The organism is Nocardia jiangxiensis NBRC 101359, from assembly GCF_000308615.1.
GTDB classification, from domain to species: Bacteria; Actinomycetota; Actinomycetes; order Mycobacteriales; family Mycobacteriaceae; genus Nocardia; species Nocardia jiangxiensis.
The window spans coordinates 285,132-341,859 of the sequence record NZ_BAGB01000047.1 but is presented as its reverse complement, the minus strand read 5'-3'; the positions used below and the strand labels follow the sequence as shown (position 1 = coordinate 341,859).

Genomic DNA, 56,728 nt, shown 5'->3' with positions numbered 1-56,728 from the left:
GAGGCGATCAGGAAGGTGCACTGCAGGGCCACCTCGAGGCCGCCGGTGACGGCCGCGCCGTTGATCGCGCCGATGACGGGTTTGTCGATCGGCGGCAGGAATCGGAACAGGCCGTTCGTATCGCGTCCGGGGCCCTGGCCCGGTGGCCGCAGGGGTGGCATGGTTCCACCGGCTGCCTCGGTGAGGTCCACGCCCGCGCAGAAGGCAGGATCCGCACCGGTCAGCACGATGACGTCGATTCCGGGATCGTCCCCGGCCGCGGTGACCGCATCCCACAGCGCGTCCATCAGGGCGCGGCTGAGCGCATTGCGCGCGGTGGGGCGATTCAGCGTGAGGGTCGCGACGCGATCCGCGGTCTCGACCCGGACCAGGGCGTCGGCATCGGTCATGGGGACACCTCCGAACTGTGTGGGCGGATTGCCGCCGCACCCGCTCACTCCGTTTGCTGGACGGGAGTGAATATACTGTTCTTATAATAGGAGAATATGGTATTCGAAAGGTGGATCGGATGAAGGTCGACGCCACCATCGCGGGACTGGGGGTGGCCTTCGCCCGCGCCCGCGAGCTGGAGGCCGACGGATTCGACGGACTCTGGGCCGGCGAGCTGAATCAGGATCCGTTCCTGGCGCTGGCCGTTGCCGCCGAGGCCACCGAAGGTATCGGCCTGGGCACCTCGATCGCGGTGGCCTTCGCTCGCTCGCCGATGACGCTGGCGTACACCGCCGACGATATTCAGCGCCATTCGCACGGTCGGCTCACCCTCGGACTCGGTTCGCAGGTGCGGGCGCATGTCGTGCGGCGGTTCGGGATGCCGTGGGGGCGGCCCGCCGCGCAGCTGCGCGAATACGTCCTGGCGCTGCGGGCGATCTGGTCCTGCTGGCACGAGGGCGCCGCGCTGGCTTACGAGGGCGAGTTCTACCGGCACACCCTGATGCCGCCGGATTTCATTCCGCCGCAGCATGATTTCGGCCCGCCTCCGGTCCTGCTGGCCGGGGTGGGCGAGGCGATGACCCGGGTCGCCGGTGAGGTCGCCGACGGCTTCCTGTGTCACGGCTTCACCACGGCCCGCTGGTTGCGGGAACGCACCGTCCCCGCGCTGCGCGAGGGCCGCGCGCGCGTCGGCGCCACGATGGACGGATTCGAGATGGCGGCAACGCCTTTCGTCGTCACCGGCACCGAAGCCCAGATCGCCGCCGCACTACCCGCGCTCCGGCAACGCATCGCGTTCTACGCCTCGACCCCCGCCTATCGCGGCATCTTCGAACTGCACGGCTGGGCGGAAACCCGCGAGCAGCTCACTGTGCTGTCCAAGTCGGGCCGCTGGGACGAGATGGCACGCCTGATCACCGACGAGATGCTGGATGCCTTCGCGGCCATCGCCCCGCCGGACGAGCTGCCCTCCCGCATCGCAGATCGCTTCGGCGGCTTGCTCACTCGTCTGTCGCTGACGCTGCCACCGAGTCTCGACCGCGCTGAGGCCGCCGACCTCGCCCGCCGCATCCGGGAGGAATGCACGCTCCGAGAGATCAGTGCCTAGTCCGGGTAGGCCGGTGCGGAAGTTCCGGCACCGGCCGTGCCTCGGTCACTGCGTCAGCGTGAAACCGTCGTAGTCGTCGGCGGCGACCTGGTCGCACTTTTCGCGATACGCTCCGACGCCGCCGATGTACGCGTACATCACCCTCGGCTTGCCGGGCACATTCGATCCCACGTACCAGGAGTCCACCTTCGGATACAGCGTCATATTGCCGGCTTCGTCGACGTGCCGAGTCCATTCCTGCTCCGCGTCGATCTCGGCCTCCATGCTCGTGACGCCCTTGGAGCGCAGCGCTTCGATCGCGTCCGCCACCCAGTCGACGTGCTGCTCGATGGACACCATCATGTTCGACAGGACCGAGGGGCTACCCGGGCCCGTGATCGTGAAGAGGTTCGGAAAGCCCGCCATGGCGAGACCGAGGTAGGTGACGGGCCCGGCGGCCCACTTCTCCCGCAGCGACGCACCACCCCGGCCGCGAATGTCGATCGCGTCCAGCGCACCGGTCATCGCGTCGTATCCGGTGGCGTAGATGATGTCGTCGAACTCGAAACTCTCCTGCGTCGTCGCGAGTCCGGACTCGGTGACCTCGGTGAGCGGGGTCGCGCGGACGTCCACGAGCCGGACATTGGGACGATTGAAGGTCTGGTAATAGTCGGTCCCCAGGACCGGGCGCTTGACGCCGAAGAGGCCGGCGGGCTGAAGTAGCCGGGCGACAGCCGGATCCGTCACCATCTCGGCGATGCGGTCGCGGATGAACTGGGCGGCGGTCTCGTTGGCGGCTTCGTCGGCGAGGAGGTCCGTGAATCCGACCAGCATGCTGACCAGTTCGCTGTTCTTGTCCTCCCATACCCTGCGGTAGAAGGCATTTCGCTCGTCTTCGCTCACCTCGAGCGCCCCCTTGGTGGCCTCGGGTTGCGCGATGCCGAAGCCCGATTCCCGGTTGGCCTTGCGCACTTCGCGGTAGCGCGACTTGATCCCGCGCTGGAATTCGGGATCGATCGGGTGATTGCCGGCGGGCAGAACATAGTTCGGGGTGCGCTGGAATACGGTGAGCTGCCCGGCCGCTTCGGCGACCAGCGGAATAACCTGCACCCCAGAGGAACCGGTGCCGATCACCGCGACCCGCCGGCCGGTGAAGTCCACCTGCTGCTCGGGCCAGTTGCCGGTGTGGAAGCTGCGGCCCCGGAACGTCTCGATGCCCGGAACTTCCGCCATCTTCGGCACCGACAGGCAGCCGGTCGCCATGATCGCGAACCGTGCCGAGACGACCTCGCCCCGGTCGGTCGTGATCCGCCACCGTGCGGCGGACTCGTCGTAGACCGCAGCGGTGACCCGGGTCTGCAACTGCACGTCCTTACGCAGATCGAAACGATCCGCGACGTGGTTGATGTAGCGGAGCAACTCCGGCTGCGGCGGCAGCTTCTCCGTCCACTCCCACTCCTGCTCGAGCTCCGGGTCGAAGGAGTAGTTGTAGTACATGCTCTTCACGTCGACGCGTGCGCCCGGGTAGCGGTTCCAGAACCAGGTGCCGCCGAGTCCGTCGCCCGCTTCGAACACCTGCACCGAGAGTCCGAGTTCGCGTAACTTGTGCAGCATGTGAAGCCCGGCGAATCCGGCTCCGACGACGACGGCGTCGATCTCGCGAGCCTCCTGCCCGGTCGAGAATGCGGAGTGCTCCGAGGTCGTTGTCATTGTTGCCCCCTCATGTCGCTGCGGCTCGGTTGATGTCACGAGCTCATCGGTGCGCGGATGAGTTCGCCGAGCTTCAGTTTTACAGAACGGTACAGGCTGCAGGTTAGCGGAACATCCTTGCGCGCGTTCGTGGTTCCGCACAATGCCCGTCGAAACTGCTTGCCGGACATCACAACGCGAGCACGCCGATCGCATGTCATGCGGGACAGGACCTGCCGATGCCGTCATCGCGACTGCCAGTGCACGACAGGCGAATCCGCCAACCGCCACGAGACGTGGCCGGTAGCGTCTACCGTCACCACCGAGAGCCCAGCAGCGGACAGCGGTGCGCGCGGACCGGCCCGCACGGTGGGCGCTGCGGCGTATCAGCGACCGTCGGCGTTCGGTGGGAGCCGGGTGGGCGGGGCTGCCCGTCGGCCCTGGCGGGTGCCGTTTTCTATGGTGGACATGAGGTCTCGGGCTTGTTCGGCGGTGCGGTTCGGGCGCGGCGCCGCGGAGTCGACACCCGGGGCGTCGGCGAGTTCGGGGGCGAGACTGGCCTGGCGGCGGCGTTTGGGGAGGGCGGGTTTGCTCTGTCCCGGTGAGGTCGGTCGGGCCTGCGGGGCGGCCATGGCGGGCGCGGCGCCGACCGGGACCGCCGCCACGGGCTCGAAGGGAGGTGAAATCCGCTGCGGGGCATTCTCATCGGTGACCGGCTCGATGCTGACGCAGGAGTTCGGGATGAGGACGATGGCGCGGACGCCGCCGTAATCGGATTCGGTCAGGCGCACCGAGATGCCGTGGCGCGCGCCGAGCAGCGCGACGACGAACAGTCCCAGCCGGGAATCGGCCGACAGCGTGGTGACGGCGAAATCCGGTGGGCGGGCCAGCATCTCATTGGACCGCCGCATGTCCTCGGGGCTCATGCCCATCCCCTGATCGGCGATCTCCACGGCAACCCCGCGCCCGACGACGGTGCCGGTGACATCCACGCGGGACTCCGGCGGCGAGAACGAGGTGGCGTTGTCGACCAGTTCGGCCAGCAGGTGGATCAGGTCGCCCACCACATCGCCGAGGATGTACGCGTGCGGCATCCGGCTGGTGTGCACCCGGGCATAGTCCAGGGTTTCACCGACCGCGCTGCGGACCAGTTCGATCAGCGGCACCGGCTTACGCCACTGGCGGCCGGGCCGCCCGCCGCCGAGGATGAGCAGATTCTCGGCATTGCGGCGTTCGCGGGTGGCCAGGTGATCGAGCCGGAAATACACGTCCAGAACGGCCGGATTCTCCTCGCCCCGTTCGGCTTCGTCCAGGATCTCCAGTTGCCGATGCACGACGAGCTGACTGCGGTGCGCGATATTGAGGAAGACCGCGCGCACGCCCTCGCGGGTGCGCGCCTCGGTGACCGCGGCGTCCACGGCGGCGGTGTGCGCCTGATTGAAAGCCTGTGCCACCGCGCCGATCTCGTCGCGACCGAAGTCGAGCCGCGCGGCGCGTTCCTCGGCCGAGACGTCCTCGCCGGCGCCGAGTCTGCGCATGGTCTCGGGCAGCGCGACCTCGGCCAGGGCGAGGGTTTCGGTCCGCAGTCGTTGCAGGCGTCCGATGATCCGGTTGGCCAGCAGCAGCGAGAGCAGGAATCCCAGCAGCGCCAGGCCCGCCATGCCGATCCCGACGATCAGTGAGTTGTGCGCGCGATGCGTACCCGAATCGGCGGATTGCCGCTGCGCGGTGGCATTGTGCTCCACCCACAGCTGCATCATCTGACCCTCGACGGTGTCGCCGGTGCGCCGCCAATCGGCCAGATTCATCGGCAGCACAGCGGAATTGCCGGATCGCCCGGTCGCCTCCGGGTGCAGGATCGCGTCCTCCATATCGCTGAGCTGCCGCCAGTCCGGCGCGGCGACCAGGTCGGCGATCCGCTTCTCGGTGGCCGGATCGGTCTCCACATATCCGGCCTGCACCTTGGCCAATTGCGTGTGATACCAACCGACTTGGTTGCGGTACTCGGTCAGCAGCGTCGGCGGCATGCCCGCGGTGGTCCCGGCCAGGGCGGTCAGCGAGATGGAGCGGGCCATGGCCTCCACGACGCCGAGCAGGTCCGCGGCGTGGGTGAGCTGGATGGCCGAGGCGATATCGGGCGCGGACTGCTCGATCGTGTAGGTGCCCTGATCCACGCCGTCCAGCAGGCGGCTGTAGAAGGTGTAGACGTCCGCGAGCGGCGCGGTCCCCGCGTCGACACCCTTGCGCAGCAACGGAAGTTGCGTCTTGAGCGTGTCGAATCCCTGGAGGGTTCCGGCCACCGAGGTGCCCTGCGTCTTGGCGAACTGGACCTCGACCGGGATGATTCCGTCCAGCGCGCTGTCGAAGGCCGTGCGCGCGGCCGGGAGCGCGCCCGGATCGATCCGCTGCCCGGCCAGCTTCCACAGCGACAGCAACCGCTCCCGCTCCACCGCGACCACGAGGTTGCGGGCCGGAGTCTCGTTGGCGCGCAGGTCTTCTGCGAAGTTCTCGGCGCGATGTCCGGTGATCACCAGGTAGATGGCTCCGGTGATGCCGATGGCCAGCAGGACGAGGCTGGGGACGAGTGCGACGGCGAGGATCGTACTGCGGATCCCCGCGAATCTGGCGGGTAGCACCGAGCAAATATAACGGAAAACCATAAAAAGTAATCAGCTCTCGCGGAGAGAATTCGCAGCTAATCGCCGGGATTCCGATGGTCGGCGGCATCGATGGCGGTGGCGAGCGGGCCCAGGTCCGCATTCAGTTCGGCGGCGAGGTTGCGAGCTACCGACACGTCCTTGCGCAGGAATTCGCCCACCGATTCGGCGAACGCCGCCACCGACCCCTTGGCCGCGACACTGCCCAGCGCGCGTCCGGCGCTGCTGGCATGCGGCAGAGCCGACAACAGCGCGGACTCCTCGACGCCGAGTTGTGTTGCCAGCCGGACCGATTCGGCCACCAGGCCGATCTGCGCGGCGAACAGCACATTGTTGACCAGCTTGACCCGCTGCCCCGAACCCAGCGGGCCCAGGTGCAGGATCGGATCCCCGTAGGACTCCAGCGCGGGCCGGATCCGCTCCAGCGCCGCGGCGTCCCCGCCGCCGAACAGGGTGAGCTGCCCGGCGGCGATATCGTGCGGCCCGCCGCTGACGGGTACGTCGAGCACCTCGATGTCATGGGAATCCGCCACCGCGGCAACGGCTTCCACGGTGCGCGGGCTGCCGGTGGTGTGCACGGCCAGCACCGAGCCGGGCGGCATGGTCTCGAGCAGTGGCGTGTCCAGGCAGACCGCCCGCACCTGCTCGTCGGTGAACACGCAGATGATCACCGCGTCCGCCCGGGTTCCGGTGGCCGCGGGGAAGGGCACCGCCTGCGCGCCCAGTTCGGTGATGGCCCGGCGCGCATCGGCGTTGCGGCCCAGCGCACTCACCTCGTGTCCGGCCGCCACCAACCGCTGGATCATGGGCCTGCCCATCCGGCCCGCACCGACGAATCCGATTCGCATCGCGTGTACCCCTGTCCGGCAATTGAATTCAGCGCGGGTGCTGCATCATCGCGAGCGTCGCATCGGCCGCGGTGAGCACGATGCCGGGCTCGATGTCGGCGTCCGAGGCCAGGCCCGCGATCAGGCCGACATCCTTGCGCAGCAGAGTGGCCGCGTGCGCGGCGAGCACTTCCAGCGTGCCGCCGCCGGTGATCCGGCCGAGCGCGAAACTGTTCGCGGTGCCGTGCGTGATCACCTCACCCAGGCGCGCCGCGTCGACCCCGAGCTCGTTCCCGAGGTCCAGGGCGCTCTTGGCGGTGGCGAGGTTCGCGGTGAACAGCAGGTTGTTGAGCAGTTTGGTGGTCTGCCCGGAGCCGACGCCGCCCAGGTGCACGATCGGGTCGGCGTAGCTCGCGAGGACCGGTCGGGCCCGTTCGACCGCATCGTCGTCGCCGCCGATCATCACCAGCAGCCGCCGCGCCTGCGCGGCCATACCGCCGCCGCTGACCGGCGCATCGATGAGTGAGACACCCTGTGCGGCAGCCTTCTCGGCCAGTTCGCGGCAGGTGTCGGGGTGCACGGTGCTGTGGATGGCGACGATGCCGCCGGGCTGCAATCCGGCCAGCACGCCCTGTTCGCCCTCGAGCACCTGCCGCACGTCGTCGTCACCGACCACGCACAGGCACACCAGATCACTGGCCGCGGCCAGTTCCGCCGGGGTGGCCGCGGACTTCGCGGCGGTGTCGGCGTACGGCTCCAGCGACGCCGGACGGCGTGCCCAGAGCGTCGTCTCGAAACCCTCCTCGACGATCCGGCGGGCCATCGGGCCGCCCTGACTGCCCAGTCCGATGAATCCGACCCGCATGCGGTGCCTCCCTATCGAAAAATGCTCCCGCGCACCGCTGTTCGGTGACGCGGCGATGATGTCTAGTTCTGCGGCGCGGCCTCGGGCGCGGGCTGGGGCCGGTAGAACGTGGCCAGTAGTCCGCCGGTCGCGACCACCCCGAGGATCAGGGCGACGCCGCCGCCCGCCCAGCCGGTGATGGCGATACCGCCCGCGTGGTCCAGCGACAGCCAGCCCGGTCCGAGGATGCCCAGCGCCAGCGCTACGACGCCCAGCACGAGTACGTATTCATAGCCCTCTTTGAAGACGAAGAACCCGTTGGTGCGATGCGCCAGCAGTCCGGCGACCAGCATCACCGAGATCACCGCCGCAGCCGCGAACGAGGTCAGCAGGCCGAGGATCAGCAGCGCTCCGGCCGCGATCTCGGTCAGCACGCTCAGCCATGCCTGCAGGATCGGCTGGCGCAGCCCGAGGCCGCCGAACCACCCGGCGGTTCCGGCGATCTTCCCGCCGCCCACCCAGTGGTTGACGCCGTGCGCGATCATGGTGCCGCCCAACACGATTCGTACCAGCAGTAACGCGACATCGGTCACGCTCATGACAACTCCTCCGATAACTCCGGCCGATCAGGTGTCGCTACGCAGCAGCAACGCCCCGCCCGGGGTCAGGCCGCCGCTGGAGACGACCGCGACGTGGGCGTCGGTGACCTGACGGGCCTCGCCCGCGCCGCGCAACTGCACGATAGCCTCGTGCAGCAGGCCCATGCCATGCGTGCGGCCGTGCGAGAGCTGGCCGCCGTGGGTATTGAGTGGCAGTAATCCGTCTCGGGCGATGTTCTTGCCGCCGTCCAGGAAGTCCTTGGCCTCGCCGATTCCGCAGAACCCCAGCGACTCGATCCAGGACAGGCAGTTGAAGCTGAACCCGTCGTAGAGCTCGGCCACGTCGACGTCGGTGGGACGCAGCGAGGTGCGGCTCCACAGATGCGCCGCGGGCCCCATCGACTGCGGCTCGTGGGTCAGCGTGCTCTGATCCCACTCGATGCGCTCGATGATCTGCGTGCCGACCGCCTCCACGAGGACCGGTTCGACGGGCAGGTCACGCGCGGCGTCGACCGCGGAGACGATGACCGCGACCGCGCCGTCGCACGGCACGTCGCAGTCGTACAGGCCGAACGGAGTCGTGATGGTCCGCGCGGCGAGATAGTCCGCCATGGTCATCGGATCCCGGTACACCGCACTGGGATTCAGCTCCGCGTTGGCCCGTTGATTCAGCGCGATCCAGCCGAGCGTTTCGCGCGTGGTGCCGTAGCGGTGGAAGTGCCGCTGCGCGTTCTGCGCGAGGGTGTGCGCGGCCGAGGACGCGCCGAAGGGCATCTGCCAGCTCGTGGTGCGTCCGCCGCCGGGCGCGGGAACCTTGCCCGCGCGCATGCGTTCGTTGAACGTGGCCTCCCACACGGTGCGGAAGCACAGCACGTGCCGGGCCAGGCCACCGGCGACCGCGAGCATCGCCGCGATCACCGAACCGCCGGGCCCGAACGTCTCGATGCCGCCGTTGTGCCAGGTCGGCCGCAGCCCGAGGGCCGCTTCGAGTGCGGTGACCCCGCCCTCGGCGAACCCGCCGAGATTGCCGCCGCCGGGATAGGTCGACAGACCGTCGATATCGGCCATGGTCAGGCCCGCATCGGCGACCGCCTGCTCGCAGGCGTCGATGGTCAGCTCGAGCGGCGGCCGCATCAGCCGCCGCCCGATCTGCGACATGCCGATTCCGGTGAGCGCGACCTTGTCCTCGAACTTCTCGGTCCGGACCATCGGCCGCACGTATTCGCCGAATCGCGCCGGGTCGATCTCCTCCTGCGGCAGCGGCGCGGGCTCGGACCGGGGCGCCACCGGCCGGAACACCGGCAGCCAGACGTCGCCGTCGGCCAGGAAGGTGACCTCGACCCGCATGCCCAGCGTCAGCGAGTCGGGATCGGCGTCGATGATGTTGGTGGTCAGCCGAACTCGCGGATCGTCCTCGAGCGCGACCTGCGCGATGACGTAGGGCGCGGGCATGCCCGGCAGGCTGAACCGCTCGTTGACGGTGAAGCTCGACAGCGTGCCGAATCCGGACACCACCCGCACGCCCAGCGCACGACTGCGGCAGTACCGGCAGATCGGCTGCGGCGGATGAATCAGTGCCGCACAGGATTCGCACTCCTGTATCCGCAGGTTGCCGTCTTCCCCGGAGGTCCAGAAGAACTCGTTCTCCAGGGTGAGCAACGGTAGCGGTCGTCCCGATTCCTCGGCCATCTCGCCTCCTTACCTTGCCGTGCTGCGTTGTGCTGCGTCGTGATTCGCCGTGCGTGCGGGTGTGCCCGATCAGTTCTGCGGGCGGGGCTTACGAGTCGTGACCGGTTCGGCCAGGCGCTGCTCGTCGCAGAGGCGCTGCAACGCGACCAGGGTCTCGTCGAGTCCCGCGCCCAGGCGCTGCCCCGGGGTGAACGTCGCGGGCAGATGCCGCATGCCCTGGATGACGCCGATGGTGTCGTAGTGCATCGTGCCCTCGGCGTCGCACCGGAAGTCCGGCATCCGGTCCAGGACCGCCAGCAGCATCCGCTTGAACACCATGCGCGCCATATTCGATCCGATGCAGCGGTGCACGCCCAGCCCGAAGCTGTAGTGCCGGTTGCCCCGCCGCTCGAGATCGACCTCGTGCGGATTGTGGAACACCCGGGGATCGCGGTTGGCCATCGCCCAGGACAGCCACAGCCGCTCGCCCTCGACGAATTGCTTACCCGCCACCTCGCAGTCCTGCGCGATGGTGCGGCCGTCGCCGGGTGCGGGGGTGAAGTAGCGCAGGAATTCCTCGGTTGCCGAGTCGAGCATGAGATCCCGCTCGCGGCTGAGCAATTCGCGTTGATCGGGATGCTCGGACAACCACTCCAGCGAGTGCGCGGTGAGTGCGGTGGTGGTGTCGAAACCGCCGCCGATGATCAGCGCGAGCATGCCGATGGCGTCCATATCGGAGATCGGCTCGCCGGACAGGGTGGACCGGGCCACCGCATCGATCAGCCCGGGGCGCGGATTCTGCTTGATCTGAAGGTAATTGGTGAGCAGATCCATGCCCATGGCCTGGTTCATCTCGCCGACCCGCGCGTTGTCCGGGGAATCGGGCGGGGTGTAGACCGAGGCGTGCGCCGGTTCGTTGTAGATGGTCCAGTTGTCCAGCGGGATGCCCATCATCGCCAGGGTGAGCACCGCGGGAACGATATTGGCCAGATCGTCGACGAAGTCGATCCGTCCCGATTCGATCTTCTCGTCGATACTGGCGCGGATCACCTCGTCCGCCAACGGAATCCAGCGTTGCACCGCGGCGGGGGACAGGTAGGGGTTGAGCGCGGCACGCAGTTCGGACTGTTCGGGCGGGTCCATCTCCAGGATTCCCGAGCGCCTGGCCACTCCGCGTTCGGGCGTGGGGATCGTGATCCCCTTGTAGCCGCGACGTTCCCCCGCGGGGTCGTGATCGTTGGAGGTGTACGGGCAGCGGGCCAGTTCGAAGACTTCCCGATTGCCCGCGGCGACCCAGTGTCCGCCGTAGGTCTCGGTCCAGGCGATCGGGCAGCTGTCCTGCATCTGCTCGGTGATCGCGGTGAACTGCTCGCGGTAGTGCGGGGTGTGCCGGTCGAAATGGAAGACCGGCCGTCTGCGCTCGGCAGCGTTGTCCACGCTCATGGTGGTTCCTACTCGGTGATCGCGATCGCGCGCTCGGGGCAGGAGCGCACGGCCTCGCGCACGTTCTCCTCCTGATCGGTCGGGACGTCCTCGCTCACCGGTGAGGAGTGACCGTCGATCTCACTGAGTTCGAACATCTTCGGGGCGATCATCGAGCAGAGGGTGTGCCCCTGGCAGCGATCGGCGTCGACATGAACCTTCACGATATTTCTTCCCTTCAAGTGTGGTGGCCGTACCACTCGAGACAGCCGTCGGCAGCGCCTGCTCGCTCGCGGTCAGGTGTTGCGCCCGCCGTTGACCCCGAGGATCTGCCCGGTGATGTATCCGGCGTCCTCGGAGATCAGGAACGAGCAGGCCGCGGCGATGTCGGCGGGCTTGCCGACACGGCGTACGGGGGTGCGCTGGATGTGTTCCTCGATGGTGCCGCCCAGCAGTCGCTTCTCCTCCGAGCGGCGCAGCATGGGGGTGTCGATGAAGCCCGGCGGGACGGCGTTGACCGTGATTCCGTACGGACCCAGTTCCAGCGCAAGGGATTTGGTGAGTCCGTTGAGACCGGACTTGGCCGCGACGTAGGCCGACATGAACGGTTGGCCGGAGTGAGTGCTCGAGGAGGAGATGTTCACCACCCGGCCCCAGTTCGCGGACATCATGTCCGGCAGCACCGCCTGCACGGTGTGGAACACTCCGTGCAGGTTGACGTCGATGATCTGTTTCCATTCCTCGAAGCTGAGGTTCTGGAACCGCCGGTACTTCTCCACGCCGGCCGCGTTCACCAGGACCGTCACCGGGCCCAGCTTCTCGCGGACGTCGGTCAGGGCGGCGGTGATCTGGTCGGGATCGCTGACGTCGGCTCGATAGGCGAAATCGTCGTCGGCGGCCGGGTTCAGGTCGAGGGTGGCGACGTGCAGGCCGTCGGCGCGCAGGCGCTCGGCGATGCCGAGACCGATACCGGACGCGCCGCCGGTGACTACGGCGGTTTTCACGAAAGAATCTCCCTTCCGAATGCTGAGAACGGTACTCTCGCGCTGAACGGGTGCGCAAGGTTTCCGCGGTGGCGGAACCGAGTGGTGACCGGGCGTTCCGGGCTGGAGTGTTTGCCAGGTCATCGATTGTTGCTACAGTCCGCTGGAGAAGAATGTATCATTCTCCATTAAAGAGAATGCAATTTTCACGCGCAGCTAGGAGACGCGATGTCAGCGCAACAACAGGAGGCGGGCGTCACCCGACGGCTGCTCATCGATGGGCAATTGGTCGAGACCGAGCGCACGCTCGCCTCGCTCAACCCCGCGACGGGGCAGGTGTACGGTTACGCGCCCGAGGCCGGTATCGCCGAGACCGATGCGGCCGTGGTCGCGGCCCGGCGCGCGTTCGACACCACGACCTGGGCCACCGATCACGCCTTCCGGGCACGCTGCCTCGATCAGCTCTACAAGGCGTTGCGGGACAACGTGGAGGAACTGCGGGAGCTGACCATCGCCGAGGTCGGCGCGACTCGCCAGCTCACGCACGCCAATCAGCTCGAGGTTCCGTTCGAGATCGTCCGGTATTACGCGGATCTGCTGCCGAAGTACTCCTTCAGCGATGACATCGGCGAGATCGAATTCCGCGGACGTCCGCATCGGCGCTGGGTGGAGCGCGAGGCCGCGGGCGTCGTCTCCGCCATCGCGGCCTACAACTACCCGCATCAGCTGGCCCTGGCCAAGCTCGCGCCCGCGCTCGCGGCCGGATGCACGGTGGTGCTCAAGGGCGGGCCCGACACTCCGCTCGCGACACTGGCTCTGGGCGAGATCATCGCCCAGCACACCGATATTCCCGCGGGCGTGGTGAATGTGCTTGCCTCCTCGGATGTTTCGGTGGGCGAGCGGATGACCACCCATCCGGACGTGGACGTGGTCACCTTCACCGGTTCGACCCCCGTCGGACGCAAGATCATGGCCGGCGCGGCGGGCACGCTCAAGAAGGTGTTCCTCGAGCTCGGCGGCAAATCGGCGGCGATTGTGCTGGACGACGCCGACTACAACTCCGCCGCGATGTTCGCGGCGTTCAGCATCGTCAGCCATGCCGGGCAGGGCTGCGCGCTGACCTCTCGGCTGCTGGTCCAGCGCAAGGACCACGACGCGGTCGTGGAACAGGTGGCCAACTTCATGGGCATGGTGAAGTACGGCGATCCGGGTGATCCCAAGACCGTCATGGGCCCGCTGATCAGCGAACGTCAGCGCGAAAAGGTCGACGGTCTGGTGCAGCGCGCGGTCGAGGCCGGGGCGAAGCTGATCACCGGCGGCGAGAAGGTCGATCCGGGCTACTTCTACAAGCCCACGTTGCTGGCCGGGGTCGATCCCGACAGTGAGATCGCGCAGGAGGAGGTCTTCGGGCCGGTCCTGGCGGTGATCCCGTACGAGGACGACGACGATGCGGTGCGCATCGCGAACAATTCGATCTACGGGTTGTCCGGCGGCGTGTTCAGCGCCGACGAAGCACGTGCGCTCGCGGTGGCGCGGCGCATTCGCACCGGAACCATGAGTATCAACGGCGGCAATTACTTCGGCGCCGACGCGCCCTTCGGCGGGTACAAGCAGTCCGGCATCGGTCGCGAGATGGGAGTTGCGGGTATGGAGGAGTTCCTGGAGATCAAGACCTTCGCGGCGGCGTCATGAGCGGGTCGGGGCCGCTGGCCGGGATTCGCGTCCTCGAGGTCGCCATGTACGGCTTCGTGCCCTCGGCGGGCGCGGTGCTGTCCGACTGGGGCGCGGACGTGATCAAGGTCGAGCACGCGGTCACCGGTGATCCGCAGCGCGGACTGCGGCAGATCGGGCAGTTCAAGGTCGAGGGCGATCCGAATCCCAATGTGGAGCATGCCAATCGGGGTAAGCGCAGCATCGGCGTGGACATGTCGGTGCCCGAGGGGCGGGAGGTGATCCACGAACTGGCCAAGACCGCCGATGTGTTCCTGACCAGCTTCCTGCCGCAGCACCGCCGCAAGTTCGGCATCGATGTGGACGACATCCGCGCGGTGAATCCGACCATCGTCTACGCGCGCGGCAGCGGCCTGGGCCCGCGCGGCGCCGAGGCGGACAAGGGCGGCTACGACATGACCGCCTACTGGTGCCGCGGCAGTGTCGCGGCGACCATCACCCCGCCCGATGTGGACGGGTTGATCGGCCCGCCCGGTCCGGCGTTCGGGGACACCATCTCCGGGACGAACCTGGCCGGCGGCATCGCCGCGGCGTTGTTCAAGCGCGAGCGCACGGGGGAGACCTCGGTGGTGGACGTCTCGCTGCTCAGCAGCGGTCTGTGGTCGATGGGACACACCATCGCCCTGTCGGCGCACGTCGGCGAACCGCTGCACGCCGGGCCGACCGGGGCGCACGGCTCACCGGCGAACCCGCTCTCGGGGCTGTACGCCACCAAGGACGGCCGGTATCTGTCCCTGGTGATGTTGCAGCCGGTCAAGTTCTGGGCCGACGTCTGCCGCCACATCGACCGGCCGGAGCTGGCCGATGATCCGCGGTTCGCCGACGCGGCCTCGATCGCGGCCAATACCCCTGCGGCCGTGGAGATTCTGCGCGAGGTGATCGGCACGCGCACGCTCGCGGAGTGGACCGAGCGCTTCGGCACCCTGTCCGGCCCGTGGGCCCCGGTGCAGGACGCGTTGCAGGTGCTCGCGGATCCGCAGGTGCGGGCCAACGAGTACATTCGCGAAGCCGGTGAGCTGCACCTGGTTTCGAGTCCGGTGCAATTCGACCTGACCCCGCCGCAGCTGCGGCCAGGACCGGAGTTCGCCGCGCAGACCGACGAGGTGCTGCAGGATCTGGGCCTGGACTGGGACCGCATCATCGCACTCAAGTCCGCGGGCGCGGTCACGTAATTCGCTGGAGTACCAATGCCGTTCATCGCATCGCTGGGGACGTATCTGCCGTGCTGGGGCGCACCGCGCCACCGGGTACCCGGATCGGACGAGGACGCGGTCACCCTCGCCGTGGAGGCCGGGCGCGCGGCCCTGTACGACGCCGGTCCGGTGGAACGGGTCGTGGTGGTAAGCCGGGATCTGCCGCTGGTCGGCAGCAGTAACGCCGCGGTCCTGCTGGCCGGGCTGGGGCTGGATCCGGAGCTGGAGGTGATCGAGCGGCTCGGCGGTGCGCCCGCCACCCTCGACGCACTCAGCTCCGCGCGCTCGCGCACGCTGATCATCGGCGTGGATCTGGATCCCGCCGGTGCGGCGGCGGTCCTGGTCTCCGATCACGGCCTGCAGATCCGCATCGCCGCCCGGGTGGCGCGGAGTCTGCCGGTGCGCACCCGCAATGCGATCGGCACGGTGCACGACTACGGCGATCCCCGGCTGCTGCACGAGCGCGGACTGGTGGCCTCGCTGGCGGCGGCCTGGCTGGACACCCCCGCGGCGGTGGCCGGGGTCGGCGACAAACAGGCCGCGGACCTGTGCCGCTCGGTTCCGCCCTCGCTGCCGACCCTGGGGGCCAGTGCGAGCCTGTTCGCGCTGGCGGCCATGGTCGATTGGGGCACAACGGGTTTACTGGTCGGTGTGGAACAGGCCGGGCTGTCCGGGTTGACGGTCGTCGGCGGCGATGCCGCGGTACACCGGCGTGAACCGGCGGCCCGGGACCTGCCGACGAGCGATCTGGTGCCCGGCTCGGAGATTCCCATCTCGCTGGCCGCCTACGAACGGGCCTTCGAGGCGAAGGTGCGCTGGGAGGCCGGAAAGCATTCCGGCAGTGACGAACTGGACTTCCCGCCGCGTTATCGGGTGGGCGAGGACGGCGCGCTGAGTACCGAGTACACCCTGGTGCCGCTGCCGCGCAGCGGCACCGTCTACACCGAATGCACTGTCGCGGTTCCGGTTCCGGGCCTGCCCACGCCCTACACGCTGGTCATCGTGGAACTCGACGACGTCGGCGTGCGGGCGTTGGCGAAGGTCACCGGCACCGATCCGGGCACGGTGGCGATCGGCGATCGCGGGCGGATGGTGCTGCGGCGCGTGGCGGTGCGATCCGGGGTGCCCGATTACGGCTACGCGTTCGATCCGGAGGCTGCGAGGTGAGGGGCGAGGCATGCGGTGCGACCGGCCGCCACGACGGCACCGGACTGCGCGAGCACGAAACGACCCGGGAGCGTAGCCGTCGGACATCGCGAATACGACTGCGCGGCGCGGCCCGGGTGACCGGTCACTTCGGAGAGGAGGCAGCATGCGGCGGGTAGCCATTGTGGGGGCGGGCATGACTCCGTTCGCGGAGCATTTCGCCCTCGGTGTCAAGGATCTGGTACCGATGGCCTTCGCGGAAGCTCTCGGCGGAGTGGACCGGGGAATGCCCAAGTCCGATGTGCAGGCGGCTTGGTTCGGTGCGATGGGCAATACCGACGGCTTCCCGGCCGGCATCCTCGCCGATGCGCTGGGCATGCCGGACCTGCCGGTGACCCGGGTCGAGAACTCCTGTGCCACAGGTAATGACGCCGTGCGTAACGCGCTGTTCGGCATCGCCTCGGGCGCCTGCGACGTGGCCCTGGTGGTCGGCGCGGACAAGCTGCGCGAGACCGCGCAGAAGGACATGCTGTGGGAGTGGGAGGCGATGACCCGCGATATGGCGTGGGACTATCCGCTGGGCCTGATCGCGCCCGCCGGATTCGCCCTGCACGTCTCGCGCTACCTGCACGAATCACCCGCCACCCGTGAGCATCTGGCCATGGTGGCGGTGAAGAACCACCGGCACGGCATGCGTAATCCCAAGGCGCGCCTGCAGTTCGAGATCACCATGGAACAGGCGCTGGACGCGCCGATGGTGGCGGGCCCGTTCGGGGTGTACGACTGCGCGCCGCAGAGCGACGGCGCGGCGGCGCTGCTGCTGGCCGCCGAGGACGTCGTGGACCGCTACACCTCCCGGCCGGTGTGGATTCGCGGCGTCGGACTGGGCCTGGATTCGGTGATGCACCAGCACAAGCAGGATATGACGACGTTCCCCGCGACGGTGCGCGCGGCGCGCGCGGCGTTCACCATGGCCGGGCTGTCCCCGCGCGATGTGGATGTCGCCGAGGTGCACGACTTCTTCACCGGCATCGAGCTGATCAGTTACGAGGACCTCGGCTTCGCCGAACGGTTCGAGGGGTACAAACTGTTGGAGACCGGTGCGAGCAGCGTCGGCGGCACATTGCCGGTGAATCCCAGCGGCGGGCTCAAGACCAAGGGGCATCCGCCGGGTGCGACCGGGGTGGCGCAGTGCGTCGAATTGTTCGAGCAGTTGCGCGGCGAGGCCGCCAATCAGGTCGAGGGTGCGCGAATCGGGTTGGCGCACAACCTCGGCGGGCCGACCGCAGTGTCGGCGGTGACCCTGCTGGAGGGGCCCGGAGCGTGAGTTGACTTCTTCCCGGCCTCAGAGGGCCAGGACTTCTCCCCTCACGGGTTGGGTTTTCTGCTTCACCGACGATTGCCCGCTCGGAGGATTCCGTTGAGGTCTTACATCATCTCCACAGACTGATGCCGCCAGCCCGGCGGCCAGAATATTGTTCGCGGCGTTGATATCCCGGTCATGGGTCGCGCCGCACGCGCATGTCCATTCGCGCATGTTGAGCGGCATCGTGTCCTGTAATGCGCCGCACGTCGAGCACAGTTTGGACGAGGGGAACCACCTGTCGACCCTGATCACCTTGCGCCCATACCAGTCGGCCTTGTACTCCAGCATCGACCGGAAATGCGACCACGCCGCGTCGGAGATTGCGCGGGAAAGTTTCCGGTTACGAACCATGTTGCCTACGGCTAGATCCTCGATCACGAGCGTTTGGTTCTCACGCACCAACCGAGTTGAGAGTTTGTGTAGGTGATCGTGTCGTCGATCAGCGATCCGGGCATGTATACGAGCGACTTTCACTCGCGCCTTGGCTCGATTTGCCGAACCTTTCTGTTTGCGGGCGAGCGCACGCTGAGCCTTGGCCAGCCGTTCCCGGTCCCGGAGTTCGTGACGCGGGTTGGTGATCTTCTCGCCTGTCGAGAGGGTGAGCAAATGCGTCACCCCAGCATCGATCCCGATTGTCGTTTTCCTCTTCGGCAGTGGCTCGACGGTAGGGTCTTTGCACAGTAGGGATACGAACCAGCGGCCAGCCGAGTCTCTCGAAACGGTGACCGTAGATGGCTCTACACCGTCCGGCAATGGCCGTGACCACACGATGTCGAGCGGTGCGGCCATCTTTGCCAGAGTGAGCTTTCCGTCCCGCCATCGGAATCCGGACTTGGTGTATTCGGCTGACGCACGGGACTTCTTGCGAGACTTGAAACGTGGATAGCTGGTGCGTTTGTCCCAGAAGCTGGTGAATGCGGTCTGCAAATGGCGCAACGACTGTTGCAGTGGTACGCAGGACACTTCGTTCAGGTAATCGAAGGCGTCGCTGCGTTTCCACTCGGTGAGCATCGCCGAAGTCGCGTTGTAGTTCACCCGTTCGCCGCGCTGCCACGCGGTAGCCCGGGCGTCCAGTGCGAGGTTGTACACCTTGCGGACGCAACCGAACGTTCGCTCGAGCTCGGCAGCCTGAGCGGCGGTGGGACGGAAACGGTACTTGAAAGCCCGCTTGACAGGCGTGGTCACTCTTCACACGTTAGCACATATGTTCGATATATTGTGGAGTGTGAAGCGGTGCGGTTGCCTGACCGACTGGGCTGCGGCATTCTGCCCTACGGGTTCTAGGTGTACGGCTTCCCCGCGCGATGCTCGACCGGGTGCTCGGCGGCCGCTTTCGGCGATTCATCGTCGCGTCGAGGGCCTGCTGGCGCTGAATGGTGGAACTCGTGATGGTGTCCTTCTTATTGCCGCCGCCCTGTGGCAAGAATGGCGGCTTGTGTGTTTCGTTATGGCTGAACGGCAGAATGACACGAGAGTGGCGAGCGAGGAGGCCCGATGAGCGAGGCAGATGCACCTGTGCGACGCGGGGCCGGTCGGCCGACTCGCGAACAGGCGGCGGCGCGGCACGAGGAGTTGCTCGACACGGCGCTGGATCTGTTCCTGGAGAACGGATTCGACGTGACGACCGTGGAGATGATCGCGTCCCGGGTGAATATGACCAAACGCACCATCTACGCGCGCTACCCGGACAAGTCCGCATTGTTCCTGGCGGCGGTGCATCGTGCCGTGGACGGCCAGATCGTGCCGCGCGAGGTGCTCGAGGGATTCGACTCCGGAGATCTCACGCGCACGCTCGAATCGGTCGCCCGGCTGCGGATCGATCAGGTGATGACGCCCAATGGTCTTCGGCTGCAACGGATCATCAACACCGAGGGTTACCGGTTCCCGGAGATCTTCGTGGCAAACTACGAGCGCAGCGCCGGACCGGTGATCGACTTCGTGGCCGGTGTGCTCGATCGGGCGATCGCCGACGGCACGATCGCGCCGATCGATACCGATCAGGCCGCACGCGCGTTCATGAGCATGGTGGTCGGCGGGCAGGTGCGCAGTATCGTGGCGGGACGCCCGCCCAGTGCGGCGCAGCTCGAGGAGCGGGTGGGGTTCACCGTGCGTCTGCTGCTGGACGGGTTGCGCCCGCGCTGAACCACCGAGGTCAGATCGGTTCCCAGACCTTCATCGCGGTGTGCTCGGGATCGCCCAGGGTGCTCGCCGACATGCGTCCGTCCTTCAGGCGCGCGCCGATCTCCTTGCGCACGGTGTCGATATCGCCGTCGATCTCGTAGATGGCGAGGAATTCGGCCGGCTGCCCCTGGCGGGTCCGCAGCCGATGGCGCGTACAGGAGCTCACACCGTCGATGGCGAGCATCTCCGGTACGTGCACGGTGGCGTACCAGGTGTTGTACTCCTCGTCCTTGCCCGCGATGGCGCGGGAGTTCACCAGCATCTTCATCAGGTCCTCCGTTCGTGTGACCGTGCGGTCCAGGTGCGCGCCGACGGCCTTGTCTCGGTGACGAAACATCATTATCGTATTTAGAGAATCACATTTCCACCACCGTTGCACCAGTGCTGCGACCAACGATGCGGGAGGTCTCATGGACAACCACACGAATGCGGCCCACGACACCTCGACGGCAGATGAATCGCTGGTCGAAGACGTCTCGATCGATGGCATGTGCGGTGTGTACTGACGCGCGCCGACACCCGTTGTCCGCAGCCGGGGAGTCGGCGAAAGGTGTTGTACTGCAAGTGATCGTGCGGGAGGAGACAGCGTCATGGCACGTCCGCACGGGAAGGTGAACTCCGGGGAGCATCGCCGGGTGGCCCTGGTGACCGGCGCGGCGCGGGGGATCGGCGCGGCCACGGTGCTGGAGCTGGCCGATCGGGGCTGGTCGGTGCTGGCGGTGGACGTCGCGAGCGACGATCCGGTGCTGCCGTATCCGATGGGCAGCAAGAGTGAGTTGGTGGCGGTGGCGACCGAGGCCAGTAGTCGGGTCAGCCGGGTCGGTGCGGTGCGGCCGTTCGTCGCCGATGTGCGCGATCCGGAGGCTTTGCGCGCCGCGGTGGCCGAGGCGGTCGAGACCTGGGGCGGATTGGATGCGGCGATCGCGGTGGCCGGGGTCATCGCGGGCGGAGATCCGTTGTGGGAGATGCCGGTCGAGCGGGAACGCGCCGTCATGGACATCTGCCTGGGCGGGGTGATGAACCTGGCCCGCGCGGCGATTCCGGCGCTGCTCGCGCGTCCGGAGCCGCGCACCGGACGTTTTCTGGCCGTCGCCTCGGCCGCGGCCACCAAGGGGCTGCCGCAGCTGGCGGCGTATTGTGCCGCGAAAGCCGGTGTGACAGGGCTGATCCGGGCGCTGGGCGCGGAACTGGGCGGTACCGGGGTCAGCGCCAATGCGGTGAGTCCGGGGTCCACCGATACCGAGGTTCTGGCCGAGACCGCGCGGATCTACCACCTGCCCGACGCGGTGCGCTTCGGCGGGCAGCAGCCGGTCGGCCGGTTGCTGGATCCGGCCGAGATCGCCTCGGTGCTGGCCTTTCTCGCCGGTCCGGACAGCAGTGCGATGACCGGTGCGGTCGTGCCCGTGGACGGCGGCCTGGCGCTGTGACCGAGTGGTTCTTGTTTCTTCCCCAGATCCGCATGGACGTCGCCGATATCGTCGAGCGTGCCCGAGCCGCGGAGGCCGCCGGATTCCACGGCGTGGCGTTCATCGATCATCTGCTCGCGCCCGGGGCCGATCAGCAGCCGCTGTGGGAGGCGATGACGGTGGCCACCTGGGTTGCCGCGCGGACCGAACGGCTGAAGATCGGTCATCTGGTGCTGTGCGATGCGTTCCGGCATCCGGCGGTGCTGGCCAAACAGGCGGTGACGTTGCAGGAGGCGTCCGGGGGACGTTTCGAGCTCGGGCTGGGCGCGGGTTCGGTGCCGGGGGAGCTCACCGGATTCGACATCACCCTGGACAAGGCCGCGGCCCGGCGCGAGCGACTCGGGCGCACACTCGAACTGCTGCAACAGTATTGGGGTAGCCCGCCGGCCGATGGCGCGGCCCATGTGGATGGCTCCGACGTGGACGGTGCACCCCTCCCGCACGAGGCGGCCGGCCCACGCGGGGATGCGGGCGGGATCGGTAGTACGGCCGGCGGGGAGAGCCTCTTCCAGCCGCCGCGGCCGAGTACACCTATTCCGATCGTCATCGGCGGTACCAGCGCGCCGGTCATCGAGCTGGTGCGTCGGCACGCGATGTGGTGGAATCTGCCCGTCTCGCACCTGGATCGGCTGGAATCGCTGAAATCCGAGGTCGGCTCGGCGCGGGTCTCGGTGCAGCAGATGGTCGGATTCGTCGGGCGCGCGGGCGATGTCGATCAAGTGCGCGCGCAGAGTGAGCGCCGATTCGGTTATCTCGGTGCGGGTTTGGTCGTGGGCGATGCCGCACAGCTCGCCGAGCACTTCGCGGCCCTGACCAAGCGCGGGGTCGAGCGGTTCTACGTGTGGTTCGCCGATTTCGCCGCGCCGCGGACACTGGCCGAATTCGGCGAGACGGTCATCGGCGACCCCCGCTTCGGGTCCGTGGTTTCGTAGACCCCGGCAGACGGCGATGACGCTGGTGCCCCGCGAATCCGCACGACCACCAACGTCGTTCGTGCCGTATTCAGCTCACTTCAGCTGGTCCTTGACCACCTTGCCGGTGGCGTTCATGGGCAACGAGGTGCGGAACTCCAACGACCGCGGCACCTTGAACCCGGCCATCCGGTCCCGGCTCCAGCGCAGCAACTCCTGCTCTGTCGCAGCGTCTTTCAACACCACGAACGCCTTGCCCACCTGCCCGAGCCGCTCATCGGGCACCCCGATCACCGCCACCTGCGCCACGGCCGGATGTTCCAGCAGGAAACCCTCGATCTCGGCCGGGTAGGCGTTGAAACCGCCGACGATGAACATGTCCTTCTTGCGGCCGACGATGCGCAGCCGCCCGTCCGGATCGAGTTCGCCCAGATCTCCGGTGTGCAGCCAGCCGTCGGGATCGATGGCCGCCGCCGTGGCGTCGGGATCGTCGAGATAGCCCTGCATGACCGAATATCCGCGAACCAGGACCTCGCCGTCGTCGCCGAGATCGATCTCGATGCCGTCGCAGGCCGTGCCCGCGGTGGTGGCAATCTGCTCGAAGGTGTCGCCTGGTCGCGAGGCGGTGACGGTACCGGCCTCGGTCAGCCCGTAACCGGTCATGATGGATCCGAACGGCAGTTCCTCGCGCATCCGGCGGACCAGTTCGACCGGGATATCGGCCGCGCCGGTGACCGCCGCACGCAGCGAGGACAGATCGTGCCCGCTGCCCTGTGCCTGGAGCAGCGAGTGATACAGGGTCGGCGGGCCGGGCAGCATCGTCACGCGCTCGCGCTCGATGAGATCCAGCACGGCGGGCATGTCGAGCACTCGCACCGGCAGCATCGTCGCGCCGCGGGTCAGCGAGGCGACCAGTCCGGCCTTGTAGCCGAAGGTGTGGAAGAACGGATTGACCAGCAGATACCGGTCGCCCTCCCGCAGATCGGCCAGATCGCACCATTCGGCGTACAGCCGCAGCGTCTGACGGTGATTCATCATGACGCCCTTGGGCTTTCCGGTCGTGCCGGAGGTGTAGATCACATCCGCCACGTCGGTGCCGAGCATCTCGGCCTCGAAAGGCGCTCCGCTGGAAAGGAATTCCGAGGCCAGATCGATCACCGGCACCTCCGCGGTGTACTCCCGGTCCAGGAATCCCTGTTCCGCCAACACCATTCGGGCGCCGCTGCGGCGGATCACGTCGGCGGCCTCGGCGGCGGTGAAGCGGGTGTTCACCGGGACCAGTACCGCGCCCGCGGTCAGCACGCCGAAGGCCGCGACGATCCACTGCGCCGAATTGGGCGCCCAGATCGCGACGCGCTCGCCCTTCGCGATCCCCGCCGCCGCGAATGCGCCCGCGGCGCGGCGCACCCGATCGGCGAGTTCGGCGAAACTCCAGCGCAGCGGGCCGTCGACGACCGCTTCGGCCGAACCGAAGCGGTCGCCCGCGCTCAGCACCAACTGCGCAAGGGTTTCGCAATCATTGCTCATACGCCCAGCAGCCGAGCCAGGTTGCCGCCCATGATCTTCGCCTGGTCCGCCTCGGGAAGGTGGCCGAGCATATCGGCGAAGTGGGTCGGCTCGGCCAGGCCCTCGGGATGCGGGTAGTCCGAACCGAACAGCACCCGGTCCACACCGACCAGGTCGATCAGATCGGTGACGCCCTCCTCGTAGAAGGGGCTGACGTGGATGCTCTTCTTGATCGCGGCGACCGGATCCTGCATGCCGAAGCCCTCGGGGGCCTTCTTGTAGACGTCCGCGAGGGTGTCCAGCAGCGGCTCGAGCCAGGCCGAGCCGTTCTCGATGACGGCGATCTTCAGCTTCGGATAGCGGAACAGCGCGCCGTGGCAGACCCAGGAGGCGACGGTGTCCTGCACCGGCCGCCACTCGTTGACCATCCGGAAGGCGTTGGTCACGAACGGCAGCATCTCGCTGCTGTTGCCCTCCCATTCGGCGTCGTAGCGGGAGTAGCCGCTGTCCGAGGAGTGCATCGCGACCAGGATGTCGTGGTCGACCACGCGCTGCCAGAACGGGTCGAACTCCGGCAGTGCGAACGAGCGCGGGCCCTCGAGGCCGGGCACCGGCGCGGGACGCACCAGAATCGCCTTGGCGCCGTTGGCGACCACCCAGTCCAGTTCCTCGATCGCCTTGTCCACGAACGGCAGGCTGATCACCGGCGTGGTGAAGATGCGGTCCTCGTAGTTGAACTTCCAGACGTCCAGCAGCCATTCGTTCAGGGCGTGCACGACCGCGACGATCAGCTTCGGATCGTCCCGCATACGCTCCTCGACGAGGCTGGCCAGCGTCGGGAACATCAGCGAGCGCTGCACCCCGAGCTCGTCCATCAGCTCGAGTCGGGCTCCGGGCTCCCGGAAGGCCGGGATCGACTTCATCGACTTGCCGAAGATCTCCCGGCGGCTCTTGCCCTCGGGATTGCCGTTCTTGAAGTAGTCCTCCATCGCGCCGGGCCGCGCGACCACCTCGAAGGTGGGGTTGGGGATGTAGTCGCTGATCTGGCCGCGTACGGCAATTTTGGTGCGCCCGTTGACATTCACGTACTGGATCGCGTTCTTGTACCGGTCGGGCAGGTACTTGGTCAGCGACTCTTCGGTCTCGTAGAGGTGGTTGTCGGCGTCGAACAGCGGGTACGGCAAGGTCCGCACTGGCATGAGATCCTCCTTCGCTTGTTAGGAGAATCTTATTCTCATAAGCGATGCATCGCAATCGCTTGGTCGAGACCTGTGTGTGAGAGCGGGGGTTCAGTCGACCCCGACGGCGACTTCCGGTTCGGCGGGCGCCGGGGTCACGCGGGCCTTGCGTCCGGGAGCCCAGGCGCCGAGCACCACCGCGACCACCAGGGTGGCCGCACCCAGCACCGTTGTGGCCTGGTGCAATCCGTGCACGAAGGCCGCCTCGGCCAGATCGGCGAGCGGCTGCGCCTGCGGGCCGATCCGGTCGGTGACCTCGAGCGCGCCCGCGAGCGAGCCGGACACCGGCCCGCGCAACGGCTGCGGAATGAGCGGAATCACACCCGCGATGCGGTTGCTGTACCCCGCGGCCAGGATGCTGCCCGCCAGCGCGATGCCGATCGCCGCGCCCACCTCACGCGCTGCATCGTTCACCGCGGCGGCGACGCCGTGCTTGTCCGGCGGTGCGTCGTTGACGATGGCCGCCGTCGCCGGGGCCGCCGACAGACCCAACCCGGTGCTCATGATCAGCAGCGGCCACAGCAGATCCACGAACGTGCTGTGCACGCCCAGATGTCCGAGCGCGAGCAGGCCGATGCCGACGATCGCCAGGCCGCTGGCGGTCGGCAGGCGCAGCCCGTAGCGTTCGGCGAGCCACGGCGCGATCAGCGCCAACCCGACCATCGGCACGATCATCGGGGCCATCGCCACCGCCGACATCAGCGGCTGGTACCCCAGGATCAGCTGCATGTACTGCACGATCAGCATGAACAGGCCGAACGACACCATGAACTGCAATGCGACGGAAGCGGTTCCGGTGCCGAATCCGCGCCGCGCCAGCAGTCGCACATCCAGTAGCGGATGTGTGACGCGCAGTTCGATCACCGCGAATCCCGCGCCCACCACCACCGCGCCGATCGCCGCGCCGATGACGATCGGCGAGGTCCAGCCGCGTTGCGGCGCTTCGAGTGCGGCGATCACCGCCAGGGCCACCGCGCCCGCCCCGGTCAGCGCGCCCCAGGGATCGAAGGACGGCCGGGAGGAGTCGCGCGATTCCGGGACGGTGCCGGTGGCGATCGTCAGCACGCCGCCGATGGCGGCCATCGCGATCATGATGGACTTCCACGAGAAGTGCGCCAGCAGCAGCCCCGAGCCGAGAATGCCCACGATCGCCCCGACGCCCACCGTGCCCGCCCAGATGCCCACCGCGACGTTGCGTCGCTCGCGGGGCAGTCCGGCGGTGAGGATCGACAGTGTGGAGGGCATCACGAACGCGGCCCCGGCCCCGGCGACCGCACGTGCCGCGATCAGCCAGATCGGTCCGTGCGCGATCAGCGGCACGATCGAGGCGGCGGTGAACACCGCCAGCCCGCCCAGTAGCATCAGTCGTCGGCCGAAGCGGTCGCCGAGGGCTCCGGCGGGCAGCACCAGACATGCCAGGGCCAGGGTGTACCCGTCGATGATCCAGGTGAGTTGTCCTTGGGTCGCACCGGTTTCGGTCGCGATGTGCGGCAGCGCGGTGTACAGCGCGGCCATCGCCGCGACGACCAGCGCCACGGACAGACAGGACAGCAGCACGACCCATCGCATTCTTGCGGACATCTGCGTCACCGGGTGGTCCATGGTTGTCTCCCAAGAAACGAAACTATGAGTATCGCTACGCAACTACCAGTATCATAGTGGCGTCACCGGCGACAGACCTTCCCCGAGGAGCATGCTAAGTCCATGGCCATGAGCAGTACCGATGGTCGTCCGGACCACGACGACGATGTCGATCCACGCAAGGTGCGCTCGCGGACCCGCCTGCTCGACGCCGCCACCGCGCTACTGGAGTCCGGCGGACTCGACGCGGTGACCATCGACGGCGTCACGCGGCTGTCGCATGTCGCCCGCACGACCCTGTACCGGCATTTCGACAATGTGGTGCAGTTGCGCGCCGCCACCCTCGAACGCATGCTGCCGCCGGTGGTGCAGGTCCCGGTCGGGGGCACCCTGCGCGAACGCCTGATCGAACTGGTCACCCGACAGGCCGACGTGATCAACGACGCCCCCATGCACCTGACGACCCTGGCCTGGCTCGCCACCGCCGAGCGCGACGAGGCCGCCGGCGCCCGCGTCGGCTCGCTGCGTCACCGCCTGATCGAGCAGTACCGCAAGCCCTTCGACGAACTGTTCGAAGCCCCCGAGGCTCGTGCACTGCTCGCGGGCCGCGAACTGGCCGCGGTCCTGGCCCAGCTCATCGGGCCGATCATCTTCCCCCGTCTCACCGGCATCGGTTACGCCACCCGAGCCGACTGCACCCGAATAGTCGACGACTTCCTCGCTGCCACAGCCGTTTCCGGCGCAAAGCCCGCGGCCTCGGCCTGATCGCTCGGTGGCGGCTCACTCCTCGAGGCGACGATTGGTCGCGCTCAACTGGCGATCGGTGGCACTGGCGAGCCGCTCGACCAGGTCGGTGTCGAGGCGGCCGCACGGATGGTCCCAGTGCAGCGCGATATGGTCGCCGATCGCGATATCGGCGACGGATTCGTCTGCCGGAGTGGTCATCTCGATCACGCGCGGGATCTCCTCGGACAGGAACAGCTGCCCGCCCTCCCAGCGCAGGCGGTGGGCGCGGACCGTGAGGGTCGAACCGTTCCGCTCGCAGACCCGCGCCGGAGTGATCCGGCAGTTGTCCAGGACCCGGAGCGGCAGCTCGTCCGGGCCACGTCCCAGCAGGCGGGTCCACGGGTAGATGCCGAAGACGTGGAAGCTGTGGTCCGCGGCGGCCTCGTCGGACAGATCCGCGGTGAGGTGCTGCCAGTATCCGCCCGCCATCGGGCCGATGAGCGTGAGCAGATTCGACAGGAAGGCCGCGGGGTCCACATCGGCGCCGATACCCCCACCGAGCCAATAGGATTCGACCAGCCGGACGTCGAGCGGGTCGGTGATTCCGGTCATCCGCGACAACACTCGCAGATACGGCCAAGCTCCGGTGAATCGGCGTGCCAGCTCGCGGATCTCGGCATCGGTCCCGCCGGCCATCGCCGCCGCGTCCGGGGGACCGCAGTAGCCCAGGGCGTTGGGGGCGTAGGCGTAGCGCGCGAACAGCCGCGGCCCGCTGACCGCGGTCACGACGGAGACCTGGGGATCAGCTCGTCGCCGCGCCGCCGGCCCAGGGCGGTGTACCGCCACAGGGCCAGGGCCAGCAGCCACGTCCCGAGGAACAGCGCCACCAGGACGATGCCCATCGAACCCAGATCGAGATTGCCGATCCAGGCCAGCGGCCCGGAGGTGATGTCGAGCCGCTCGGCCAGGATGGAGATGATCTCCTGTGCGCCGATGAGCAGCGCGACGGTGACCGACAGCCCGGTCATCACCAGGTTGTAGTAGATCTTGCGGACCGGTTCGGCGAAGGCCCAGCCGTAGGCGAAGTTCATGTACGCGCCGTCGAGCGAGTCGAACAGCGTCATGCCCGCCGAGAACAGCAGGGGCAGAACGATGATCGCGTACCAGGGCACGCCGGTGGTCGCCGCGCCTCCGGCCAGCACCAGCAGGCTCACCTCGGTGACGGTGTCGAATCCCAGACCGAACAGCAGCCCGACCGGATACATCTGCCCCGGCGCGCGGACCGCGCGCAACAGCGGTGCGAGCACCCGGTTGACCGCGCCGCGCGATTGCAGCCGCCGTTCGAGCTCGCGCTCGTCGTAGCGGCCGCGCCGGGCGGTGCCGAACACCCGGCCGATGCCGATGAGCGACACCAGATTCAGCAGGCCCAGCAGGATCAGGAAGGTGCCCGACACCCCGGTGCCGACGACCCCGGTCCACCGCTGCAGGCCCGAATTCCGATCCTCGATACCGTGCGCCAGCGCCCGCACGCCCAGGCCGAGCGCCAGCACCATGACGAATACCACCGTGGAATGTCCCAGGGAGAACCAGAATCCGACCGACAGCGGCTTCCTGTTCTCGGCCACCAGTTTCCGGGTGACGTTGTCGATGGCGGCGATGTGATCGGCGTCGAAGGCGTGCCGGATGCCCAGCGTATACGCGGTGACGCCCAGGCCGATTCCGAAGACCGTGGTACCGGCCGTGTAGTGACCGGGCACGACGAGGGTGAGCAGCACGCCCCAGCCCGCCAGATGCAGCGCCAGCACGACGCACGTCATCAGCGTCACGCTACGTCGTTGCGCCCGAGTGGATTTCGACCATATCCGGGTCAGCGCGGCCGGGATCACCGGGCGCGTCCCCACTTGTGCCTGTCGCATCGCCTCGCCGGTGATCGCTCAACAGATCCGCGGCAGTTGTTCACCGGCGGGAAGGTCCACCACGCGCGTCCCGCCCAATGCGGTCCGTGCGACAACCATACCCGGATGGTCCTCCACACAGACCCCGATCGCCTGTGCCCGCGCGCCCAGCGGATGCGCCCGCATCGCCTCGAGCGCGCGATCGGCGTCCTGTGGGGCGAGGAAGGCGACCAGCTTTCCCTCGTTCGCGACGTACAGCGGGTCCAGGCCGAGCAGACCGCAGGCATCGCGCACCGAATCGGGAATCGGCAGTGCGCGTTCGTCCAGTCGCACACCGACATTCGCCTGGGCGGCGATCTCGTTGAGCGAGGCCGCCACGCCGCCGCGGGTCGGGTCACGCAGGACGTGCACATCCGCGCCGGTGGCCAGCATGTCGGCGACCAGACCGTTCAGGGGTGCGGTGTCGCTGCGCACGGTGGTGCCGAATTCCAGGCCCTCGCGGCAACTCATCACCGCGATCCCGTGCACGCCGATATCCCCGCTGATCACCACGACGTCACCGGGCCGCGCCCGATGCGGGCCGATGTCCACGCCCTCGGGGACCAGGCCGATTCCGGCGGTGTTGACGAATATCCCGTCACCGTGTCCGGCGTCGACGACCTTGGTGTCGCCGGTGACCAGCTTCACCTCCGCGGCAGCGGCCGCGGCGCCGAGAGATTGTGCGACACGGGCGATCTCGGCCAGCTCGGTGCCCTCCTCGAGGATGAAGGCGGTGGACAGGACGAGCGGGCGCGCGCCCATCATGGCCAGATCGTTGACCGTGCCGTTGACCGCCAGTTCGCCGATGGTGCCCCCGGGGAAAGTCAGCGGCTTCACCACGAACGAATCGGTCGAGAACGCCAGGCGGACACCGCCCACCTCGATCACCGCCGCATCGCCGAGAGCGGCGTCGGCGGCCGCCCCGAACGCGGGCAGGAACAGGTGCTCGATCAATTCGCCCGACATCGCGCCACCGCCGCCGTGCGCCATCACGATCGTCGGCGAATCCCGCAGCGGCAGTGGGCATACCCAGCTCCCGGCATCGAATCCCGGTGGTGAGGAGGGATTTGCGGCCTGGTCAAGCATGTGCCACCTCCGCGGGCTGATCCAGCCGCCGGTACAGGTAGTAGGCGGCGCACGCGCCCTCGGAGGACACCATGGTGGCGCCCAACGGATTACGCGGTGTGCACTTCGTGCCGAAGGCCGCGCAGTCGGTCGGCTTGATCAGGCCCTGCAGCACCTCACCGGACCGGCAGATCGAGGATTCGTCGGTGTGCACGTCGGTCACGCTGAACCGGTGTTCGGCGTCGTAGTCGCGATACCGCTCGGACAGTCGCCAGCCGCTGCGCGGAATCACGCCGATACCGCGCCAGCCTCGATCGGTGACCTCGAACACGTCCTCGAGCATCGCCTTGGCCGCCGGATTGCCCTGCGCCGGAACCGCGCGCGGGTAGGCGTTCTCGACCTCGTGCCTGCCCTGCTCCAGCTGCATCACCGCGCGGCGGATGCCTTCGAGGATGTCCAGCGGCTCGAATCCGGTGACCACCATGGGAACTCGATACTTCTCCGCAAGGGGCGGGTACTCCGCGGTCCCCATCACCGAGCAGACGTGCCCGGCGGCCAGGAAACCCTGCACCCGGCAGTCGGGTGATTCCATGATCGCGGCGATGGCCGGCGGGACCAGCACGTGCGAGACCAGCAGCGAGAAGTTCTCGATACCCAGACGCTGGGCCTGGTACACCGTCATCGCGTTGGCCGGGGCGGTGGTCTCGAATCCGATGCCGAAGAACACCACCTGCCGGTCGGGGTTCTCCCTGGCGATGGTGAGCGCGTCCAGCGGCGAATACACCACGCGCACATCGCCGCCCTTGCTCTTGACCCGGAACAGATCCTCGGAACTGCCCGGCACGCGCAGCATGTCGCCGAAGGAGCAGAAGATCACATTCGGGCGCGCGGCGATCTCGAGCGCCTTGTCGATGATCTCCAGCGGGGTGACGCAGACCGGGCAGCCGGGCCCGTGGATCATCTCGATCTGATCCGGCAGCAGCTGGTCGATGCCGTGCCGGATGATCGAATGCGTCTGGCCGCCACAGACTTCCATGATCGCCCAGCGGCGGGTGGTGGTGGCGCGAATGCGTTCGAGCAGATTGTGGGCCAGCTCGGGATTGCTGAATTCGTCCAGGTATTTCATTGGTTCACCTCGTTGTCGTGGGCGGGCTGGGACGACGCGGTCGGGTCGGGCAGGCCGGACTGGCGGGCCGCGATGGCGAAGCCGTCGCCGAATTCCTCGTTCAGCACACCCAGATGCTGGAATTCGGCCAGGGTCTTCAGGGCCGATTCCTCGTCCAGCCGCTGGATGGCGAATCCGACATGGACGACGACGTAGTCGCCGACGGCCGCGTCCGGGATGTATTGCAGGCAGACGTCCTTGTGGACTCCGCCGAAATCGACCAACGACATCAGGGTGTCGTCGCGCTCGTAGAGTTCGAGCACCTTCCCCGGGACTGCCAGGCACATGATCGGTTCCTACCTTTCGCTCATCCGGCCTTTCGCTCATCCGGCTCCGGCAGCGAGCAACTGTCCGAAGGCCAGGCCGCCGTCGTTGGGTGGCACCCTGTGGTGGGTGATGACGTGAAATCCGTTGTCCTGCAAGCGACGACGCGCGAGCGACAACAGCAGAGCGTTCTGGAACACCCCGCCGGACAGGGCTACCGGAACGCCCGGTTCGCCGAATCGGCACGCCGCGTCCAGGATCAACTCCGCCACCGCCGCATGGAATCGCGCGCCGATCAGCCCGGCTCCTGCGCCCGCGAGCGCGTCGGCGACCACCGCGGCCAGTACGGGTGCGGGACAGATGCGGGCGACCCCGTCGGAATCCGGGTCGGTGATCTCGAAGCGGTAGGCGTGCTCGGGCGCGATGTCGCGGGCCAGGCCCTCGAGTTCGATGGCGGCCTGCGCCTCGTAGTCGACGCGGTGCCGCACACCGGCCAGCGAGGACACCGCGTCGAACAGCCGCCCCATACTCGAGGTCGGCACGCAGCCCAATCCGGTCGTCAACTGGTGCAGCAGGATCCGGCGTTCGGCGGGCGGGCAGGCGGCGACCGATCCGATCGACTCGGACCAGTCGATCCCGGCGGCATACAGGTGCGCCAGCGCCATCCGGTAGGGCCGGTGCACGCTGGTGTCACCGCCCGGAAGCGGGACGTAGGCCAGGTGCGCGAGGCGGCGGAAACCCTTGTACCCCGCGGCGAGTATCTCCCCGCCCCAGATCGCCCCGTCGGCGCCGAATCCCGTGCCGTCGAAGGCGATTCCGGTGACCGTCGCGGAGCCGGGCAGGCCGTGCTCGCCCATCACCGCCGCGATGTGCGCGTGATGGTGCTGCACCGAGGACACCGACCGCTCGCCCGCGGTGCGGTGCGCCCACGCACTCGAGCGATAGCCGGGGTGGGCGTCGGCGGCCAGTTGTCGCGGCCGGACGCCGGTCAGTTCCTCGAGATGAGCTTCGGCGGCCTCGAACGCGCGCAGGGTGGCCAGATCGTCCATATCGCCGATGTGCTGGCTCAGCCACGCGTACCGCCCGTCGGCGAGCGCGCAGGTGTTCTTCACATCCGCGCCGACCGCGACGGTGGGTTCGACAGGCATCGGCAGTGCCAGCGGCAGCGGCGCGTATCCGCGCGAACGACGGATCGGCAACTCCTCGCCGTCGACGAGCCGGACCACCGAATCGTCGCAGGGCACCAGAATGCGCCGGTTGTGTCCGAGGACCGCATCGGCGAGATCGGTGAGTCGGTGCGCGGCATCGTCGTCCGTGTAGCAGATCGGCTCGCCGCCGAGATTGGCCGAGGTCATCACCAGCACGTCCGGACCGGGCGGATCGCCGGGCAGCCCGAACAGCAGCAGATGCAGCGGCGTGTAGGCCAGCATGACGCCGAGGTCGCGATTGCCCGGAGCCACCGACGCGGCGACGGGTCGGGTTCCGCGCGGCAGCAACAGGATCGGACGTTGCGGTGCGGTCAGGATCTCGGCGGCATCGTCGTCGAGATCGGCGATCGCGCCCGCGGTGGCCGGATCGGCGACCATGACGGCGAAAGGTTTGTCGCCGCGCCGTTTCCGGACCCGCAGCAGTGCCACGGCGTCCTCGTTGTCGGCGTCGCACGCCAGGTGATACCCACCGATCCCCTTCACCGCCAGAATTCCACCCTCGCGCAGCAGCTTTCGTGCCGCAGCGAGCGGATCACCGCTCCCGGCAACGGAATAGGTGAGGCTCGGGCCGCAGTCCGGGCAGGCGATCGGCTGTGCGTGGAAGCGGCGATCGGCCGGATCGTGATATTCCCGCGCGCACCGCTCGCACATCGCGAAATCCGCCATCGAGGTCCGGTCGCGGTCGTACGGCAGGCTCGCGATGATGGTGAACCGGGGGCCGCAGTTGGTGCAGTTGATGAACGGGTGACGGTACCGGCGATCGGCCGGATCGGTCAGTTCCCGGGTGCAGTCGGCGCAGATCGCGACATCGGGGGAGGCCAGCGTGCGGCCGCTGCCCCGGGTGGTTCCGGCGATGTGGAATCCGGTTCCGCCGCGCACCGGCAGCTCGGTGCGTTCGATCGACTCGATCACCGCCAACGGTGGCGGCCGGTGCCGCAATCGTTCGGTGAACTCGCGCAGCGCGGTGGGCGCGCCCTCGATATCGATCGTCACGCCGGCGCTGTCGTTGGCGACGCTGCCGGTCAAGGCGAGTTCGGCGGCCGTGCTGTAGACGAACGGCCGGAATCCGACGCCCTGCACGACGCCGCGCACCAGCAACCGGCAGCGGCCGCGCTCGGCGCTCACGACTTCTCACCCCGGCCCATCAGCTCCAGGCCCGCCAGCGCCCGGCGCGCCCCCGCCTCGTCGGTCCGTTCGACCGCCAGGCCCATGTGGATGATCACCCACTCACCGGCCTGCACCGGATCATCCTGGAGCAGGCCGATATTCACCTTCCGCTGCTCGCCGGAGACGTCGACCAGGGCCAGCTGCCGGTTGTAACCCTCGATGATCTGCACGACACGTCCGGGGATCCCGAGACACATGCTCACACCTCCGCTCGCTGGTCACACAGCTGCGTCACGACCCGCCGCACGGTGTCGACCGCCGGATCCACCGCGGCCGCAACGGGATCGGACAACCCGATGCCCTCCTCGGTCGAGTGCACCTGACAGCCGACGACCACGGTGGGCGGCACCGCGCCGCCCAATGCCCGCACACCGGCGAACACCGCGGCCGGATCCATACCGTGCGCATCCAGATCGGTCGGTTGGTCCCGATCGGGTTCGGCGCGGATCACCTCGAGCCGGCCCGGCTCACCCCGGTTCGGCACGGCGTCCACGAGCACCAGCGCATCCCAGTCCTCGAGCAGGTCGTAGGCCAGGTGCATCCCGCGGATGCCGTAGTCGACGATCCGCGCCGATTCCCCGGGTCCGGCGGGTATTCGGCGCACCACCTCGGGGCCGAAGCCGTCGTCACCGAGGAAGATGTTGCCGATCCCGGCAACCAGGACCCGGGTGGTCACATCCGCCGCATTCGCAGGTAGCGTCGCATGTCGGGCACCGACCGCAGGCCGATCGCCGCGGCCAGGAGGACCGCCACCACGATGATCACCGTCAAGATGATTCCCATGACCTCCATGGGTGCTCCTTTCCTCGTGCCCGCCTCGCGGGCAATCGTCGGATTCATTTGTCCGGTCTCTCCAGCGGTTCCAGTTCGTCCGGCTCGAAATACAGGTAGCGCCCGTACCATTCGTGCAGGTCGGCGCCCGGGTCGTCGAGGATGACCACGCCCACGTGGGTGCGTCCGTCCACGTCGGCGTGCACCGAGGTGACCCGCGCGTCACGGCCGTCGAAGAACATGTCGTGGATGTCCGCGCGGCGCGCGGGATGCAGCCGCACCCGGCTGCCCTGGCGCACCAGCACACCGGCGATCGGCACCGCGTCCGACTCCGGCCGGACCGCGCCGTCGGCGTCGGGATCCCACCAGTCCACGCCGGGCGGGATCTCCGGGATCGCGTGGACCTCGTCGGCGTGCGGGTCGCGCAGGACGCCGTGCAGCCGGGCCAGCTCCGGTGCGGTCATCGCCTCGCAGCGGTCCACGATGCGGGCCGCGCGTGGATCGGTCGCCCGCGCAGCGGCCTTCTCCGCGTCGGTCATCGTCAACACTCGCAGGGTCAGGATCTCGTCGATCTCGGTCGAGTCGAACAGCGGTTCGGGGCTCTGCTCGGCGATCTCGGGATGGTCGTAGAGGATGATCGGCGAGACCAGCAGCAGACTGTGGTCACCGGGCGGTCCGGCCAGCACCGGGAAGCAGCGGTGGTGCGTGCAGCGGCCCACGGCCGCTTCGGCGTCCGGTGGCGGCTCAAGCAGCGAAATGAACTGCGCCCCTTCGGCTTCGGCGATGATGTGAGCGCCGATCAGCGATCGGGTGATGGCGTCGCGCTGGTCCGTGGCGGGCTCCCCGGTGTTGCGCACGGTCATGGTCAGGCGCAGATATCCCTCGTCCGGTTCGACGGCCAGTTCGAACTGTCCGGCCAGCCCGCACCGGGTGCGCACGACCGAGCCCTCGGGATCGCCCGCCGGGTCGCCGAGCCGTTCGACCTCGACGCCGCCGGGGATCTCGATAGGCGCGGTGATCGCCACGGGCGCATGGGGATCCAGGGCGAATTCTCGTTCGACCGCCTCGTCCCAATCCAGCCAGGTCCGCCCGGCGACGGTCAGTTCCGCGACGGGTTCGTCGGCGGCATCGCGGATGCCGCGATGCTGAAGTTGCAGGAACCGCACGGTGATTCGCAGCGAGCACGCACCGGTCAACTCGAGCACCGCTTGCCCGCTGATCTCGCTGTCCTCGCCGAACCCGTCCGCGCCCGCGCCGACCGGGCCGAGAACGCCGAACTGCCAGCGGGAGCGGTTCTTTCGCGCATCGGCGCGGTACGGATACAGCAGATATCCCTCGTAGAGCACCGCGTCGGCCACCGCGCGGGCACGTGCCCGCGCTGCCGGCCCCGACCTATTCATGCCGACTCCTCGGCCGTGGCGAGCAATTGCGCGACGGTGTCGTCGAAGCCGAGCATGCCGTGCTGAGCCTTGAACGCGGTGAGTGCGGTCATGGTGTCCTCGCGCAGGCGGACCCAGCCCGCATGGGGGAAGTGCGCCGCCATCAGTTCGCGCCACACCGTGACCGGCATCTCGTAGCGGTCCTCGCGATCCCACGGGATCTGCTGAACCGCGAAACCCGTACTGCCCCTGATGAACACCGTGCCGCTGAACAGGAACTGCAACGGAATCGTGCCCTCCTGCAGGGCGTGCAGATATTTCGATCCGGCGACCTCGAAGTCGTAGGTGCACGACATCGGCAGGTCCACCTCCGAACCGCCGGTGAATCCCGGAATCGTCGTCGCGCAGTGCATCCAGAGGAAGGACCGCTGCGTCTGCGCCCACCGCTCGCGCGGTCCGAACAGATCCAGCAGCCCGGCGCTCTCGGCGTCGGTGTAACCGCGCCGTCCGGGCTCGATCCGCACCTGGGCGCGCAGGGCGATCGCGTGCACGGGTTCGTCGCCCACCGAGGCGATGCCGACCCGCGCGGACAGGATCGGGGTCACCGCATACGGTTCGGGGCGGATGTCCAGCACCGCGAACGTCGTGGAATAGGCCGGGCTCACGGGGCCTCCCGGGATCCGGTCACATCGGCCGGGCGAGCCTTGGCCGACATCGTGGCGAAGAAGTCGTCCACGTAGCGGTGCACCGCCGAACCGCCGTCGAAACCGTGCCACAGCAGGCGGATTCGTCCGACGAACTCGTAGCACGCGTCGATCGGCAGCAGCAGGCACTGCGCTGCCGCGGCATCGCGATCGGGCACCCGGATCAACAGCGCCTCCACATCGTCCGCGAGATCGGCGAATTCGCCGTGCTGGTCGACGAACCGCTGCCAATCACGCAGCGGCAGCTCGGATTCGGTCGCGCCGGCCGGTCCGGGATACAGTGCGACGGTGCGGTCCGCGGCCGAGTTGCGGAAGAAGAAGGCCAGGCCCACCGGAATCTCGAGCCCGTCCCACTCCGGCAGGCTCAGGGTGAAGTCCGGGAACGACAGGTACCGCTGCGGCACGGCCCGGAAACGCAGTGCCGCGCGGCGATCGGTGAACAGCAGATAGCAGCCGCGGCATACGCACATCAGTTGCCGCGCTTCGACATCGACGACGTGCTGATGTTCCTCGGCGATGGCTTCCGCGCACATCTCGCACCGCTCGCCGGGGGCCGGGGTAGGTGGCCGATCGGCCGAGATCCGCCGCAGGGCCCGTATCGTCGGATTCATCCGGCCACCCCCGCGGGCACCGCGACCGACAGCTCCCCGGAGCGCACCAGCACCGGGAAGGGCTCCAGATGGCCGTCGCCGTCGAGCCGGTCCCCGGCGTGCACGACGTCGAAGTGGGCGCGGCAACTCGGACAGCGCAACACCGGATCACCGGATCCGAGTTCGCGGTGCAGCGCCGCGCCCGCCAGGGAGCGGCTGCATGCCGCGCACGAGTCGCGGTAGACGTAGACGTTCTCGCCGACCCGGCAGGCCAGCAGCGTGATCCCGGCCAGCTCGAATCCGCCGACCTCGCCGGGGGCGAGATCCTCCAGTTCCGGTGCGGCGACCCAGTTTCCGCCCGATCGCACATGGGAGAACAGCGTGTCCGGGGCGATGACGGCGGCCTGGGCCGCCGGCTCGGCCGCGACCGCCTCGATCGCGGTGACCTCCGGCGCGGCCGCGCGCACCGCATCCTCCACGGCCAGCTCCAAGGTCACCGTCGATGACGGGCAGCTGCGACAGCTGCCCGTCAGCTCGAGCCGGACCACGCCCTCGCCGGTGATCTCGAGCAGCCGCACGTCGCCGCCGTGCGAGCCCAGATACGGGCGCACACTGTCGAGTCCGGCCGCGACCCGGGTCCGCACGTCCTGCGGATGCAGACCGTGCACCAGCAGCAGGCTGGCCACCAGATCGTCCTGGGCCAGGCGCCGCACCGCGGCGTCGTCGAGTTCCTCGACGATGCGCCGCAGTCCGGCGCCGTACAGATCCACGACCTCGCCGACGAGCGCCTCGGCTCGTTCGCGGGCCACCGTGCCGTGCGCGGACGCGGCGTCGAGCAGGCTCTCGATTCGATCGCCCACACCGCGCCACCGGTCGTCGTCGACCGCTACGTCGGGGTCGTTGTCCTCGGAGCGCGTGAGCATCGCCTCCTTCACCGAGGCCCGGCCGGTACGACCGGGCCGGGCATCATTCGCCGGTCAGTGTCTGGGTCGGAGAGTGCAGGGCGTCCAGCGTCTTGCCCTTGCCCAGATACATGTGCACACCGCAGGGCAGGCAGGGATCGAAACTGCGCACCGTGCGCATGATGTCGATGCCCTTGAAATGCTCGCGGTCGTTCTCCTCGAAGATCGGCTGGCCCTGCACCGCGTCCTCGTAGGGGCCCGGAGTGCCGAAAGTGTCGCGCGGACTCGCATTCCACGGCGTCGGCGGATACGGGTGGTAGTTCGCGATCTTGCCGTCGCGGATCACCATGTGGTGCGAGAGCACGCCGCGCACGGCCTCGGTGAAACCGCAGCCGATGCCTTCGTCGGGCACCTCGAACTTCTCCCAGGTCTTGGTGTGGCCCGCCCGGATCTCCGCGAGCGCCTGCTCGGCGAAGTGCAGTGCGCAGGCGGCCGCATATGCCTGGAAGTAGGTGCGGGCGCGGTCGCGTTCGATGGTGTTGCTCCCGTACGCCGGGATCTTCCACTCGAACTCCACCGGCCCCTTCAACGCGGTCTTGGGCAGGTTGATCTGCACGCTGTGCCCGGTCGAACGCACGTAGCCGATATCGACCAGTCCGGCCAGCGCCGTGGACCACAGCCGAGCCAGCGGGCCGCCGCCGGTATCCAGGGCGAGGTGGTCCTTGCCGTCGAACCAACGCGGGGACATCACCCAGCTGTACTTGTCCTCCAGATCGCGTTTCTGCGGTTTGGGGTTGGTGTGCTGGTTCCAGGGGTGCCGCCGGTCCACCGGATTGCCCAGCGGATCGGTCTTCACGAACATCTCCTGATCGGTCCAGTCCTCGTAATACGAACTGCCCAAGTGGATTCGGAGACCGAGGTTGATGTCGACGAGCGAGGTGGTGAGCAGTTTGCCGTCCACCACGACGCCCGGGGTCACGAACATCTTCCGGCCCCAGTTCTCCATGTCCTTGTAGGCGAAGTTGCACGCCTCAGGATCCTGGAACGAACCCCAGCAGCCCAGCAGTGTGCGCCGCAGCCCGACCTTCTCGTAGCCGGGGATGGCGGTGTAGAAGAAGTCGAACAGATCGTCGTGCATGGGCACGACCTTCTTCATGAATTCCACGTACCGCATCAGCCGCGTCATGTAGTCGGTCATCAGCTGGATGGTTGCCACGGTTCCGACGCCGCCGGGATACAGCGTGGAGGGATGGACGTGCCGACCTTCCATGAGGCAGAACATCTCTCGCGTGTAGCGGCTGACCTGCAGCGCCTCCCGGTAGAACTCACCGGTGAACGGATTGAGCGCTTCCATGATCTCACCGATGGTGCGGTAACCGTGCATCGCCGCGTGCGGCGCCTCGGTCTTGCGGGCGGCGTCCAGGACGCTGGGATTGGTCTCGGCGACCATTTTCTCGCAGAAGTCCACGCCGACCAGATTCTCCTGGAAGATGTTGTGGTCGAACATGTATTCCGCGGCCTCGCCGAGATTGACGATCCACTCACCCAGATGCGGCGGTTTCACCCCGTAGGCCATGTTCTGGCAGTAGCAGGAACAGGTCGCGTGGTTGTCACCGCAGATACCGCAGATGCGGCTGGTGATGAAATGCGCGTCGCGCGGATCCTTGCCGCGCATGAATATCGAGTAGCCGCGGAAGATGGACGATGTGCTGTGACATTCGACCACTTCCCGGTTCTCGAAGTCGATTTTCGTATAGATACCGAGGCTGCCCACGATGCGGGTGATCGGGTCCCACGCCATCTCGACGAGCGAGTCGGGGTCGATCTTCTTGTGTGAAGCCTCCGGGATGATCTGTGTCATCTCCGAGATCCTCCTACCAGGTGCGAGTGGCCCCTGTCTCCAATTTCTCTCCCCGGTGCCGCCAGTGCGGCTCCTTGTCGACCGTGCGATCGGTGATGTGCCGCAGGCTGCGGATCACCGAGCCGTACAGCCCCGATGCCGTGGACGAGATTCTCGCGCCCGGCGGTTCGTCCATGAACGGCATGAACATGTCCGGGAATCCCGGCATCGTGCAGCCGATGCAGATGCCGCCGACATTGGGACACCCGCCCACGCCGTTGAGCCAACCGCGTTTGGGCACATTGCATTTGACGACCGGACCCCAGCATCCCAGTTTCACGATGCATTTCGGCGATCCGTACTCGTTGGCGAAGTCGCCCTCCTCGTAGTATCCGGCGCGGTCACAGCCCTCGTGGACCGTCGCGCCGAAGAGCCATTTGGGACGCAGGGCTTCGTCGAGCGGAATCATCGGCGCCTGTCCGGTGGCCATGTAGAGCAGATAGGTCAGCGTCTCGGACAGATTGTCGGGTTGGATCGGGCAGCCGGGCACGCAGACGATCGGAATACCGGCCTTGGACTTCCAGTCCCAGCCGAGATAGTCCGGAACGCCCATCGCGCCGGTCGGATTACCGGCCATGGCGTGAATTCCGCCGTAGGTCGCGCAGGTGCCGACCGCCACCACTGCGGTGGCCTTCGGCGTCAGGCGATCGAGCCATTCACTGGTGGTTATCGGCTGGTTCGTCGCGGGATTGTTCCCGAAACCGCACCAATAGCCGTCACCGTTGATCTGCTCGTTCGGAATGGATCCCTCGACGACGAGCACGAACGGATCGAGTTCACCGCGATCGGCCTTGAAGAACCATTCGAGGAAATCGTCGGCTCCGCCGGCCGGGCCGCATTCGAAATCGATCAGCGGCCAATGTACGGCGATCTTCGGCAGACCGGGGAGCGCTCCGAGAGCGATCTCCTCGACGCTGGGCTGGGTGGCGGCAGTCAACGCCACCGAATCGCCGTCGCAGCTCAGGCCGGCGTTGATCCACAGCACGTGTATCAACGTTTCTTCGGCCTCGACTGCTTCCTTCGTGGGCATGAGCGCCACCTTCCCGAGCCGGGCGGGGCTGGCCGATCCGGCTCGAAGCCGTCTCAATCTGCACTGTCTCAACCTGTGATGCAGGCCACATAAGTTTAGGCTTGCTGGGTAGTAACCTCAATGGCTCGCCCGAGGGTGGAACGGCGCCTGTCGGCGAGCCACTCGTACCAGTCGCCGAATCCTTCGCCCGTCGTGGCCGACAGCGCCAGCAGTTCGACACCCGGATTGGTCGTGCGGGCGTAGCGCACACACTGGTCGAGGTCGAAATCGACATACGGCAGCAGGTCGATCTTGTTGATCAACACCAGTTCGGCCGCGGCGAACATGTGCGGATACTTCAGCGGTTTGTCCGTCCCCTCGGTGACCGAGACGATGACGACCTTGGCCTGCTCACCGAGGTCGAACAGCGCCGGGCACACCAGATTTCCGACGTTCTCGATGAAGACGACGCCGCGCTCCGGCGGGTTCAGCGCCTCCAGTGCGTTCCGGGTCATCTCGGCGTCCAGATGGCAGCCCGCGCCGGTGTTGAGCTGTACGACCGGGCAGCCCGTGGACTCGATCCGCCGGGCGTCCAGCAGGGTCTCCTGATCGCCCTCGATGACCCCGATCGGGAGGTCCGGGCATTCGCGGATGGTTCGCTCGAGCAGCGTGGTCTTACCCGCGCCGGGCGAGCTGGTCAGGTTCAGCGCCAGGATGTCGCGGTCGGCGAACCACTGTCGATTGCGCTGTGCCAGTTGGTCGTTCTTCGCGAGTACCTGCTGTTCCAGGATCACCGTCTCGGTTGCCGGATGATCGTGCTCGTGGTGGTGCGGATGGTCGTGTTCGTGCTCGTGTACGTGCGGTTCGGTGATCACCGCCGTGCTGTCGCGGCCGCATCCGCAGGTAGCGCACATGGATCGCTCACCTCCATCGAACGGATTCGCAGGTCTGTGCCCGCGCTGATGTCGACATCCGCACTTCCGCAGTCGCACAGGGGGATCGGCTCGTGCAGGGTGAAATCGCGCTCGCATCGATGGCAGTGTCCCCGGGCGGGGACCTGCTCGATGATCAGCTCGGCACCCTCGGCGAGGGTGCCCTCGGCCGCCAGTTCGAAACAGAACCGCAGCGCGTCCGGCACCACCGCGCAGAGCGTTCCTACCGCGACGGTCACGCGAAATATCCGTCGGCCCGCCGCATGCTCACATGCTCCGCCGATGATTCCCTGTGCGATTGCCAGCTCGTGCATGAGATATCTCGATTCCTCGGATACCTATCGATTTCGGAACGCCGACGCACCGAGCATACCTCCGCGCAGTCGCCACGGAACAGGTATGGAGATGCCTCCGGGGCGGTCGGCCATGGTGGATCGACATTGCCGACCGGACCGCAGCATTGCGATTGCTGTGATGTTGCCACTGCCTGCGGGAACCCGCTGGAGGTGTGGTTCGACGGAAAAGCCCGGCGGCCAGGAGTATTGGCCGTGGTGGTGGCGAATACTCCTGGCCTGAGCCGGGATCGGTGAGCCGATCAGTCGATCGTGCAGCCGGAGACGGGCTTTCCGTCCAAGCGGTCGACCAGATAGCCGATCGCGTTGTTGGTGCCGTAACCGTCGATCAGCTCGGGGCCGAAGTGGTTGGGCAGGGTGGCGCCGGGCAGGATGGGCGGCAGATCGTTGGTGCGGAAGGTGACCGTGGCGCCCTTGGCGCACCAGTCGGAGGCGAGACGGCGGGCCTGGCCGTACGGCACCGTGTCGTCGTTGCGGCCGCTGGTGATCAGCACCGGAGAACTCGGGCGCAGCGTGCCGATGCGCTGCTCGTTCAGCACCTGCACGGCCTCGGGGATGGCGTTGAGGTGATCCAGCATCGAGCGGTGGTCCACGGTGAGCGCACTCGTGCGCATGAACCGCTGCTTCACGATGACGTCGCCGATGCATTCGGCGGCCAGGCCGTCGAGCACCGCGCGGCCCTGCGGTGTGGCCGCGGCGTCCAGTGCGGTGCGCAGCTGCGGGTTCCGGGCGACGAATCCGTTGATGGCGAAGCCGATCACGCCGCTGATCAGCGTCCCGTCGACCTGCCCGAGCACCTTGGCCAGATCCGCGGGCGGGGCGCCCGCCCAGGTGCCCTTCAGATTCAGATCGGGTGCGTAACCGGGCTGCAGCTCCGCGGCCGCCGCGGTCGCGCCGCCGCCCTGGGAGTAGCCCCACAAGACCAGGGGAGCGCTGTCGGGAACACCGCCGAGCCGGTTCGCGGCCCGCGCGCCGTCGAGCACCGCGTGCGCCTCCTCGACGCGGTTCACGTAGGTGTGGATCCCGGGCGTGCCCAGGCCGATGTAATCGGTGACCAGGACGCGCGCACCCATCGAACTCCACGCCGCGGCGGCGATCGCCTCCTGGTTCGGCGACATCGACAGCGGGTCGGTGCTGACGACGAACCCGGTGGAGAACGCGATCGAGGGCGCGCACTGGGTGCCCTGCCCGACCGTGCCCGGCGCGATCACCACCGTCGGACGCGGGCCGCCGCTCTGCCACGGCCGCGTCGGTTCGATGTACGTGCCGCTGACCGCGACCGGCGCGTCGTCCTGGGTGCGCGAGGTGTACATCACGCGTTGCGCGGCCACCGGCCACTGCCCGCCGCCGCCCGGCAGCGTCGCGAAGATCGGCATCGGCTCGGACTTCACGACCGATCCCGGCTGCGCGGGCAGCCGAGCGGGCGGGGTGTAGAAAGCGCTGACCGGTGCGGCATCGGCGGCCACCGCGCCGGTGACACAGGATCCGGCCGCGACGGCCACGGCGGCGACGGTGCACGCGGCGAACCGGCGTAGTCGCGAATTATGTTCTTGCACTGGATATTTCCCCTCTGGATAAGCTCGGGCCGCCGAGCGCGTATTCGGTCGGAAGCGCCCTCAGATGACGCTGCCCACGTCCTGCGGCACGAGGTGGTTCAGGGCGCGTTCGGCGACGGCCGCGATGGTCATCGAGGGGTTGCACGCCCCGCAGTTGCCCGGGATCAGCGCACCGTCGAGCACGTAGAGTCCGCGCTGACCGTGCACCCGGCCCTCGGCGTCGCAGACCGAGCCCATACTCGCCCCGCCGAGCGGATGCCAGGTGGAGGGGAAACCCAGGTTGGTATCGGTCAGGATGCTGCCCGGCCCGGCGATCTGGTTCGCCAGCGGCCCGATCCGGCCGTTCTGGATGACCGCGTCGCCCTCGTGCGGCCAGCGCAGAACGGCGTTGTCGTCGGCCGCGGTGTACTCGAAGTGACCGCGCGCCTTGCTCACGCCGTAGCCGACCATCATCGTGCTGTGCGTGTCCATGCCCATCGGCGGGATGGACGCCTGGATGATGGTGGCCGCGCTGGCCGGATCACTCCAGTTCAGGCTGCCGAAGACGACCGGGCCGCCCTGTGGGTAGCCGAATGCCTCGTTCGGCTGGGACCACACGTAGATCCGGTCGGCGTTGGTGCCCCAGTTGCCGCCCAGGCCCGCGGGCATATCCGGGATGTGGCCCTTGGCGGCCGCGCGCACGAGCAGTTTGGTGGTGTTCAGGCTGCCCGCGGCCATGATCAGTGCCGGGGTGGTGAGGATCAGGTTCTCCAGGACCTTGCCGGAGGTGTCGATCCGGTTCACCGAGACCGTCCAGCGGCCGTCCCTGGCCCGCTGGATATCGGTGACCTCGTGCAGCGTGCGGACCTGCACCCGGCCGGTGGCCTCGGCCGCGGCGATGTAGGTGACGTCGACCGAATGCTTACCGCCGTTGTTGACCCCGAGCGCGCCCGCGCCGTTGGTATAGGAGGGGGTCATCTTGCCGTGCAACTCGTCCAGCGCGTAGTTCCAGTCGATCGGCATCGGGATCTTCGACACCGGCAGCCCGGCCTTGCGGGCGTGCTCGGCGAAGATCCGGGCGGCGTTGTAGTTCGGGCTGTCGACGAGGGCGTCGGGTGCGGTCTCCAGCTTCAGCATGCGTGCCACGCGCGGGTAGTGCACCCGATTCATCGTCTGCCAGTCCAGGTCCATCGGGAACATGGACGCGAACACGGCCTCGGTCGGTTCGAGTGACATCCCTTGGTAGACAAGCGATCCGCCGCCGACGCCCGCAGCGCACAGGGCGGTCATGTTGTCCCCGGCGACCGCCTCGATCAGGCCGGTGTAGGGCTCGAAGAGTAACGGCGTGCCGAAGACGTTCGGATTCGAGCGGTACCAGAGCATGCGCTTGTCCGGCTTGGTCGCCAGGGGAAACGTGGTCGCGTTCGGGCCGGTCTGCCAGCGCCGTCCACGCTCGAGCACCAGGACCGGAACCCCGGCCTGCGCCAGCCGCAGGGACGCCACACCGCCGCCGAAGCCCGAGCCGATCACGATGACCCGGTGCTCCTCGCGGGTGAGCGGAACGCGTGTGGCCGGATTGGTATCGGCGCGAGCGATTCCCGTGCTCGCCAGCGCGACCCCGGTGGCGGCGGTCGCGCCCAGGAAGGAGCGACGCGAGAGTGCGGGCATGAATGACCTCCAGAACGCCGACGGACATCTCCGCATGCGCGAGGCCGAGGATCCCGACCGTCCGCTGCACTGCGGCAGTTCTGCCCGAATCGGCGTGTCCGGGCTCGCTCAAACTAGACAGTAGCTTACGAAAGTGTCAAGAATTACATCCGTGATCGGAGATCAACGGTGTGTGAGCGACAACGCAGGCACCACCCAGCGCGCGATCAGTCGCCGCAGATCCTCGTCGGACTCGATGTCCGGATCGTCGAAAAGAACCACCGACAATCCCAGGCGGATCCCGATCTGGGCGATATCGTCCAACTGTGGCTCGATCGCCGGATCCAGCTTCGTCAGCGGCCGGAGCAATTCGTGGGCAATGGGTTTCGCGCGGGCGATCATGTCGGCGTCGAAGATCGGGTTCCCCGGTTCGATGCGGACCAGGCGCGCCAGGATCGGGTCGTCGCGGACCACCGCGCGCCCGACCACGAACAACTCGACGATGTATTCGGCGGCGTCGTCGATCTCGGCGAGGCGGGAGCGCAGGCCGGTCGTGGCGCGGAACAGCAGATCGGCCATCGCCTGGGAGACCAGATCCTCGCGAGAGCCGAAATTCGAGTACACGGTCTGCCGGGTAACCCCGGCCGCATGCGCGGCAGCGGCGATGTTCACACCGCCGAAGCCCTCACTCGCGATCAGTTCGAGCGTGGCGTCCAGAATCTTCCTCCGCGACCGCATCCCACCAGTATCTGCGATCGTCGGCGTCGGCGTTGCCAAAGGGCTGCGGGCCTACGACTGCTACCGGAATCAGCTCGCGTCCGAGTGGCGGGTGGTGTCGCGATCCTCGGGCTGGGAGCCTGCGGCGACTTTCATGCCGCGGTTGAAGGCTGCGATGACGGTCGGATCCAGGCGCAGTGGCTGGGCGGGATCCGCGATGGTGGGGCGGTTGCGGGCGCGGCGGGCGGCCGGTTCGTTGTTCGCGGTCAGACGGCGCATCACGCGTTCCAGGATGGGCAGGATCTCGGTGATGTCGAGGGTTTTGTCCGCGACTCTGCCCATCAGGGCGTAGGCCATGTTGGCCAGGACCAGGCCGACGTCCTCGATGTATTCCGGATCCGCGCCGCCGAAGATCTGACCGGCAACCGGCAGGACCGCGTCCAGGCCCTGGGTGTCCAGTCGCGTCCCGCCCGGACCCGAGCGGGCGCGGTGGAAGGCCTCGAGCATCTTCGGGCTGCGTTCCCAGGGCTGGAAGACGCTGTGCAGCACGCGCATCAGGCCGTCGTGCAGTGTTTCCTCGGGGCCGGGCGGTGCGAGGTCCGGATAGGCGTGGTCCGCCATCCACCGCTCGATCGCGGTGACGATCAGTTCGTCGCGGGTATGGAACAGCTTGTAGACCGTCGCCAGTGAGACGCGGGCACGGCGTGCCACCTCGCGTAGCTGCACCGCGTCGTAACCTTCGGTTTGCAGCAACGTGAGCACCACGTCGATGATCTGCTCCGACGCGTCGCGTCCAGGGGCCCTGCTCACTCCATTACTGTAACACGGTTACTACGGTAACATCGTTACTTCGCTCGTTCGGAGAGGCTTCGGCGGGGAAGTCGAGCGGAATTGCCGACCGAGCGCGGAGCGTTTGCGGCACAAGGCTATTGATGCCGCATCCCGATCGCGCACGGGGTACGGAGCGTACCGCCTCCGGGCGCTCAATCGCGAATCATGCTCTGCCGTACGCGATATTTCTGAATCTTGCCGCTCGGCGTACGAGGGAAATCCTCGACCACGTGGATCTCCTCGGGCCACTTCTGCTTGGCCAGGCCCACCTCGGCGAAATGTGCGCGCAGATCCTCGAGTGCGGGTTCGGGGGAGTCCGCGGCCAGGCGCACCACCGCCGCGACATGCTCGCCCAGCCGGTCGTCGGGGGCGGCCACGGCCACCGCCTCGACGACGTGCGGCATGCTCAGCAGCACCTCCTCCACCTCGAGTGCGCTGATGTTCTCCCCGCCGCGAATGATCAGGTCGGTGGTGCGGTCGGTGATGGTCAGGTAGCCGTCCGCGTCCAGGACGCCGATATCGCCGGTGTGGTACCAGCCCTGCGCGTCGAACGCCTTCGCGGTGAGGGCTTCGTCGGTGTAGCCGAGGCACAGATCCGGTCCGCGACTGAGGATTTCGCCGTCCTCGGTGAGCATGATCTCGACGCCGGGTTGCGGATCGCCGTCGGTGTAGAGGCGTTTGGGGCGGGGGTCGGTGGCGTCCGAGGCGGTGATCGAGGGATGTTCGGTACTGCCGTAGGAGCGGTAGACCGTCAGGCCCAGATCCGTCAGACGTTCGGTGACCGAGGCCGGGACCGAGGCGCCGCCCATTCCGGCGTACTTCATTCGCGCCAGATGGTCCGGGCCGAAGGTGGGATGTTCGATGAGGCTGGTCAGGTAATACGGCACGCCGCCGCCGAAGGTGATGTCGTAGGTGGTCATCAGGTTCAGGATCAGCTCCGGATTCCAGGTGTCCACCAGGTCGACCGAGATGCCGTCGCGGATCGGGATGAGGAATGCGTTGAGCATGCCGATGAAATGCCCGACCGGTGCGGCGGTGATCTGCGGGCCCAGATCGTCGGGATAGTGCTCGGCGAGCTGGCGGGTCTCGCAGCCGAGGGTCTGATGGCTGTGCACCACGCCCTTTGGTGCGCGGGTGGTCCCGGAGGTGAACGCGATCAGTGCGGGACCGCTCGGGTCCACCGTGGTCACTCCCTCGAACGGCTCGGCCGCGAGCAGGTCCTCGAATGTGCTCCCCACGATTCCGGTGATCGGCACCTGCTCGTACACCGCCGGGTCGTAGGTGATCGAGCCGAAGCGGTCGGTGGTCACGAACGCCTCGGGGTGCACCGCGTCCAGGATGTACCGCACCTCGCGGGGGCCGTAGATGTGCACGATCGGGACCACCATCGCCCCGAGAAACGTTGTGGCCCAGAAGGTTGCGGCAGCCTCCATCCAGTTGGGCAGCTGGCAGGCGACCGCGTCGCCGGGGCCCACGCCGCGCTCGTGCAGACCCTGGGCCAGGCGGCGGGCGATCAGTTCGACCTCGGCGAAGGTGCCGGTGTAGGGGCGGGTCGCGGAGTGCACGCGCAACGTGGCGCCGGGCGCCGAGGCCAGGCCGCGCGCCAGCAGATCGCCCAGGGTGTCGCGGGTCCACCACCCCTCGTCTTCGTAGCGTTTGACCAGTTCGGTGGGGATCGTGCGCATGGTGGGCTCCAAGTCCGGATGCGCGGGCGCGACGGCCACACCCGCGGGCTGCCGGGTGGTTGCAGGGATCATCGAAACGGGGGCTGTCCGTGGCGGATATACTATTCTCCAAATACAAGAATTCCAATATCTAGATCGGAGAACCGGTTGTGGTCGACCTCGAGTTGGACGACGGGCTGGCAGTGGTCACCATCGACCGCCCCCAGGCGCGCAACGCCATCGCGCCCGAGACGATGGATCAGCTCGACGAGGCGCTCGACGCCGCCAAGGGCGCACGCGCACTGGTGATCCGGGGCGCGGGGGACAAGGCGTTCGTCTCCGGCGGCGATCTCAAACAACTCGCCGCGATCCGCACCCTCGACGGCGCGGCCGAGATGGCCTGGCGGATGCGCGGCATCTGCGATCGGCTCGCGGAATTCCCGGCCCCGGTGATCGCCGCGCTGAACGGGCACGCCTTCGGCGGTGGCGCGGAGGTGGCGGTCGCCGCGGACATCCGGGTCGCCGCCGACGACATCCGGATCGGATTCAACCAGGTCGCCCTGGGCATCATGCCCGCGTGGGGCGGCGCCGAACGGCTGGCCGCACTCGTCGGCCGCAGTCGCGCACTGCTGCTCGCGGGTTCGGGCACCGTGCTCGATGCCGCCGAAGCCGAACGGGTCGGGCTGATCGATCGCGTACTCCCGCGCGAGTCCTTCGAGGAAGGCTGGCGCGCGCTGGCCCGCTCCCTGGCCAACGTCCCCGCCGGCCGGATCAAACACGTCCTGTCCGGCGTCACCCCCGACGAGGCCGTGGACGCCTTCGCCCACCTGTGGATCTCGGACGAACACTGGGCCGCGGCGGATCGCGCGTTGAAGAAGAAGTAGCGCCTCGCTGCTCCTGCGAGTCGCAGACCCCGCCCACTAGCCTGAGTCCGTGCCGACGTTGCTGATCATCCATCACACCCCGTCACCGTTCATGCAGGCGATGTTCGAGTCCGTCGTGTCGGGTGCGACCGATCCGGAGATCGAGGGCGTGGAAGTCGTGCGCCGCGCCGCGCTGGCAGTGTCTGCGACCGACGTCCTCGAGGCGGACGGCTACCTACTCGGCTCCCCGGCGAACCTCGGCTACATGAGCGGCGCCCTCAAACACGCATTCGACGTCATCTACTACCCCTGCCTCGATTCGACCCGCGCCCGCCCCTTCGGCCTCTACCTGCACGGCAACGAGGGCACCGAAGGCGCGGAGAAGGGCGTCACCGCCATCACCACCGGGCTGGGGTGGGTGAAATCTGCCGAGTACGTGACGGTGTCGGGCAAACCGTCCAAGGACGACCTGCAAGCGTGTTGGGAACTCGGCGCGACGGTCGCGGCGCAACTCATGTCCTGACCGGTCACTTTCCGCTCCCCCATGAAATCAACGGCTCACGTCGGGGCTGCTGCCCCGGCATACTCGAATCCGATACGTTCCGGATTCGGTCGGTGTGGGTGCCGATCGAAGGGGCGAGGTGGTCGTTCCCGGAACACGGGATCTGGGAAGAGGTGAGAGCGCTGTGGAGCCGACATATGAGGGCGCGGTCCGGCCGCGACGGATCGGGCTGGTCGAAGATCACGAATCCGTGGCGCTCGGGCTGGCCAGTATGCTGGCGCCCGAGCCGGATCTGGACCTGATCATCACTGCCGGAACCGTGGCCGAACTGTTCTCCGCCGCACCGGAATTGGATCTGGTGGTACTCGATCTGCGGCTCGCCGACGGGTCCGCGCCGGAGGATAATGTGCGCGCGTTGCGCGAGGGCGGGCACGAGGTGCTCGTATTCACCGGTGCGGACAATCCGTTCCTGGTGCGCGCGGCCGCCCGAGCGGGGGTGCTCGGGGTGGTCCGCAAATCCGAGGATGTGCAGACCGTGGTGTCGGCGGTGCGCGCGGCCGCATCCGGCGAGCAGGTGGTCACCACCGATTGGGCCGCGGCCATCGACGGAGATCCGCAACTGCCCGACGTCGGACTCAGTCCGCGTCAGCAGGAGGTGCTGACGCTGTACGCATCGGGGGAGAAGGCCTCCCGGGTGGCGCGGATGACGGGTCTGTCCGAGCAGACCGTCAACGACTACCTCGGCCGGATCCGGCAGAAATACGCCGACGCCGGGCGTCCCGCGCCCACCAAGACCGACCTGTACAAGCGCGCGGTGGAGGACGGGTGGCTGCCGGTGCCCGAGCGCAACCCACGCGCATGACCGTGTCCGCCGCGCGGGGCGTCCCGCGTGCGCGTTCCGGGGCGCGGGCGTCGACAGGCGTCGGCCGGAGGGGGAGATACGTTGTGTCGCAGCATGTCTCACCGACCGCGTCGGAGGGGATCATGCGGCGGCTGGGCCTGTCGATGGGCCTGGGCGGGGTGATCATGGGCCTGGTGACGATGCCGGAGATCGTCGAGCAGGGCCACGACGCGCCGGGCTGGTGGAGTCCGGTCGCGGCCGTGCTCACCTTCGGCGGATTCCCGGTGCTGGCGGCGGTGTCGGTGCGGTCGCGTCCCGCGGTGATCCGCCTGGTGTCGGGTCTGACGGCGCTGAGCTTCCTGGTCGCGCTGGCGATCACGCCGATCGCGGTGCAGCCGCACACCCTCGACGCGTCCTCGGTATGGCTGTATCGGATGCTGCCGCTGGGCATGCTGGCCGCGGCGTTGGCCTGGCGGCTGTTGTTCTCGGTGGTGTATCTGCTGGTGGGCTCGACCGCGGTGGCGTTCGTCAACGTGTATCTGGTCGAGCAGTTCAGCACGATGTCGGCGCTGAGCGGTCTGCTGCGGGCTTGCGGGCTGGCCACCCTGTTCCTGTGGTGTGTCACCTGCGCGCACGGCGCGGGCGCGCGGGTCGACCGGGAATCGGCCGTCGCCGGGCGGCGTGCTGCCGCGACGGCCGCCTCCACGGCCCGCGATCACGAGCGCGCCCGGTTCGCCGCGCTCATCCACGACGCGGTGCTGTCCACGCTGCTGGACGCCTCCCGGGGTGCCGAGGACGCGCCCGCGGGTCCGCCGCCCGCCGGCGCACCCAAACCCTGTCCCGGCGCGTCGCCCGGTGAGGTCTCGGTGTTGCGGCGGCAGGCCCAGTCGACGCTGGATCAGCTCGACGAGATCCGGGTCGAGGTGCGCGAACCCGATGTGCTCGATGCGCGGTCGGCGGTGATCTTCCTGCGTTCGGCGGTGCACGAGATCAATCCCGGCATCCGTTTCGCCACCCGCACCTGGCCCGGATTCGACGATCTGCGGATGCCCGTCGCCGTGGCCGGGACAATGGCCGCCGCGCTGGGCGAGGCGGTGCGCAACAGTCTGCGCCACGCCACGATCCCCGGTCAGCCGGTGCATCGCACGGTCACCTGCACCATCAGCGCGGGCAGTATCCGGCTCGTGTTCAACGACGACGGCGCGGGTTTCGATGTGGCGCAGGTGTCCGCGGACCGGCTGGGCATCTCGGTGAGCATCCTGGGCCGGATGCGCCAGTTGGCCGGTGGCGCGGGTTTCGTCGAATCACAACCGGGAGAGGGCACCACCGTGACGCTGGTGTGGGGTGGCGATGGCTCAGCGTGAGGCGGGCGGTGACTTCGACTCCCGATTCGGGCTACGAGATCTGCTGGGCCTGCGCGGCGGTATGGCGTGGCTGTTCGTCCTGATCCTGGAACTGATCATCGTGCTGTACATGCTCGGCAATCTGCAGGCCGCGTCGCTGACCCAGACGCTGGTCGCCCTGGTGATCATGGCCGCGGCAGGGGCGCTGGTACTGCTGGTGCCGGACGATCCGCTGCCGTGGAGCGCGACGGTGTTCGTCACCGTCGCGGGGCCCGTGGCCACCGCGCTGACGGCGGTGGATCTGGGTTCCGCGCCCGCACATCACGTCGTGTGGACGGCTTTCGCCTGCTCGTATGTCCTGGCTGCGCTGGTGTTGCGCGGCCGGATCGCGGCGGCGTGGCTGAGTGTGGCCGCGTCGGCGGCGGTTCTGGTGGTCGCCGGGTTGCGGATCGATGTCCGGTTCGACGCGATCGTCTCGGCGTCGATCGTCCCGATCGGCACGGTCGCGGCCATCTCGGCGTTCGCGGTGATCATCCGTCCGATCCAGCGTTCGCTGCGGATGCTGCGCGAGGAGGCCACGATTCGGGCGGCGGCCGAGGCGACGATGATCGCCGCCGACGGTGAGCGGATCCGGCAGCTGGCCCGACTGGATCGGGTGGCCCGCCCGATCCTGGAGCGGATCGCCGACGGCGCCGTGCTGACCGCCACCGAGCGGGAACAGTGCCGGTTGCTCGAGGCCGAACTGCGGGACGGCCTGCGCGCGCCGCAGTTGGTGACCGAGGAGCTCAGCGGCGCGGCGCGGGGTGCGCGGGCCCGCGGGGTCGAGGTGGTCCTGCTCGACGACGGCGGTTTCGAGGGCGTGCCGCAGTGGGTGCGGCAACGTGTGATCGATTCCGCGGTAAGGGAATTGGATGCCGCGAATGCGGGCTCGGTGACGGTGCGGGTACTGCCCCTGGGGCGGCGCGTGCTGGCGACGGTTCTGGCGCACGCCGCCGATGACGACCGGCGCACCGAGATCGATACCGACGGCAATGTCGCGGTGAGCACCTGAGCTCACTTGACGTCATGGTGACGCCACTCTGACGTCTCCGCTAACCGCCTCGTGCGCGAACGTATTTCAGTCCTCGCGACGCCCGGGGCCACCCCAGCGAGTCTGATCGCGCAGCGCATCCTGGACGGTTGTGGACAGCCACGAGTTCAGCGACATGCCGCTCTGCTCGGCGGCCTGCTGCGCGCGGGTCTTGATCTGGTCGACCATGCGCAGGGTCACGCGGCTGATGTCGCCGGTGATGTCCTCGAAGGTCGGAGAGTCATCGTCGGGCGACGGGGCGTTCTTGCGAACGTCCACCTTCGCATCGGTCCCGTCCAGCGAGACGTGCACGGTCCGATCGCCGAGCTCCGCACTGACCTCGGCCGCCAGATCCGACAGCGCCGCCAGCAGCGTGAGCCGCGCGGCGTTCTCGGTAGCGGAAGCCAGCGCCGCGGCAGTGGCCTGCGTCTTCTCGTCGCCGAGAGCGGCAGCGGTGACCAGATCCTCGCGCAGCCGCGCGGTGTACTTATCGATATCCATGACGCCATTGTGACGTCACAAGTGACATCATTCAAGGAAAATATTGCTCCGCCGCACCCACGGAACGACCGCCGCCGCACCTGCGGAACAACTGCTGGCGCGCGCCGCCTGCGGAACAACTGCTGACACACCGACGGTTCGACTGCCGACGCACCTACTGAAACGACTTGCTGACGTCCCCGGCAAACGAGTGCTGACACTGGCTGCTGACGCGCCCACCGAGCAACTGTCGACGGGCTCACCGAGCGGTTGACGAGGTGCCCAGCGAATGACCGGCGACGACGTCTGTGAACGACCGGCGACGTGCCCGGTGAACGACAGGCGACGCACCCAGCGGCGAAGCGTCTCCGTCCGGCCGGAACTCGCCCGCGACGCGAAAGGCTCAGCAAGAACACCTGCAGGTTTTTCGGCGCGGCTCGTCGTTGCGCGCTCGAAGCGCATGGGCGAAGCCCGAGTCTCGAGCGCGCAACGACGAGCCTCAGGGCGCCGAAAAACATGCCGGAGCGAAGCGGAGGCCAAAGACCCAGTAGCCTTTTTGACCATGACGAACGGTGAATCGACGGGGAACGGGCTGCGCGCGTCCGGCACGGTCGGTGTCGCGATGGTGACTCCCTTTACTGCCGACGGCAAGCTCGATGTCGATGCCGGCGTCGCACTGGCCGCTCATCTGGTCGATCAGGGGGTCGACCTGCTGGCCATCTCCGGCACCACCGGGGAGTCTCCGACGACCACCGAGACGGAGAAGTTCGATCTGCTGCGCGCGGTCGTCGACGGCGTGGGTGACCGGGCGACCGTCATCGCCGGGGCCGGTACCTACGACACCGCGCACAGCATCGAGTTGGCGCGTAACGCTCAGCGTGCGGGCGCGCACGGGCTGCTGGTGGTGACTCCGTACTATTCGCGTCCCACGCAGGACGGGCTGATCGCGCATTTCACGGCGGTCGCCGATGCCACCGATCTGCCGGTGACGTTGTACGACATTCCGCCGCGCTCGGTGGTGCCGATCGCGTCTGAGACGATTCTGCGGCTGTCGGAGCATCCGCGGATCGTGGCGGTGAAGGATGCCAAGGGTGATCTGGCCGGTGGTGCGCAGCTGATCAGCGAGACCGATCTGGCCTACTACTCGGGCGATGACATCCTGAATCTGCCGTGGCTGTCGGTCGGCGCGGTCGGGTTCATCAGCGTGATCGGGCATCTCGTGCCCGAGCGGCTGTGTCAGCTGCGGGACGCTTATCTCTCCGGTGATGTCGTCACCGCGCGTGAGCTGCACGTGAGCATGTTGCCGCTGTGCCGGGCGATGGCCCGCGTGGGTGGTGTGTCGATGACCAAGGCGGCGTTGCGGCTGCTCGGGGTGGAGACCGGTGAGCCGCGTCTGCCCCAGTTGATGCCCGATGCCGAACAACTCGAAGCGGTTGCCGCAGATCTGCGGGCCGCGGGGGTGCTGAAATGAGTGAAGAGAATTCGGGTGCGCCCGTGACGCGTCGTCCTCGGCGGGCGGCGTCCCGCTCCGCTGGTGCTCCGGCTCCGGCCCCGCCGCCGGAACCGGTGGTTGCGCCGGAACCGGCCGCACCGGAACCGGTTGTGGCGGAGGCGGTTTCGGAGGAGCCGAAGAAGCGGGCCGGGCGGGCCAAGTCGGCCCAGGAGGAGACTCGGGCCGCGAAGACCCGGGCGCAGGACACGCAGCCGGAGAAGGCCGCTCGCGCCGCGAAGGGTGAGTCCGCACCGGACAAGGGCGCGCAGGACAAATCCGATCGCGGTGGTTCCGCGCGTCGGTCGGGCCGTGGCCGGCAGTCCTCGAAGCGGTCCGAAACCGCTGCCCCGCAACCGGGCTCGGTCCTCGGTCAGCCCGCGGGTCTGCCTCCGGCGTTGCCGCGCAACGGGTTACGCGTGTTCGCTCTCGGCGGTATCGGTGAGATCGGCCGCAATATGACCGTGTTCGAGTTCGGCGGCAAGCTGCTCATCGTCGACTGCGGTGTGCTGTTCCCGGAGGATCAGCAGCCCGGCGTGGATCTGATCCTGCCCGATTTCCGGCCGATCGAGGACCGGATGGACGATGTGGTCGCCGTCGTGCTCACGCACGGCCACGAGGATCACATCGGCGCGGTGCCGTTCCTGCTGCGGCAGCGCCGCGACATTCCGGTGATCGGTTCGAAGTTCACGCTCGCCCTGGTCGCGGCCAAGTGCCGGGAGCACCGGTTGCAGCCGAAGCTGATCCAGGTCACCGAGGGTGAGAAGACCACGCACGGCCCGTTCGAATGCGAATACTTCGCGGTCAACCATTCGATTCCGGACGCCATCGCGGTCGCCATCCGCACACCCGCGGGCCTGGCGTTGCACACAGGTGACATCAAACTCGATCAGCTGCCGTTGGACGGTCGCCTGACCGACCTGGCCGGATTCTCCCGGCTCGGCGACGAGGGTGTGGACCTGTTCCTGGTCGACTCCACCAACGCCGAGGTGCCCGGATTCGTCACACCCGAGCGTGAGATCGGTCCGGTGCTGGACAACGTCATCGGCAAGGCCAAGGGCCGGGTGATCGTCGCCTCCTTCGCCAGCCATGTGCACCGCATCCAGCAGGTCGTCGAGGTAGCCCAGCGCTACGACCGGCGGGTCTGCTTCGTC

At 68.0% G+C, this 56,728-nt stretch carries 54 protein-coding genes and 1 pseudogene (2 of these 55 only partly in view); 17 read left to right on the top strand and 38 right to left on the bottom strand.

Features of this window, described 5'->3' with window-relative positions; genetic code table 11:
• Positions 1-389, bottom strand: partial view of an enoyl-CoA hydratase gene (locus ON40_RS22040; protein ID WP_051193394.1) — the beginning only. Its footprint begins 451 nt before the window's first position; 389 of the gene's 840 nt are visible here — the first part of the coding sequence; its start codon is at positions 387-389; its stop codon lies beyond the left edge, outside the window.
• A 119-nt stretch (positions 390-508) separates the two neighbouring features.
• On the opposite strand from ON40_RS22040, the gene ON40_RS22035 reads away from it, so the two are divergent.
• The gene (locus ON40_RS22035) at positions 509-1,537 is read left to right on the top strand and encodes a TIGR03617 family F420-dependent LLM class oxidoreductase (protein ID WP_040826009.1); all 1,029 of its coding nucleotides are present in this window, start codon (positions 509-511) and stop codon (positions 1,535-1,537) included.
• A gap of 45 nt (positions 1,538-1,582) precedes the next feature.
• Here the strand turns inward: ON40_RS22035 and ON40_RS22030 are convergent, their stop codons facing one another.
• The 9 genes and pseudogenes from ON40_RS22030 to ON40_RS21990 all read right to left on the bottom strand — a co-directional run bounded on the left by ON40_RS22030 (position 1,583) and on the right by ON40_RS21990 (position 12,226).
• On the bottom strand, positions 1,583-3,226 hold the full coding sequence (locus ON40_RS22030) for a flavin-containing monooxygenase (protein WP_051193393.1): 1,644 nt from the start codon (positions 3,224-3,226) through the stop codon (positions 1,583-1,585).
• A 365-nt stretch (positions 3,227-3,591) separates the two neighbouring features.
• Positions 3,592-5,841, bottom strand: a complete 2,250-nt coding sequence (locus tag ON40_RS22025; protein ID WP_245567926.1) for a sensor histidine kinase — start codon at positions 5,839-5,841, stop codon at positions 3,592-3,594.
• Positions 5,842-5,900: 59 nt separating this feature from the next.
• A pseudogene (locus ON40_RS22020) lies at positions 5,901-6,713 on the bottom strand (NAD(P)-dependent oxidoreductase); the annotation flags it as partial.
• 25 nt (positions 6,714-6,738) lie between these two features.
• On the bottom strand, positions 6,739-7,554 hold the full coding sequence (locus tag ON40_RS22015; protein ID WP_040825588.1) for an NAD(P)-dependent oxidoreductase: 816 nt from the start codon (positions 7,552-7,554) through the stop codon (positions 6,739-6,741).
• Between the two features lie 62 nt (positions 7,555-7,616).
• Positions 7,617-8,132 (bottom strand): DoxX family protein, encoded by a 516-nt coding sequence (locus ON40_RS22010; protein WP_040825585.1) that lies wholly within the window; start codon positions 8,130-8,132, stop codon positions 7,617-7,619.
• Between the two features lie 27 nt (positions 8,133-8,159).
• Positions 8,160-9,821 (bottom strand): thiolase C-terminal domain-containing protein, encoded by a 1,662-nt coding sequence (locus tag ON40_RS22005; RefSeq protein ID WP_040825583.1) that lies wholly within the window; start codon positions 9,819-9,821, stop codon positions 8,160-8,162.
• 69 nt (positions 9,822-9,890) lie between these two features.
• Complete coding sequence (locus ON40_RS22000) at positions 9,891-11,243, bottom strand: cytochrome P450 (protein WP_051193392.1); 1,353 nt, start codon at positions 11,241-11,243, stop codon at positions 9,891-9,893.
• A gap of 8 nt (positions 11,244-11,251) precedes the next feature.
• Complete coding sequence (locus tag ON40_RS21995; RefSeq protein ID WP_040825581.1) at positions 11,252-11,446, bottom strand: ferredoxin; 195 nt, start codon at positions 11,444-11,446, stop codon at positions 11,252-11,254.
• Positions 11,447-11,518: 72 nt separating this feature from the next.
• Entirely contained in the window at positions 11,519-12,226 is a 708-nt protein-coding gene (locus tag ON40_RS21990; protein ID WP_040825579.1) for an SDR family NAD(P)-dependent oxidoreductase, read from the bottom strand.
• Between the two features lie 207 nt (positions 12,227-12,433).
• On the opposite strand from ON40_RS21990, the gene ON40_RS21985 reads away from it, so the two are divergent.
• The 4 genes from ON40_RS21985 (at position 12,434) to ON40_RS21970 (ending at position 17,602) form a co-directional block, all read left to right on the top strand.
• A complete protein-coding gene (locus tag ON40_RS21985) occupies positions 12,434-13,897 on the top strand; it encodes an aldehyde dehydrogenase family protein (protein ID WP_040825577.1) in 1,464 nt (487 codons plus the stop codon).
• Positions 13,894-15,108, top strand: coding sequence for a CaiB/BaiF CoA transferase family protein (locus tag ON40_RS21980; protein WP_040825575.1), 1,215 nt, complete (start codon positions 13,894-13,896; stop codon positions 15,106-15,108). Before ON40_RS21985 ends, ON40_RS21980 begins: the two co-directional genes overlap by 4 nt.
• 15 nt (positions 15,109-15,123) lie before the next feature.
• Positions 15,124-16,296, top strand: coding sequence for an OB-fold domain-containing protein (locus tag ON40_RS21975; protein WP_040825573.1), 1,173 nt, complete (start codon positions 15,124-15,126; stop codon positions 16,294-16,296).
• 145 nt (positions 16,297-16,441) lie between these two features.
• The gene (locus ON40_RS21970; protein WP_040825571.1) at positions 16,442-17,602 is read left to right on the top strand and encodes a thiolase C-terminal domain-containing protein; all 1,161 of its coding nucleotides are present in this window, start codon (positions 16,442-16,444) and stop codon (positions 17,600-17,602) included.
• A gap of 18 nt (positions 17,603-17,620) precedes the next feature.
• Here ON40_RS21970 and ON40_RS21965 read toward each other — a convergent pair whose 3' ends face one another.
• Entirely contained in the window at positions 17,621-18,826 is a 1,206-nt protein-coding gene (locus ON40_RS21965; protein ID WP_040825569.1) for an RNA-guided endonuclease InsQ/TnpB family protein, read from the bottom strand.
• Between the two features lie 309 nt (positions 18,827-19,135).
• On the opposite strand from ON40_RS21965, the gene ON40_RS21960 reads away from it, so the two are divergent.
• On the top strand, positions 19,136-19,783 hold the full coding sequence (locus tag ON40_RS21960) for a TetR/AcrR family transcriptional regulator (protein WP_040825567.1): 648 nt from the start codon (positions 19,136-19,138) through the stop codon (positions 19,781-19,783).
• 10 nt (positions 19,784-19,793) lie between these two features.
• Here the strand turns inward: ON40_RS21960 and ON40_RS48260 are convergent, their stop codons facing one another.
• Positions 19,794-20,162 carry a DUF4286 family protein gene (locus tag ON40_RS48260; protein WP_051193391.1) on the bottom strand — a complete coding sequence of 123 codons (369 nt, stop codon included), beginning with the start codon at positions 20,160-20,162 and terminating at the stop codon, positions 19,794-19,796.
• Between the two features lie 70 nt (positions 20,163-20,232).
• Between ON40_RS48260 and mftA the strand changes: the two genes are divergently transcribed.
• The 3 genes from mftA to ON40_RS50035 all read left to right on the top strand — a co-directional run bounded on the left by mftA (position 20,233) and on the right by ON40_RS50035 (position 22,220).
• On the top strand, positions 20,233-20,328 hold the full coding sequence (gene mftA / locus ON40_RS49260) for a mycofactocin precursor MftA (protein WP_063713059.1): 96 nt from the start codon (positions 20,233-20,235) through the stop codon (positions 20,326-20,328).
• An 84-nt stretch (positions 20,329-20,412) separates the two neighbouring features.
• Entirely contained in the window at positions 20,413-21,249 is an 837-nt protein-coding gene (locus ON40_RS21950) for a mycofactocin-coupled SDR family oxidoreductase (protein ID WP_051193390.1), read from the top strand.
• A complete protein-coding gene (locus tag ON40_RS50035; RefSeq protein WP_040825565.1) occupies positions 21,246-22,220 on the top strand; it encodes an LLM class flavin-dependent oxidoreductase in 975 nt (324 codons plus the stop codon). The genes ON40_RS21950 and ON40_RS50035 overlap by 4 nt, the downstream gene beginning before the upstream one ends.
• Positions 22,221-22,295: 75 nt before the next feature.
• Here the strand turns inward: ON40_RS50035 and ON40_RS21940 are convergent, their stop codons facing one another.
• The 3 genes from ON40_RS21940 to ON40_RS21930 form a co-directional block, all read right to left on the bottom strand.
• On the bottom strand, positions 22,296-23,726 hold the full coding sequence (locus ON40_RS21940; protein ID WP_040825563.1) for a FadD3 family acyl-CoA ligase: 1,431 nt from the start codon (positions 23,724-23,726) through the stop codon (positions 22,296-22,298).
• Positions 23,723-24,904 (bottom strand): amidohydrolase family protein, encoded by a 1,182-nt coding sequence (locus ON40_RS21935; protein WP_040825561.1) that lies wholly within the window; start codon positions 24,902-24,904, stop codon positions 23,723-23,725. Before ON40_RS21935 ends, ON40_RS21940 begins: the two co-directional genes overlap by 4 nt.
• Positions 24,905-24,994: 90 nt before the next feature.
• A complete protein-coding gene (locus ON40_RS21930; RefSeq protein ID WP_040825558.1) occupies positions 24,995-26,545 on the bottom strand; it encodes an MFS transporter in 1,551 nt (516 codons plus the stop codon).
• Between the two features lie 102 nt (positions 26,546-26,647).
• Between ON40_RS21930 and ON40_RS21925 the strand changes: the two genes are divergently transcribed.
• Positions 26,648-27,289, top strand: coding sequence for a TetR/AcrR family transcriptional regulator (locus ON40_RS21925; protein WP_040825556.1), 642 nt, complete (start codon positions 26,648-26,650; stop codon positions 27,287-27,289).
• Positions 27,290-27,304: 15 nt separating this feature from the next.
• On the opposite strand, the gene ON40_RS21920 is transcribed toward ON40_RS21925, so the two are convergent.
• From ON40_RS21920 to ON40_RS21820, 22 genes are all read right to left on the bottom strand, one after another.
• Complete coding sequence (locus tag ON40_RS21920) at positions 27,305-28,036, bottom strand: DUF6390 family protein (protein WP_040825554.1); 732 nt, start codon at positions 28,034-28,036, stop codon at positions 27,305-27,307.
• On the bottom strand, positions 28,033-29,166 hold the full coding sequence (gene nicT / locus ON40_RS21915; protein WP_218008831.1) for a Nickel transporter NicT: 1,134 nt from the start codon (positions 29,164-29,166) through the stop codon (positions 28,033-28,035). Before nicT ends, ON40_RS21920 begins: the two co-directional genes overlap by 4 nt.
• Positions 29,167-29,184: 18 nt before the next feature.
• Positions 29,185-30,270: a hydrogenase expression/formation protein HypE gene (gene hypE / locus ON40_RS21910; protein ID WP_040825550.1), complete on the bottom strand. Its 1,086-nt coding sequence runs from the start codon at positions 30,268-30,270 to the stop codon at positions 29,185-29,187.
• Complete coding sequence (gene hypD / locus ON40_RS21905; RefSeq protein WP_040825548.1) at positions 30,263-31,375, bottom strand: hydrogenase formation protein HypD; 1,113 nt, start codon at positions 31,373-31,375, stop codon at positions 30,263-30,265. Before hypD ends, hypE begins: the two co-directional genes overlap by 8 nt.
• Entirely contained in the window at positions 31,372-31,701 is a 330-nt protein-coding gene (locus tag ON40_RS21900) for a HypC/HybG/HupF family hydrogenase formation chaperone (RefSeq protein WP_040825547.1), read from the bottom strand. Before ON40_RS21900 ends, hypD begins: the two co-directional genes overlap by 4 nt.
• 36 nt (positions 31,702-31,737) lie before the next feature.
• Positions 31,738-34,011 carry a carbamoyltransferase HypF gene (hypF, locus tag ON40_RS21895; RefSeq protein ID WP_040825545.1) on the bottom strand — a complete coding sequence of 758 codons (2,274 nt, stop codon included), beginning with the start codon at positions 34,009-34,011 and terminating at the stop codon, positions 31,738-31,740.
• The gene (locus ON40_RS21890; RefSeq protein WP_040825543.1) at positions 34,008-34,250 is read right to left on the bottom strand and encodes a HypC/HybG/HupF family hydrogenase formation chaperone; all 243 of its coding nucleotides are present in this window, start codon (positions 34,248-34,250) and stop codon (positions 34,008-34,010) included. The genes hypF and ON40_RS21890 overlap by 4 nt, the downstream gene beginning before the upstream one ends.
• Before the next feature lie 2 nt (positions 34,251-34,252).
• Positions 34,253-34,729, bottom strand: a complete 477-nt coding sequence (locus ON40_RS21885; RefSeq protein WP_040825541.1) for a hydrogenase maturation protease — start codon at positions 34,727-34,729, stop codon at positions 34,253-34,255.
• Positions 34,726-34,845 (bottom strand): DUF6893 family small protein, encoded by a 120-nt coding sequence (locus ON40_RS56115; protein WP_085997763.1) that lies wholly within the window; start codon positions 34,843-34,845, stop codon positions 34,726-34,728. Before ON40_RS56115 ends, ON40_RS21885 begins: the two co-directional genes overlap by 4 nt.
• A gap of 44 nt (positions 34,846-34,889) precedes the next feature.
• Positions 34,890-36,224, bottom strand: coding sequence for a hypothetical protein (locus ON40_RS21880; RefSeq protein ID WP_040825539.1), 1,335 nt, complete (start codon positions 36,222-36,224; stop codon positions 34,890-34,892).
• Entirely contained in the window at positions 36,221-36,868 is a 648-nt protein-coding gene (locus ON40_RS21875) for a DUF6084 family protein (RefSeq protein WP_040825537.1), read from the bottom strand. Before ON40_RS21875 ends, ON40_RS21880 begins: the two co-directional genes overlap by 4 nt.
• Positions 36,865-37,518 (bottom strand): DUF5947 family protein, encoded by a 654-nt coding sequence (locus ON40_RS21870; protein ID WP_040825534.1) that lies wholly within the window; start codon positions 37,516-37,518, stop codon positions 36,865-36,867. The genes ON40_RS21875 and ON40_RS21870 overlap by 4 nt, the downstream gene beginning before the upstream one ends.
• On the bottom strand, positions 37,515-38,420 hold the full coding sequence (locus tag ON40_RS21865) for a NifU family protein (protein WP_051193433.1): 906 nt from the start codon (positions 38,418-38,420) through the stop codon (positions 37,515-37,517). The genes ON40_RS21870 and ON40_RS21865 overlap by 4 nt, the downstream gene beginning before the upstream one ends.
• A 43-nt stretch (positions 38,421-38,463) precedes the next feature.
• Entirely contained in the window at positions 38,464-40,260 is a 1,797-nt protein-coding gene (locus ON40_RS21860) for a nickel-dependent hydrogenase large subunit (RefSeq protein WP_040825532.1), read from the bottom strand.
• Positions 40,261-40,273: 13 nt separating this feature from the next.
• Complete coding sequence (locus tag ON40_RS21855) at positions 40,274-41,329, bottom strand: NADH-quinone oxidoreductase subunit B family protein (protein ID WP_040825531.1); 1,056 nt, start codon at positions 41,327-41,329, stop codon at positions 40,274-40,276.
• Positions 41,330-41,424: 95 nt separating this feature from the next.
• A complete protein-coding gene (gene hypB, locus ON40_RS21850) occupies positions 41,425-42,222 on the bottom strand; it encodes a hydrogenase nickel incorporation protein HypB (protein WP_051193389.1) in 798 nt (265 codons plus the stop codon).
• Positions 42,180-42,554, bottom strand: a complete 375-nt coding sequence (locus tag ON40_RS21845) for a hydrogenase maturation nickel metallochaperone HypA/HybF (protein ID WP_040825529.1) — start codon at positions 42,552-42,554, stop codon at positions 42,180-42,182. The genes hypB and ON40_RS21845 overlap by 43 nt, the downstream gene beginning before the upstream one ends.
• A gap of 281 nt (positions 42,555-42,835) precedes the next feature.
• On the bottom strand, positions 42,836-44,149 hold the full coding sequence (locus tag ON40_RS21840) for a lipase family protein (protein WP_051193388.1): 1,314 nt from the start codon (positions 44,147-44,149) through the stop codon (positions 42,836-42,838).
• Positions 44,150-44,209: 60 nt separating this feature from the next.
• Positions 44,210-45,796 carry a GMC oxidoreductase gene (locus ON40_RS21835; protein WP_040825527.1) on the bottom strand — a complete coding sequence of 529 codons (1,587 nt, stop codon included), beginning with the start codon at positions 45,794-45,796 and terminating at the stop codon, positions 44,210-44,212.
• Between the two features lie 162 nt (positions 45,797-45,958).
• Complete coding sequence (locus ON40_RS21830; RefSeq protein ID WP_040825525.1) at positions 45,959-46,513, bottom strand: TetR/AcrR family transcriptional regulator; 555 nt, start codon at positions 46,511-46,513, stop codon at positions 45,959-45,961.
• A gap of 69 nt (positions 46,514-46,582) precedes the next feature.
• Entirely contained in the window at positions 46,583-47,302 is a 720-nt protein-coding gene (locus tag ON40_RS21825) for a TetR/AcrR family transcriptional regulator (RefSeq protein WP_245567925.1), read from the bottom strand.
• A gap of 173 nt (positions 47,303-47,475) precedes the next feature.
• A complete protein-coding gene (locus tag ON40_RS21820) occupies positions 47,476-49,008 on the bottom strand; it encodes an AMP-binding protein (RefSeq protein ID WP_040826001.1) in 1,533 nt (510 codons plus the stop codon).
• Between the two features lie 149 nt (positions 49,009-49,157).
• Between ON40_RS21820 and ON40_RS21815 the strand changes: the two genes are divergently transcribed.
• The 5 genes from ON40_RS21815 to ON40_RS21795 all read left to right on the top strand — a co-directional run bounded on the left by ON40_RS21815 (position 49,158) and on the right by ON40_RS21795 (position 53,587).
• On the top strand, positions 49,158-49,871 hold the full coding sequence (locus tag ON40_RS21815; protein WP_040825524.1) for an enoyl-CoA hydratase/isomerase family protein: 714 nt from the start codon (positions 49,158-49,160) through the stop codon (positions 49,869-49,871).
• Positions 49,872-49,920: 49 nt separating this feature from the next.
• Positions 49,921-50,373, top strand: coding sequence for a flavodoxin family protein (locus ON40_RS21810; RefSeq protein WP_040825522.1), 453 nt, complete (start codon positions 49,921-49,923; stop codon positions 50,371-50,373).
• A 163-nt stretch (positions 50,374-50,536) separates the two neighbouring features.
• Positions 50,537-51,214 (top strand): response regulator transcription factor, encoded by a 678-nt coding sequence (locus ON40_RS21805; protein ID WP_040826000.1) that lies wholly within the window; start codon positions 50,537-50,539, stop codon positions 51,212-51,214.
• 83 nt (positions 51,215-51,297) lie between these two features.
• Entirely contained in the window at positions 51,298-52,557 is a 1,260-nt protein-coding gene (locus ON40_RS21800; RefSeq protein WP_051193387.1) for a sensor histidine kinase, read from the top strand.
• The gene (locus ON40_RS21795; RefSeq protein WP_040825998.1) at positions 52,544-53,587 is read left to right on the top strand and encodes a DUF8320 family protein; all 1,044 of its coding nucleotides are present in this window, start codon (positions 52,544-52,546) and stop codon (positions 53,585-53,587) included. Before ON40_RS21800 ends, ON40_RS21795 begins: the two co-directional genes overlap by 14 nt.
• Before the next feature lie 66 nt (positions 53,588-53,653).
• Here the strand turns inward: ON40_RS21795 and ON40_RS21790 are convergent, their stop codons facing one another.
• Positions 53,654-54,106 carry a hypothetical protein gene (locus ON40_RS21790; protein WP_040825521.1) on the bottom strand — a complete coding sequence of 151 codons (453 nt, stop codon included), beginning with the start codon at positions 54,104-54,106 and terminating at the stop codon, positions 53,654-53,656.
• A gap of 541 nt (positions 54,107-54,647) precedes the next feature.
• On the opposite strand from ON40_RS21790, the gene dapA reads away from it, so the two are divergent.
• Positions 54,648-55,556, top strand: coding sequence for a 4-hydroxy-tetrahydrodipicolinate synthase (gene dapA, locus ON40_RS21785; RefSeq protein ID WP_040825519.1), 909 nt, complete (start codon positions 54,648-54,650; stop codon positions 55,554-55,556).
• Positions 55,553-56,728, top strand: the 5' portion of a protein-coding gene (locus tag ON40_RS21780; RefSeq protein ID WP_040825517.1) for a ribonuclease J. It continues 894 nt past the right edge of the window; only the first 1,176 of its 2,070 coding nucleotides appear in the window; the start codon lies at positions 55,553-55,555; its stop codon lies beyond the right edge, outside the window. Before dapA ends, ON40_RS21780 begins: the two co-directional genes overlap by 4 nt.

Excerpts from the sequence above, each read along its gene's own strand:
- ON40_RS22035 (WP_040826009.1), top strand. The coding sequence starts at position 509 with ATGAAGGTCGACGCCACCATCGCGGGACTGGGGGTGGCCTTCGCCCGC.
- ON40_RS22030 (WP_051193393.1), bottom strand. The coding sequence starts at position 3,226 with ATGACAACGACCTCGGAGCACTCCGCATTCTCGACCGGGCAGGAGGCT.
- ON40_RS22015 (WP_040825588.1), bottom strand. The coding sequence starts at position 7,554 with ATGCGGGTCGGATTCATCGGACTGGGCAGTCAGGGCGGCCCGATGGCC.
- ON40_RS22010 (WP_040825585.1), bottom strand. The coding sequence starts at position 8,132 with ATGAGCGTGACCGATGTCGCGTTACTGCTGGTACGAATCGTGTTGGGC.
- ON40_RS22005 (WP_040825583.1), bottom strand. The coding sequence starts at position 9,821 with ATGGCCGAGGAATCGGGACGACCGCTACCGTTGCTCACCCTGGAGAAC.
- ON40_RS22000 (WP_051193392.1), bottom strand. The coding sequence starts at position 11,243 with ATGAGCGTGGACAACGCTGCCGAGCGCAGACGGCCGGTCTTCCATTTC.
- ON40_RS21985 (WP_040825577.1), top strand. The coding sequence starts at position 12,434 with ATGTCAGCGCAACAACAGGAGGCGGGCGTCACCCGACGGCTGCTCATC.
- ON40_RS21980 (WP_040825575.1), top strand. The coding sequence starts at position 13,894 with ATGAGCGGGTCGGGGCCGCTGGCCGGGATTCGCGTCCTCGAGGTCGCC.
- ON40_RS21975 (WP_040825573.1), top strand. The coding sequence starts at position 15,124 with ATGCCGTTCATCGCATCGCTGGGGACGTATCTGCCGTGCTGGGGCGCA.
- ON40_RS21970 (WP_040825571.1), top strand. The coding sequence starts at position 16,442 with ATGCGGCGGGTAGCCATTGTGGGGGCGGGCATGACTCCGTTCGCGGAG.
- ON40_RS21960 (WP_040825567.1), top strand. The coding sequence starts at position 19,136 with ATGAGCGAGGCAGATGCACCTGTGCGACGCGGGGCCGGTCGGCCGACT.
- ON40_RS48260 (WP_051193391.1), bottom strand. The coding sequence starts at position 20,162 with ATGATGTTTCGTCACCGAGACAAGGCCGTCGGCGCGCACCTGGACCGC.
- mftA (WP_063713059.1), top strand. The coding sequence starts at position 20,233 with ATGGACAACCACACGAATGCGGCCCACGACACCTCGACGGCAGATGAA.
- ON40_RS21950 (WP_051193390.1), top strand. The coding sequence starts at position 20,413 with ATGGCACGTCCGCACGGGAAGGTGAACTCCGGGGAGCATCGCCGGGTG.
- ON40_RS21940 (WP_040825563.1), bottom strand. The coding sequence starts at position 23,726 with ATGAGCAATGATTGCGAAACCCTTGCGCAGTTGGTGCTGAGCGCGGGC.
- ON40_RS21935 (WP_040825561.1), bottom strand. The coding sequence starts at position 24,904 with ATGCCAGTGCGGACCTTGCCGTACCCGCTGTTCGACGCCGACAACCAC.
- ON40_RS21930 (WP_040825558.1), bottom strand. The coding sequence starts at position 26,545 with ATGGACCACCCGGTGACGCAGATGTCCGCAAGAATGCGATGGGTCGTG.
- ON40_RS21925 (WP_040825556.1), top strand. The coding sequence starts at position 26,648 with ATGGCCATGAGCAGTACCGATGGTCGTCCGGACCACGACGACGATGTC.
- nicT (WP_218008831.1), bottom strand. The coding sequence starts at position 29,166 with ATGCGACAGGCACAAGTGGGGACGCGCCCGGTGATCCCGGCCGCGCTG.
- hypE (WP_040825550.1), bottom strand. The coding sequence starts at position 30,270 with ATGCTTGACCAGGCCGCAAATCCCTCCTCACCACCGGGATTCGATGCC.
- hypD (WP_040825548.1), bottom strand. The coding sequence starts at position 31,375 with ATGAAATACCTGGACGAATTCAGCAATCCCGAGCTGGCCCACAATCTG.
- ON40_RS21900 (WP_040825547.1), bottom strand. The coding sequence starts at position 31,701 with ATGTGCCTGGCAGTCCCGGGGAAGGTGCTCGAACTCTACGAGCGCGAC.
- ON40_RS21890 (WP_040825543.1), bottom strand. The coding sequence starts at position 34,250 with ATGTGTCTCGGGATCCCCGGACGTGTCGTGCAGATCATCGAGGGTTAC.
- ON40_RS56115 (WP_085997763.1), bottom strand. The coding sequence starts at position 34,845 with ATGGAGGTCATGGGAATCATCTTGACGGTGATCATCGTGGTGGCGGTC.
- ON40_RS21880 (WP_040825539.1), bottom strand. The coding sequence starts at position 36,224 with ATGAATAGGTCGGGGCCGGCAGCGCGGGCACGTGCCCGCGCGGTGGCC.
- ON40_RS21870 (WP_040825534.1), bottom strand. The coding sequence starts at position 37,518 with ATGAATCCGACGATACGGGCCCTGCGGCGGATCTCGGCCGATCGGCCA.
- ON40_RS21865 (WP_051193433.1), bottom strand. The coding sequence starts at position 38,420 with ATGCTCACGCGCTCCGAGGACAACGACCCCGACGTAGCGGTCGACGAC.
- ON40_RS21860 (WP_040825532.1), bottom strand. The coding sequence starts at position 40,260 with ATGACACAGATCATCCCGGAGGCTTCACACAAGAAGATCGACCCCGAC.
- ON40_RS21855 (WP_040825531.1), bottom strand. The coding sequence starts at position 41,329 with ATGCCCACGAAGGAAGCAGTCGAGGCCGAAGAAACGTTGATACACGTG.
- hypB (WP_051193389.1), bottom strand. The coding sequence starts at position 42,222 with ATGTGCGCTACCTGCGGATGCGGCCGCGACAGCACGGCGGTGATCACC.
- ON40_RS21845 (WP_040825529.1), bottom strand. The coding sequence starts at position 42,554 with ATGCACGAGCTGGCAATCGCACAGGGAATCATCGGCGGAGCATGTGAG.
- ON40_RS21835 (WP_040825527.1), bottom strand. The coding sequence starts at position 45,796 with ATGCCCGCACTCTCGCGTCGCTCCTTCCTGGGCGCGACCGCCGCCACC.
- ON40_RS21830 (WP_040825525.1), bottom strand. The coding sequence starts at position 46,513 with ATGCGGTCGCGGAGGAAGATTCTGGACGCCACGCTCGAACTGATCGCG.
- ON40_RS21820 (WP_040826001.1), bottom strand. The coding sequence starts at position 49,008 with ATGCGCACGATCCCCACCGAACTGGTCAAACGCTACGAAGACGAGGGG.
- ON40_RS21795 (WP_040825998.1), top strand. The coding sequence starts at position 52,544 with ATGGCTCAGCGTGAGGCGGGCGGTGACTTCGACTCCCGATTCGGGCTA.
- ON40_RS21790 (WP_040825521.1), bottom strand. The coding sequence starts at position 54,106 with ATGGATATCGATAAGTACACCGCGCGGCTGCGCGAGGATCTGGTCACC.
- dapA (WP_040825519.1), top strand. The coding sequence starts at position 54,648 with ATGACGAACGGTGAATCGACGGGGAACGGGCTGCGCGCGTCCGGCACG.